We start from the raw sequence: 54378 nt of genomic DNA, 5'->3' as shown, positions 1-54378 counted from the left end.
CTCCTACTTGCTTGGTGCCCGGTCGAGCGCCAGGGCGCGATGTCCGTCGAACTTCGGTTATACGCTGTCGGGTTGCCCGTGCGGTGCGGTACCGCGCCGTAAGCCGGGGTGGCCGGGTGGCCTCGTACCGCGGGGGCCCGGGTGCGCGGCCCGCCGCGTGCCGATTTCCGCGATGTAAGGGGAGCGGTGCGGTCGGCGCACCGACCGCACTCAGTGGTTGCACTCATTGCACTCTTCCGTTTGACTGTAGCCTGGACAGTGCACCGAGTGCAATATCACGGCCTTCGGAACAGCATGAGCTGCGGGGACTCACTGATGACGGGCGACGATGCGAAGAGAGTAGAGAGTGAGGACGCGGCGGTGAGCGAGCGGCACGACCAGGGAACGGGCCAGCGCGAGTGGCGGAAGCGGGCGACGAGGGCGCGCCTGCGGGAAGCCGCCCACGTGCTGCTCCGGTCGCACGGGCCGGCCCACGTCACCGTCGACGCGATCTGCGCCGAGGCGGGCGTGTCCCGGCGCACCTTCTTCAACCACTTCGCGACCAAGGACGAGGTGTTCTTGGCCTGGGACGAGACGGACGACGCGCGCTTCATCGAAATGATCATGGCCAGGCCGCCGTCCGAGAGCGCCGTATGCGCCGCGCTCCGCGCCTTGGCGGCCACGGTCTTCGAGGCCAGCGAGGGCGGCTACGCCGACATCGTTCGCGAGGTCACCTGCCGCAATCCCGGTCTGCACCCGCAGGCGACCCAGATGTACGCCCGGTTCGTCCACGCCATCGCCTCGGGCATCGCGCGACGCCGTGGCCTGCCCGAGGACTCCTACACCGTGCAGCTCAGCGCGGCCACCGTGACCGCCGCCCTCAGAGTGATGGCGCACACCACCGCCGGCACGGACAAGGCGGAGCGCGAACGGTACCTGGAGGAAGCCTGCCGCACGCTGGACCAGGGCTTCCTCGCCGCGGAACGAGACGGCCGGTGAGCACCGACTCTCCCCGGCGCCGCACCGGCGCGGGCCGCGGTCCGGAGCCGGCCGGGGTGCCCTGGAGGCACCCACCGTACGACCCTTCGCTCTGATCCTGACTTCCACGTGCCTCATCGGTGACATCCACCCCGACCGCGGCGCCGGGGGTTAGCCCCACCCGGGGCCGGGCGGGTAGCCGGATCGTCCCAGGCGGCCGCCTCCGGACATGCTGGGCCCGGCACCACCGCCGGTGTCCCAGCGATTCCCCGGGAGTTGACTCGTGCGCGAGCAGGCATGGCAGAGGTTCCGTTCTCACAGGGGGCGGGGCGGCCGGCGCAGAGCCGTGCCGGTCGCGGCCGCGGTGGCCGTCGGCGTGCTGACGGCGGGTGCCCTGGCGCCGCCCGCGGCGTTCGCCGCCACCGGGCCTGACACCGTCCGGCAGGGCCTGAACGCGCTGGTCCACTCCGACGGCCTGCCCGCCGCGCTGGCCGACGTCACGGACCGCGACGGCCGCACCCATACCTACACCGCAGGGGTCGGGGACCTGGCCACCGGCTCGGCGGTGCCCAAGGACGGTCAGGTGCGGATCGGCAGCAACACCAAGACGTTCACCGCGGTGGTCATGCTGCAACTGGTCGGCGAAGGGAAGGTCGACCTCGACGCCCACGTCGACGACTACCTTCCGGGCCTCGTACGCGGGGAGGGGATCGACGGAAACCTCATCACGGTCCGTCACCTCCTGCAGCACACCAGCGGGCTTCCCGACTACGTCCCCCACCTCGGCGACGACATCCGGTACTACGCACCGGGCGAACTCCTCCGCATCGCTCTCCGGCACAAGGCCGAATTCGACCCCGGCGGGAAGTGGAAGTACAGCAACACGAACTACGTACTGGCCGGGCTGATCATCCAGAAGGTCACCCACCGCACCGTCGCCGAGGAGATCGACCGGCGCGTCATCCAACGCGCCGGGCTGCGCCACACCTACTTCCCCGCCCCTCATGACGTGACCATCCGAGAGCCCCACCCCAAGGGTTACTACCAGGAGACAGCGGACGGGCCGCTGCGTGACGGCACGGAAATGGACCCCTCCTGGGGATGGGCGGCAGGTCAGATGATCTCCACCAACTCCGACCTCAACCGGTTCTTCACCGCCCTCCTGACCCCCGGCCGTCTCCTCCCGAAGGCCCAGCTCGCCCAGATGCGCACCACCGTCCCCGCCGGATTCCCCTTCGCCTCCGGTGCCCGCTACGGACTGGGGCTCGTGAGCACACCACTGTCGTGCGGCGGCGTCTACTGGGGCCACGGCGGCAGCACGACCGGCTACGAGACCCGGGGTGGCGCCACCGGTGACGGCCGCGCCGCGAACGTCGCGGTGACCCTTCAGCCGAGCGACAAGACCCCCATGAAGCGTGTCGAGCGGATCGTGGACAGGGCCTTGTGCCGCTGACTGCGCGGTGTCCTCAAGCGCCGGACGGGCTGCTGTGACGTGTCCTCAAGCGCCGGACGAGCTGGTGGCCGAGGCCGGCCACTTCAAGCCCCCGGAGGTATCCGGCGAGACTACGGCCATGGATCTTCTTTCCCTGCGCTATTTCCAGGCCGTGGCCCGTCACCAGCACATCAGCCGGGCCGCCGAGGAACTCCGCGTCGCCCAGCCGTCGGTGAGCCGGACCATCATCCGGCTGGAATCGGAGCTAGGTATTCCGCTATTCGACCGTCAAGGGCGGCGGATACGCCTCAACGAGCACGGCGCGGCGTTCCTGCGACGGGTCGAGCGGGCACTGGCCGAGCTGGACGACGCCCGCCGGGAGATGGCCGATGCCGCCGGTGACGGGCCGGGCCGGGTGGCCGTCGCCGCCGAGACCCTGGTGCAGCTGGCGGTGGTACTGCCCGCCTTCCGTGCGCGTCGCCCCGGGGTGAAAGTGCGGCTGTTCCAGGCTCCCGTGGACGCAATGCTGCGTCATCTGCGCCGCGCCGAGGTGGACTTCGCGCTCGCCTCCCAGCCGTTGGCCGGGCCCGGACTGTGCTCGGTGGAGCTGGCACGGGAGGAGGTGCTGTTGGCCGTGCCGCCCGGGCATCCGCTGGCCGACCGGGAACACGTCACGGTGGCCGAGCTGGCCGGCGAGGAGTTCGTCAGTACGAGCTCCGGCCACTGGCAACGCGCCCTGCTGGAACGCCTTTTCGCCCGCGAAGGGCTTGTCCCGCGGGTGGTCTGCGAGGGTGACGAAGCCGCCGCCACCTCGGAACTGATCGGCACCGGGCTGGGCATCGGCCTGATGCCGGCCGTCGCCCGGCGGACCCTCGGCGAACGCAGCCCGGTGGTCTGGCTGCGGCTGGACGCCCCGGACTGCCACCGGACGCTGACCCTGGTGTGGCGTCAGGACGCCCATCTCTCGCCCGCCGCCCTGGAATTCCGCGGGCTGGCCATGGAGCGAATCATGCCTCCGGAGGCATGAGCATATGGCGAAACCGGTCGTGGAAGGCATGAGCGGGCGGCACTAGCGTCAGCGGAGACCACCGGCTTCTGACAAGACCGGGATTCCGGCAAGGGAGAACAGCGATGAGCCAGCGCCACGCCACTACGGACGGAGATTTCCGCTGTTACGTGGAAGCCGTCCTCGATGTGCTGTCCGTCGAGCCGGGGCGGCCGGTCCTCACCACCGCCGAGGGGCTGGTGATCAGCGGCGCGGAGTTCCGGGACCGGATCTACCGGCTCACCGGAGAACTCGCGGAGCAGGGGGTGGGCCGCGGCACCACCGTCACCCTGCTCACCGGCAACACCGCCGAAGCGCTCGTCGCCCGCTACGCCGCCAATCTGGCCGGTGCCCGGGTGGTCAGCCTCTACGAAGGCACGAGCCCTTCCACCATGGCCCACATCATGGCGAGCGTGGACTGCTCCTTCCTGCTGGTGGACAACCGGCGGCACACCACCGCCGGGGAACTGCTGCCGCTCACCAATGTTCCCCGGGTGCTCTCCCTGGGGCCGAGCGACTTCGCCGAGGACGTAATGGCCGCCGCCGCCCGCCGCCCGGCACGGCCGGTCGGCGGCCTGGTCGGTCCCGAGGACGACTGGTGCGTCCGGCACACCGGCGGAACCACCGGCATCCCCAAGGGCATCCGGATGACCCACGACTCCTACCGGCAGGGTCTGGACCTCCGGCTCACCGACGCCGGCGAACCGGCCCGCTTTCTGGCCTGCACCTCACTCGCCCACCTCGCCGGAATCCTCACGGACGTCACGCTCTACCAGGGCGGCTCGGTGGTCCTGCGGCACGGCTTCGAGCCCGGTGACGTGCTGGCCGCGATCGAACGCGAGCGCATCACCCACACCTGGCTGCTGCCGCCGCTGCTCTACCGGCTACTGGACCACCCGGACCTGGCCGGCACCGATCTGTCCAGCCTGAGCCGGGTCACCTACGGCGGCACCGCGGCCTCGGCGGCCAGGCTGCGGCAGGCGGCCCGGGCCCTGGGGCCCGTCCTGTACGGCTGGTACGGGCAGGCCGAAACGCAGTCCATCACCGAAGCGGGGCCCGGGGAGCAGGAGCTGACCGGCCGCGGCGGGCATCCGACGGTCGGCCGGGCCCTGCCCGGGGTGGAGATCGCGATCCGGGACGCCGACGGCACCACCCTGCCGGCCGGGGAGCGCGGCGAAGTGCGGGTGCGCTCGCCCTACGTGATGCCCGGCTACTGGAAGCAACCGGAGCTGACCGCCCAGGTGTTGCGGGACGGCTGGGTGCACACCGGTGACGTCGGCTACCTCGACGAGGACGGCTACCTCTACATCGTGGACCGGATCAAGGAGATGATCGTCGTCGTGGGCGGCCACGTCTACCCCGCGGAGCTGGAGGACCTGCTGCTCAGCCACCCCGCCGTCGCCCAGTGCGTGGTCTTCGGCAGCCGGGACCGGGAGTCGGTGGAACACGTCCACGCCGCCGTGGTGCCGGCCGCCGGACAGCGGCCCTCGCTGGAGGAGATCCGGGCCTTCGTCACCGCCCGCAAGGGACGCCTCTATGCGCCCGACGCCCTGCACCTGATGTCCGCCCTCCCGCTGACGGGGGCGGGCAAGCCGGACAGGCGGCTGCTGGAGTCCCGGCTGACCGGCTGAGGCGCGCCGACGGCCTAGGGGAGCCGCCGGAACAGCAGGTCGTAGGCCGTGGCCACCAGGGCGTCGTGGTTGCGGAGCCGGCGCGTACAGAGTGCGACCAGTGCCGTGCCGGTATCGGGCCGGAACCCCAGAAAGGCCTGCTGGCCACTGGTCGCTCCGGCGTGGAAGTACAACGGCCCCAGGCCGGTGGGGTGCTGGAACCAGGTCAGCGTGTGTACGTGCTGATGCCTCAGCCCGCGGCGCAGCACGGGGCGGCGTACCTCGCGCAGTGCGGCTGCCAGCGGCCCGGCCGGGCCGGGGCACAGATGCGCCTCGAGGAAGGTGAGCAGGTCGCCCGGAGTGGCCCGGACGGCTCCGGCGGCGGCGAATCCGCCGATCCGCAGGGCGGGCACCGGTGTCCGGCCGTCGACGCGGTGGCCGGTGGCGTCGGTGCCCGCCCCGCCGGGGTGCGGTGCGGTCGCGGTGCCGGTCAGCCCGAGGGGAGCGAGGACCCGATGGGTGAGGAGGTCTTCCCACGGCGTGGCGGTGGCGGCGGCCAGGCAGTGGCCGAGGACGGCGACCGCGAAGTTCGAGTAATGCCAGCGGGTGCCGGGGCGGTGGCGCGGGCGGTGGCGCAGGAAGGCACGCACGACCCGCTGTGGCGGGTAGTGGGCGTAGGGGTTGGTGGACCAGCGGGGCAGGCTCTGCGGGTAGAAGTCGGCGGGCAGCGCGGGCAGGCCCGAGGTGTGGGTCATCAGGTGCGTCAGCGTGATCGCCGATCGCCTGCCGCACACTTCGCCGGAGCCGAGCCGGGCGGCCGCCGGATCCGTCCGGGACAGCACACCGGAGCCGGCCAGCTCGGCCAGCAGCAGTCCAGTGTAGGTCTTGGAGGCCGACCCGATCTCGTAACGCAGCATCTCCCGGGGGACGGGCGGGGGCGGTGCGGTGCCACCGGACCGGAGGATGCGCCGGCCGTCGCGCGAGCAGGCGAAGACCACGTCGGGGGCTTCGACGGTGCGGACGGCCTCCTCCAGCCGCGCGGCCACCGCCGTGTCGTCCACCGTGTCGCCGTCCAGTGGGGTGGTGGTCACGCGGAGGCCATCCGGGTCAGGGCGCGGGAGGTGGCCAGGACGGAGGCGAAGGCGGCGATCAGGGTGGAGTGGTAGACGATGTCGAAGACGTCCTGGGGGTCGCCCTCGGGCATCTGGCGCACCGCGGGCATGGCCCCATCGGCCTGCTGGGCGGCGGCGAACCCTTCCCAGGCACGCTCGTCCAAGGTGGGGTCGGGCAGGCACGCGTCGACGACGAGAAGCTCGCCCAGCAGGTCCCAGCGGCGCAGGTCCAGCCAGTCGTCCAGCCAGGCGGGCATCCAGGCATCGAGGTAGGCGGCCACGTCGGCCGGCAGCCCGTCGAGCCGCGCGCCCCAGTCGGTGAGGTGGAAGACGGTGTGGGTGATGTCGTAGCCGATCCGCGCGTCCACGCTCCAGGGCTCGGGGGTGCGGCCCAGCCACGTCCGCCGCAGGGCCTCCGGTTCGGGCAGGGCGGGCTCCAGCCCGAAGCGACGCTCGCACGCGGACATGCCCAGCCGCCGCACGGGCAGCACCTCAAGGGCCTTCCGGCTGTCGAACCGGTGGCTGACGCGTACCCACTCCTCCAACTCGGGGCACTGATAACCCAGTTCACGGAACGGCAGGTACGTCTCGAACGGAATGGGCGACAGCGGCTCGATGCGCTGCCCGCGGAGCAGCATGCGACCGCCGTCCAGTGCCACCCGCCAGGCATGGTCGAGCAGCCGGCGCACGAGGTCGGTTTCCCGGGAGCCGGAGACACCCTCACGGAACAGCACCCTGCCGATCACGGCCAGTTCACCGATCGGTTTGAAACGCTCCAGGAACCCGGTCTCCGGGTCGGCATCCGGCTCCAGCCGGAAATCGTCGCGGTGCGCGTACAGCCACTCGACGGCACCCAGGCCGACGTTGTGGATCAGACGAGTGCTGGTCATGACACCACCCTCTGTCCGTCCATGGCGTCGCAGGCGAGACGCGCGCGGGTCAGCGCGGCGGCATAGGCCGCCATCAGCGTGGAGTGGTAGCAGTGAACGAAATCGTGCGGCGGCTCGGGCCGGTGGGGCGCGGGGCGGGTCTCGGCCAGCGCACCCGAGGGTTCCTGCGCGTCGGCCACCGTGGCCCACGCGTCCCGGATCATGCCCTTGTCCGGTGGGTTCGGGAGGCTGGCGGCCACGGCGAGCAGTTCGCAGCTCAGATCCCACTGCCCGGCATCCAGGCAGGTGTCCAGCCAGGGCGGAAGCCAGGTCTCCAGGTAGTCGGCGAGCGATGCCGGCACCCGGTGGACGGCGCGGCCCCAGTCGGTGAGATGAAAGACGACATGGGTGGCGGAGTAACCCGCACCGTGTTCGAACATCCACGGCTCGGGCAGCGAACCGAGCCAGGTGCGGCCGAGGACCGCCCGCTCCTCCTCGTGAACCGGCAAGCCGGTGCGTCGTTCGGTGTTGAGCACGCCCAGCAGACGGTTGGGATACTGCTCGGTAGCCCGCCAGCCGTGGGTGCGGGCGATCGTCGCGGCGAACTTCTCGAACCCGCGGTGCCGCAACCCGGCGGAGGCGAACGCGGCGTAGAACTCCAGCGGGTAGGTACCGGCCGGCTCCAAGCGCTGCAGTTCGAGGAAGAGCGCACCGCGATCGGTCTGCTCCCAGGCGAACGCGAGCAGGTCGGCCGCGAGCCGGTGGTCAGGGGTGCCGGGGCGGGTGTGTCGGCACACGCAGACACACACCTGCGCCAGTTCACCCAGGGGCTTCAAGGTGCGGTCGACCTCGGTGACGGCGTCCAGGACGTCATCGGCGAGGCGGAAGTCCGCCCTGTTCCGCGACAGCCAGCGCAAGGCCGCCTCTCCCGTCCGCGCCACGTCCAGGGTCTCCCCGTTCACACCAAGGCTCCGGTGCGCAGTGACCGGGCGGCCCGCAACTGCAGGGCGACGCGGGGGTCGTCACCCCCCATGAGGTTCACGAACTCAAGGCCCTCGGCCAGCCCCAGGCTCTCGGGGACACCGTCCACCAGCGACAGCCAACGGCCTGCCCCGGCCGCCTGCAGCCAGTCACGGCGGCGCACCGCCCGGACGAAGCCGCGGGCGACGTCCACCGGGCGGGCAGCGGCGGACTGCCGGACGCCGCAGTCGGCGCCGGGCACGGCCAGGGCCGCCAGCACGGCCAGTTGCCGCGTCAGAACCTGCCAAGGCGCCGCGTCGAGCCACCGCGTGTCCGGCTCGGCGGCGTCCTCGCCGAGTGTGCGCCGCATCGCCCAGTGGCTCCACACCGAGGCGGGACCGGCATCCGCGGCGGGTGGGAAGGCGGAGACCGCCTGCTCGAACACGACCCGGTCCTCGGGGGCGACGGGGCCACCCAGCAGCACACTCGGCAGCAAGGAGTCGGCGCCCAGGACCCGGACGGCGGCCACCGCGGCCTCATCCCCGCCCGGGCCCGCTAGGGCCCTGCTCAACACACCGTGGTGGTCTCCACCGCCAAGGGCGGAGACCACCTGCGATGCGAGCTCCTGCACCGCGTCCGTCAGCGGGGTGGACGTGTCAGGTCGCTCCATTCAGCCCCACCTCAGCCCTTGTCCTTCTTGGGCCGCGGCGTCGGGGGCGACAGCAGGGCATGTCCGGTACCGGACACGAGGGCAAGCCCCGCGCATTCGCGCGTGTCCCGGTACGTGCCTTCCATTTCCACCGGGTCGAGGGCTGATTCGACATCGGCGGCCGAGAGCTTCTGGTCCTTTGTCACAGGATCGACGAGTGACATGTCACCATCCCTTTCTAGCCGAATTTACGCTTCTCCTACCAGTGGAACCCAATTCGGGTGATGCCGCAAATAGGTTGAAACGCAAACAGGGATGCGGCGGAGCCCACCACGCGGCACCGGGCCACGGGCGGGCTCCCTAGCATGTCCTCCCATGGACATAGCGATATTCATGGTCATCCCTCTCCTCGGCGTTCTCGGCTGGAGCTTCGAAACCCGCATCGAACGCGTCAACCGCAAGGTTGCACGCCTGGAATACAAGATCGACCTGATCGCCGAGCACCTGGGCATACGCGAGGAGGACCCCGAGTTGGCGCGCATCGCCGAATTGGCCCTCGGCGGCGAGAAGCTCAAGGCGATCAAGGCCTACCGAGAGCACACCGGGGACGGTTTGAAGGAGTCCAAGGAGGCGGTCGAGCGCTTGGTCGCGCCCAAGTAGCGCCGGTGGCCGGGCCGGCCGGTGACGGACGACCCGGCCCGAGCGTCAGAACTTGCATTCCCACCCCTCGTCGTCGTCCTTGCAGATGGTGAGGTAGGGACCGTCCCAGCCGTATTCGGGCCTGACGGAGGCGGCGGTGAGGTCCACCGTGCCGGGACCGCACTGCTTCTGGGGGGACTTGTGCCACGTCCCCCTCGGCCGGCCCGGGACATGGATACCGACGGAGATGGTGTAGCAGGCCTTGGGGTCGGTGACGGTCAGCTTTCCCTTGGCCACCGCGATGCCGCCTCCGTCCCCCCAGGGGTTGCCCACGGTCGTCAGCGTGCCCGAGCCATGGGCTCCGGCGACGCTCAGGTTCCAGGTCTGGGGATCAGTGGTCGCGGCGGTACTCGCGGTGGCGCCGATCATGAGTGCGGCGCCGGTGGCGGCGGTAACGGTCAGGAGCTTTCGCATGACGCAACGTCCCTTCGTGAGGGTGGACTTGCACGGGCGGCAAGACCCTACGGAAGGGGTATATCCCCGCGATATCGAGCCGTCCCCGCTGGGCCGTTGCCGCGGCCGCGGCCGCGTCGGCCGGCCCGGCGCCGGGCGCCCTCCGCCGCGCCGATGGTCCGGCGTCGGCCGGCCCGGCACCGGTCCGCGTCAGCCGTGGCCGCGGGCCGAGCGTCGCCGCGTCACCAGCAGCAGGGTGGCGGAGCCTGCCGCAAGGATTCCGGCGCCGCCTACGGCCAGTACCGTCGTCCGGCTGTCACCGCCGGTCTCGGCGAGACGCCCGCCCTGGGCGGCCGGTGCGCCCACGTCCTTCGCGGCGGTACGGGGCTCGTGGCCGCCGTCGACGGGCCCGCCCATCGTGTGCGGCCCTGCCGCGTGTCCACCGTCGCCGGGCCCGTCGCCCCCGTGTCCGCCGTGATCGACCGTCGACCTGGCGGCCCCGGTGGCGATCTGGGCGTCGCTGGGCGCCGACGCGGCCGGTGCCAGTGCCTTTGTCGCCGGGGCCTTCTTGCCGAAGTCCACGTCGGAGCAGGTGTAGAAGGCCTCGGGACTGTCGGAGCGCTGCCAGATGCTGTAGATCAGATGACGACCGGACCTCTTCGGCACGGTGCCGTCGAAGACGTAGCTGCCGTCCTTCAGCGTCGGATCGGTGACCTTGGCGAACGGCTTCGCTTCCAAATCAGCCCACTTCAGCGGCTTCTTCGGGTCGTAACCGGCCTTCGTGACGTACAGCTCGAACGTGCCGCGGTGCGGTGCCGTCGCCCGGTAGCGGAAGGTGTGCTTCCCCGCGGCCAGTTTCGTTCCCGGCCAGTCGGCACGCGGCAGGTCCAGGCCCTTGTACTTGTCGCGCCCGGCGCTGCACAGCTTGCCGTCCGGGATGATCCGGCGGTGGCGTCCGGCGGCGTCACCGATGTTGACCTCGTTCCAGTCGTAGAGCGGCTGGGTGCCACCGGCGGCGACCATCGCCTTGCAGGCGGCCGAGCGCGGGTGCTCCGGTCCCTCGGCGAAACAGGCGGATACCCGGCTGACGGGATCCGTCATGGAGCCGTGCGCCGCGGCCGGGGCGGCGGCCAGCGCGGCGAGTGCGAGGGGTGCGATACCGGTCAGGGATATCCGTACGGCCTGATGACACATGCGCATGGGGAATCTCCTTGTGGGTGGGGGTGCCCCGCACGCCGGCACGAGGTGGGGGGAGCCGGTCGTGCGGGGCGGTCTGGGGGAGCGGGATGGGGAAGGCGCAGGGGAAGGGGGATGTTGGACGGGGGGAGCTGGACGGGGCGGGGAGCGTCAGCCCCGGAAGGCGGCGAAGGACTTCGTGAAGGCGAACTCGTCCTGCCGGAGCGAGCTGCAGGTCGCGGAAGCGGAGTTCTGCGCACCGCCCGGGCACTGCTTGTCGCGCGTGGCGGACCACATCGACAGCCAGCCGATCCCCTTGGAGCGGGCGAACCGCACCAGCTGGTCCGCGTCGTCGACCTTGAAGATCTCGGTGGCCACGTCGTTGACGCCGATCATCGGGGTGACCGCCACGGCTTTCCACGCGGCCGTATCGCTCAGCTTGAGCACGCCCTTGACCTGCGCCTGCGTCGCGGTGGCGGCGTCGATGGCGTATTGCCCCATGTCGCCGCCGAAGGACGGCCCGTAGTCCATCGCCATGATGTTGACCGTGGAGATGGACACGCCGTTCTTCTTGGCGTTCTCCACCAGGTCGACGCCGTCCTGGGTGAGGCCCGTGGGCATCACCGGCAGGGTGAAGGACACATCCAGACCGGGGTGCTTCTTCTGGAGCAGGGCGATGGCCCGGGAACGCCGGGTGTTGGCGGCCGTGTCGGGAAGTGCGCTCCCTTCGACATCGAAGTCGACCTTGGTGAGCTTGAACGCGTCCACCACCTTGCCGTAGGCAGCGGCGAGTTCGTCGGCCGAGGTACAGACGAGGCCCAGTTCGGAGCCCGAGGCACCGCCGAAGGAGACTCGCACGTCGCCGCCCGCCTGGCGCAGCGCACCGATCTGCCGGGCCACGGGGTTCTCGCCGATCTCACTCACGCCGCCCCACTTGGGGGTGCAGCCCCCTCCGGAGGTGACGAAGGCGAGGTTGAAGTTCTTGACGCCGGTCTTCTCGGCTGTGCCCAGGAGGTCGTACGCGGGGTGGAGGAGGGTGTCGACGTACGGGGCGAAGGCGGCGCTCTTGCCGCCCGGGGCCGGTGAGGTCGCCGTGGGCTGGGGTTGCGACGGCTGGGAAGTCGGCTGGGAAGTCGCTTCGGGCGTCGGCGCGGATGTCGGTCCGGTGGGCCGCGGTTCGGGGGATCCGCCCACCGAGCAAGTGCCGTTGTCGATACGGCAGGCGACCGGGCCACCGGCCGCCCCGTCCCCGGCCGCGACGAAACCGACGGTCACGGACTTGCCGGGGGCGATGGTCCCGTTCCAGCTCTCCGGTTCGACGGTGACGCTCCGGCCGCTGACCGTGTGCTTGCCGTTCCACAGCGAGGTGACCTTCGTGCCTTCGGGCAGCTCGAACGTCAGCGTCCAGTGCGACAGCTCCTCGGCCGTGTCGTTGGTGACCACGAACTGCCCGGTGTAGCCGCCCGCCCAGGTATTGGTCCGGGAGAAGGCGGCACCGACCGACGCGGCGCTGGCGGTGCCGGTGAGCGTGAACGCGGCGCCCGTCGCCAGGGTCACGGCGATGCCGATACCGACCAGCTTCGCCTTGCGGCTCACTCGTCGGCGATGTGTGGAGGAACCCATCGCGTACCTGCCTGTCCTGTGTTGGGGTGACGCGGCAGCACGCTAGCGAGTACGAATCGGACCAATCGTCGAATGGTGCGCCGGGCCGCGCTATTTATGGCGGGCTTAAGAAACGCATGGGCGACGGTTAAAGAAGCCGAGGCGGCCGGGGCCGGCGGGGAGTTCAGGAGCCCCGGCGGCCGCCCGGTTCCCGCCCCGCACCGGTGCGACGTATCCGGCGGCGCCGTTCACGCCGTCGCGGCTTGCCTTCTTCGCCCAGCGAGAGCCACACCCGTACCTCCGTTCCGCCGAGCACCGAACGCCCGATGCGTACGTCGCCACCGGTGGACTCGGCGACCCGGCGCACGATGTCCAGTCCGAGACCGGTGGAGCCGGGGCCGCCGTCGCCATGGCCACGACGCAGCGCGGCGTCGGGGTCCGCGATGCCCGGGCCCGCGTCGGAGACGAGCACGATCACGGCTTCCTCGCTGTGGTGCACATCCACGGCGAAGGCCGTGCCCTCGGGGGTGTGCCGGAAGACGTTGCCGAGCATCGAGTCCACGGCGGCGACGAGTTCGGGACGGGCGACGGGGACGCGTACGGTCGCCTCGACCCCGGCGAGCCGTACCGCACGCCCCTCGTCCTCGGCGAGCGCGGACCAGAAGTCCATCCGGTCGCGGATAACTTCGCAGGCGTCACAGCCGAGCGCGGGCCCCTCCTTGCGTTCGCCTTGCTCACGTGCGGCGCAGATCAGCTGGTCGACCTCGCGTTCCAACTGCGCGACGGCCGCGCGGGTCTGCTCGGCGGCGGGCCCTTCGCCCAGCGATGCCGCGTTGAGGCGGAGAACGGTGAGCGGCGTGCGCAGCCGGTGCGAGAGGTCGGCGGCCAGCTCCCGCTCGTGGGAGAGCAGCCGCACGATCTTGTCGGCCATGGAGTTGAACGCGGCCGCCGCGGCGCGCAGCTCCGCCGGGCCGCCCTCGCGGACGCGCACGCCGAGATTGCCCTCCCCCAGCTCGGCGGCGGCCTTCGCGAGGCGCTCCGCCGGGCGTACCAGACGCAGCCCGAGGCGGTCCGCGGTGGCGAGGGAACCGGCGATCAGACCGAGGCCCACGACACCGAGAATCACCCAGGAAGTGGTGACCCCGTTGCCGACCGCGCGATGGGGCACATACACCTCGACCACCGCGAACTCGCCGGTACTCAGGGCCGTCGGCTGGAGCAGGGCGTATCCGCCGGGCACGGAGGTGACGGCGGAACGGCCCCGGCGGGCCGTCTCCACATCACGTGGGTCGGCCCGGCGCCGGCCGATGTCGTACGCCTCGTGCGTGCCGTGCGCGTCGGGGAAACCGCCGCCCGCCGTCTGCCGCGCGTCGTCGCCGCCCGGTACATGGACGGCCATCCGCCCGTCGCCACCGGCCTGCGAGCTGGCGACCGCCCGTTCCAACTGCTCGCGGTCGGTGGTGATGGCGAGCGCGGGGCGTATCTGGGCCGCCTGCCGTTCCGCGTCGGCGAAGGCACGGTCCCGGGCCAGCTCCTTGACCACCAGCCCGAGCGGCACGGCGAAGGCCAGCACCACCATCACCGTGACGGCCAGCGAAACCCTGACGAGCGCCCACCTCACGGTTGCTCCAACGACGCCTCCGGCGGCACCGGGGGGTGCTCCGGGGGCTCCAGTTTCACCCCGACCCCGCGGACCGTGTGCAGATAACGCGGCCGGGCCGCCGTCTCACCCAGCTTGCGGCGCAACCACGACAGGTGCACATCGATGGTCTGATCGTCACCGTAGGACTGCTGCCAGACCTCCGCGAGCAGCTCCTTGCGCGGTACGACGACACCCGGCCGTCCGGCCAGATACGCGAGCAGATCGAACTCCCGCCGCGTCAGGTCCAGTGCGGCACCGTCCAGTTCCGCCTGCCGGCGTAACGGGTCGACCGACAGGCCGCCGACCCGCAGTGCCCCGGACGACACCACCTCGCCCAACGCACCACCCCTGCCCGACCGCCGCAGCACGGCGGCCATGCGCGCGGTCAGATGCGCCACGGAGAAAGGCTTGACCAGGTAATCGTCGGCGCCGTCGGTCAGCAGCCGGATGATCTCCGCCTCGTCGTCCCGCGCGGTGGCCACGATGACCGGCACGTCCGTGATGCCACGCAGCATCTTCAACACCTGCGCCCCGTCGAGATCCGGCAGGCCCAGGTCGAGGATCACCAGGTCGAAACCGACCTGTGCCACTTCCCGCAACGCCTCCAGAGCGGTCCCGACACTGCGCACGGTGTGCGCGGCCTCGGTCAGCTGCCGGATGAGGGCGGAGCGCACGAACGGGTCGTCCTCGACGACGAGCAGTCTTGCCATGGGCCGCACCGTACGCCATGGGAGTGAGGCACTATGAGCCAGGTGAGGCGAGGAATCATGCAGGTCCTGCTGTGGGCGCTGGCGACCGCGGCGGCCATGGCCGGGTCCTGGTACGGGGTGCGTACGGTGCTGGCGGGCACGGCCTACGAACCGCCGCGCGCCCTGCCGATATCCGGCGTCGCGGCGCCGACGGCGGGGGAAGCGGCGCCCCCCTCCCGCGCCCCCGCCCCGTCGGCGTCCGCCACCCGCACCGCGACCCCGCCCACGCCGGACGTCACCCCCACCCCCACCCGCGAAACCGCGCGAAAGCCCGACGTCCCACCGCCGTCGGAAGCCGTCGAGGTGAAGAGCTACCCGGTCCGCGGCGGCCGGGCGGTCTTCGGCCTCGGCGCGGGCTCGGCCACGCTCGTCTCGGCTACTCCGGAGGAGGGCTGGCAGATGCGGGTATGGAAACAAAGCGCCTGGATCAGAGTGGACTTCGTGGCCGGCACGAAGACCACATCGGTGTTCGTCACCTGGAACGGCCACCCGCCGCAGGTCCAGACCGTGGAGAACTGACGTGTCCGGGGGAGGGGTCCGAGCGCTTCGACGACCGGGGCGACCGGCGCCAAGGCGGCCGTGCGAGGATCCAACGACCGTATACGGACACCGTGGAGGATGAGAATGTTCGCGATATCCCTGGGTGACGGAGCCGAGCTGCGGCCCCTGGAGCCCTGGCAGGCCGAGGAGTTCCTCGCCCACATGGACCGCGGCCGCGAATACATCGGCCGGTACGTCGGGCTCCCCGACGTCGCCGCCGACCTCGACTCCGCGCGGAACTGGCTGCAGGCGTACGCCGACAAGGCCGCCTCCGACACCGGACGGCTGTACGGCATCTGGCTTGACGGGCGCCTCGTCGGCGGCGTCCTCTTCAGGACCTTCGACGCGGCGGCGGGCAACTGCGAGGCCGGTTGCTGGCTCGAGCCGGCCGCCGCCGGACGTGGCCTGGTGACCCGCGCCGCACGCGTGATCATCGACTGGGCGGTCCAGGAACGCGGCATGCACCGTGTGGAGTGGCTGGTGGCCTCCGAGAACACACCGAGCATCAACGTGGCCAAGCGGCTCGGCATGAGCCTCGAAGGAGTCCAGCGCGAGAACGACCTCTACCGAGGCGTACGGCAGAACACGGAGATCTGGTCCGTGCTCGCCCCCGAGTGGCGTGCCGCGCGCGACACCCGCTGACGGAGGCTCGCGGAACCGCTCGTGAAGACACGACCGGGCAGACCGGCCGGTCTCGCTGATCCCGCCGCGGTCGAAGCCCGCCGGCCGACGGACGCCCCATGAGGTGACGGGGGAGCGCGTGCGGGCGGCGGGGCCGGCGGCCGGAGGCGGGGAAGGACTCCTGCCGGCTCAGGCCGGTGTCGCCTCGATGAGGTGGAAGACGTTCGGCTGGGGCATCGCGGTGATGCTGCCGAGCGTGAACCCCGCCTCGCTGCACAGAGCGGCGAAGTCGTCCGCCGTGCGTTCCCTGCCACCGACGTTCACGAGCATGTTGAGGTCGCTGAGGTAGGCCAGTTCGGTGGTCTCGGGAGACACCACGTCCGGCAGGACCGGTTCGACGATCAGCAGGATCCCGTCGTCGGGAATGACCTTCCTGATGTGCCGCAGGATGGTGACGCACTGCTCGTCGTTCCAGTCGTGGATCACGCTCTTGAGCAGATAGAGGTCTCCGCCCGCCGGGGCGGACGTGAAGAAGTCGCCGGTCGTGAGAGTGACACGGTCGGTGAGGCCCTCGTCGGCGAGCCGGGCGGGAGCCTGGGCGAGACCTTCGGCGGTGTCGTAGACGACGCCGCGCGGCCCGGGATGCGCGCGCAGGACCGCCGCCAGGAGCGTGCCGTCGCCACCGCCCACGTCCACGACGGTGCCGAAGCGGCCGAAGTCGTACAGGCCGGGCAGGGCTTCGGCCGCGATGAGCGTGGCCTGGCCCATCGCCGCGTTGAATTCCGCGGACAGCTCGGGATGCTCCTTGAGGTAAGTGAAGAAGTCCGTGCCGAAGGCCGCGTCAAACGTGGTCCCACCGGTACGGACGCCCTGCTCCAGGAGTTCCCAGCCGCGTGACATCAACGGATCGGTGAACATCAGGGCCACCGACCGCAGGGTCCCGGGCACATCGGAGCGGAGCAGATCGCCCGCGGGAGCGGTCGCGAAGGTGCCCGGCGCGGTCTCGGTGAGTAACCGCAGGCCGGCCAGCGCGCGGAGCAGACGATGGGTGGCCTGCGGGTGCGTGCCGAGATCACGGGCGAGACCGGCCGCCGTGCGCTCGCCCTCGCCCAGCCGGTCGAAGACTCCCAGACGGACGGCCACGCCGAGGACATGCGTGCCCATCTGCCCGAAGGCCAGCTCCATCACGATGCTGCGCTCCCGCCAACCCTCCGGCGTCCGCCGCGCGTCGCGCTCCGAACCGGTCATGTGCGTCCCCTTCCGTGGTGGCGCCGTCCGGCGCCTCGTCACCGGCGCACGGCAGGCACTGTCGAGGGGTGGGCACGGCGCACACCACCCCGTGGAACTTAGGGCAGCCTAAGTTGAAGGCGGCGGTGGTGGCAATGCCCCTTCCCGGACCGGCTCGGCGGCTCAGCGCGGAGGGAACAGCCGGCTGCCGTCGCTGAGCAGACCCGCCCGTTTGACGTGACGGAGCACCGGTACCACCTCCAGTTGGTGCACGGACTTGAGCGTGCCGATCCCCTCCGTCATGTAGGTGTACAGGTCGTGCTGATCCCGGCAGAGCACCGTGGCGGCCAGATTGGTGGTTCCGGTGGTCGCCGCCACGAACGGGACCTGAGGGTGATCGGCCAGCGCACGGCCGACCTCGGCCAGATCGGCGGGCGGCACGGTCAGGGCGAGGGCGGCCTCGGTCTGATAACCCAAGTGGACGGGAAGGATCTCGATGTCGAAGGAGAGGGCGCCGTGCCCGCGCAGGTACTCCAGACGGCGGCGGACCGTGGACTCGGAACGGCCGGTCGCCTTCGCCAGCTCGGGATAGCCCGCCCTGCCGTCCCGTGCCAGTACGGCCAGCATCGCCTGGTCGCCGTCATCGAGACGGATGATGTCATCGTGGCTCACCGCCGGCGGCAGCAGCGCGCTGATCTGTTGTTCGCTCAGCTCGGCCGGCCCCAGCCAACAGCCCGGACGGTTGGTGTAGCGATGGAGCAGATTGTGGGCCGACACCCCCGTGACCTGCTGGGTCCGGGGCAGCTTCTGCAGGAGGAGGGTCTCGTGGTCCTCCCGGGTGCGTGAACTGACCAGACACCCGACCTCGGTACCGTCGGAGTAGATCTTGACCCAGCCCGTGTCGGGGCGGCGGGCGAGCGCCTCGGCGATGGCCGGGGCGGCACCCGGTACGCACCGGATACGCAATCTGGATTCGAACAGACCGACACGGCTGCCGACCGGCAGCCCGAGGACGCGGAGCAGCCCCGCACCGTGCAGGCGGCGGTAGCGGCGGATCACCGTCTGATCCGTGGTCTCCAGGACGGTGGCGAGGCGGCTGAAGGTGGCCCGGCCGTCGATCATCAGTGCCTGCGCGAGACGGCGATCGAGGAGATCGAGCTCCTGAATATCCATGCTTCCCATCATTTCACGGCCGCTGACCACCAAGATCCGTCATTAAGTCGCGCTGGATTCATGGAACCTGCTGGACGTGCGAGGTTCTACCGCTGTGGGGCACGACCGGCCGGGCCATGAGGCCACCGCCCGGCCCGGGCCCCTTGCCGGTGAAAGACCTCTGGAGGTTCGAATGCGTAAGTGGCTGCCGCTCGTAGCGGTGTGCCTGGGGACGTTCATGCTGCTCGTGGACGTCACGATCGTCGTGGTGGCGTTGCCCGACATGGCCGAGAGCCTGCACACCTCCTTCGCGGACCTGCAATGGGTGATGGACGTCTACGCCCTGGCGCTCGCCGCGCTGCTGCTGGGCGTCGGCTCGCTCGCCGACCGCATCGGCCACCGGCAGGTGTACGTGGCGGGCCTGGTGCTGTTCGCGCTCGCCTCGCTGGCGTGCGGACTGGCGACGGGCCCGCAGGCCCTGATCGCCTTCCGGGGCGTGCAGGGCATAGGCGGAGCCGCGATGCTGGCGACCACGACGGCTCTGATCGGCAGCATTTACCACGGCCGGGACCGAGGGGTGGCGTTCGGCGCCTGGGGAGCGGTCAGCGGCGCGGCTTCCGCGGCCGGACCCGTCCTGGGCGGCGTGCTGACCCAGCACCTGGACTGGCGCTGGATCTTCTTCGTGAACCTTCCCCTCAGCGTGCTCGCCATCGCGATGACCTTGCGCTTCGTCGTCGCGACACCCGCCCGGGGCTCCCGGGGCGTGGATCTGCCCGGCATGGCGACCTTCACTCTCGCGGCGGGCTCCGCGACCTACGCGCTGATCAAGGGCAGCGCATACGGCTGGACCTCGGCCACCACCCTGGGACTCTTCGGGCTGGCGGCGGTGGCACTGCTCGCCTTCCTCGTCATCGAGACGCGTCGGCGGCAGCCCCTGCTGGACCTCACGCTCTTCCGCCGGGGATCGTTCACCGGGCTCATGATCGCCGCGGTGCTGTTGTCTGTCGCCGCGTTCTCCTACCTCGCCTACACCTCCCTGTGGCTCCAGTCCGTCCGCGGCATGGGACCGGTGGCCGCCGGGCTCACCTGTCTGCCGATGAGCGCGGCGGCGTTCCTCGTCGCGTCGCTGTCCGGGCGTTTTCTGCACGGCGCCTCCGCGCGGTGGATGGTCGGACTGGGCATGCTGCTGATCGGTGGGGGCGCGTTCCTCCAGGCCACGATCGACGCGGGGTCGAGCTGGACCGTTCTGGTGCCCGGCCTCGCGGTGACCGGCATCGGGGTCGGGCTCGCCACACCGATGCTGGCCTCCGCGGCGCTGGCCTCCGTCGGGCCCGAACGCGGGGGAATGGCCAGCGGCGCCGTGAACACCGCACGTCAGCTGGGAAACGCGCTGGGCATCGCCGTTCTGGGAGTGGTCTTCCACGCCGGGCTGACCGGCTCGCTCCGGGACAACGCACGGCACGCCGTACCCGATCCGGCCGCGACGGCCGACGCTCTGGCCGGAGGCCAGGCGCAAGCCGTGGTCGCCCACGCGGGCTCCCCGCAGCAGCGGGCCGTGGCCGGCCGCCTGGTGCACGAGGCGTTCGCCGCCGGCCTGCAGCAGACCTTCCTGGTCTCGGGGGCTCTGGGGGTGCTCGGCGGCATCGTCGCCCTGGTACTCCTCCGGCGCTCCGGCACACCGGCGGTGACGGCCCCTCACCGAGGCGACGCGAACCTCCCCGACCCGCGGCAGACCCCGTCTTCCTCGCCCCGGCCCCAGGCGATGGCGGCACCCGCCACCGGGGACGGGAACCCGTAGCACCTACCGGCGTCCACACCCGCCGGCCGGGCGGGACGCGATGAGGCCCGGCAGCCAAGCTGCCGGGCCTCACACCTGCGTAGCGGGGACAGGATTTGAACCTGCGACCTCTGGGTTATGAGCCCAGCGAGCTACCGAGCTGCTCCACCCCGCGTCGGTGAAGTGAACAGTACGTCATCCTCCGGCCCGGCCGAACCATGGGGCTCAGCCGTCGTCCCGGCCGCGGGTGACGGCGAGGAGGGCCATGTCGTCGGTGATACACCCACCGGCGTGCCGGTTCACATCCGTGAGGAGTGCGTCGAGCAGCGCGTCCGGGCCGGAGAAGACACGGCCGGCGAGCCGGGCACCGGGGTCGTAGAAGGCCCCCGCCCGGTCCCGCGCCTCCGTGAGCCCATCGGTGTACAACAGCAGCGTCGCACCCGGAGGGAACGGCACCGTGTCGCTCCGGCCCTCGCCAAGGCCCAGCTCCCCCAGCCCCCAGGGGAGCGCCGGCTCCCCGGGCTCCGCGCTGCGCACCCGGCCACCGTGGAGGAGCAGCGGCGCCGGGTGACCACGGTTGACCAGCCGCAGCTCGTCGCCGGAGTGCGGGATCTCGGCCAGCACGCCGGTGACGAACCCCTCGGTCCGCTCGAGCCCCGCCCGCCGCCGCGCTTCCCGCAGCACCGCCCGCTCCAGCCTGGCCGCCACCCCCATGAGTGTGGGCTCCTCCTCCGCGGCCTCCCGGAACACCCCCACCGCCACCTCCACGGCCTTGACCGCCTCCATGCCCTTGCCCCGCACGTCACCGACCACGCAGCGCACGCCGTACGGTGTGTCCTGCACGCCGTAGAGGTCACCACCGATCTGGGCGTCTTTCACAGCCGACTGATAGCGCACGGCGATCCGCAGGGGACCGATCGAGGCCGGGGGCCGCGGCAGCACGGCGCGCTGCACGGTGAGGGCGATGGTCCGCGCGGACTGCAGCCGTACGTCGCTGACGTACATGAGCCGGTTGACGACGACGGCGAGAGCCGAGACGGTCGCGACCGCTGCCAGCTCGCTCCGCCCGCCCGAATCCCCGATGAAGCCGAAATGCGTCAGCAACACGGCATCGATGGCGCAGGCGGCGATCCCCGCCAGGACCGTCGCGCGCAGGGACAGCAGTGCGGCGGCCGCCATCGGCGCGGCCGAGTAGAAGGCCTCGGCGCTGAAATGCGGGGACGTCCGGTAGTCGAGGAGGCCGCCTCCGACGAGCAGGAGCCCGGGCAGCAACCGCACATGGCGCAGGCACCAGCGCTTCACGCCGGTGCGCCCCGCGCTCGGTGCCCTCACGTCCGCTCCCGCTCTTTCGTGCCGGGCCGTACCGGCCCTACGACATGCTCCAGCATCCTCGGGCCGGATCCGGGCTGCCAGTCATGGGGCGGCCGTACGGGTACGTGGCGAACCGCCGCCCGCGCCGTCGGCGAAGGGGAACCGCGGGGCCGTGGCGCCGCCGGGGGAGCCGGCCCTCCCGGCCCCACCGTCCCGGGAACGCGCCTCGCCGGGCCGCGTCCGCCAGGGGCGCCGACCGGAAGACAGCCCCCGGCCCCGCGGTACGCGTTAATGCGTTGACGCCGTCGCCGGTGCCCGTCTACGGTGCTCCACGCCCCTGTTGCCGTTGATCGGAGAAGGACGTTGCTCGTCTGAGGTCCTTGAGACACCGCGCTCGCAGCCACGCTCGGCCCTAGTGCCGCCGCTGCCGGCGTTCCGTGTGCGACCTCGACGCGTTGAGCCGTCCCCCGGTGCAGGGGCATGCGTCCACCCCCCTTGCCGACCATGGTCGCCCTGTGGTGTCCCAGCACGTTGCCCTGGCCACCCCCCCAGTAACCATGTGAGGCCCGCATGACCGCGACCCCCGCTTCCGTCACCTGCACCGCGCTCTCCTACGTCTGGCCGGACGGCACCGCCGTCTTCGAGGACCTCCAGGTCGCCTTCGGACCCGGCAGGTCCGGCCTCGTCGGCCTCAACGGGTCGGGCAAGTCCACCCTGGTCAAGCTGATCGCCGGAGAACTCGCACCGACCGACGGCACGGTGCGCGTGGCGGGCGAGATCGGCTACCTGCCGCAGAACGTCACGCTCGACACCACCCTCCGCGTCGAGGACGTCCTCGGCATCACCGACACCCGCACCGCCCTGCACGCCATCGAGGCGGGCGACGCACGCGAGGAGCACTTCACGGCAGTCGGCGACGACTGGGACGTCGAGGAACGGGCCACGGCGACGCTCGCCGGACTGGGGCTGGGCCACATCGGCCTGGACCGCACCATCGGCGAGGTCTCCGGTGGCGAGTCGGTACTCCTGCGAATGGCCGCACTGCTGCTGCGCCGGCCCGATGTCCTCCTTCTCGACGAGCCCACCAACAACCTCGATCTCTCCGCACGCCGCCGCCTGTACGCGGCCGTCGAGGCATGGTCCGGCGTCATGATCGTGGTCAGCCACGACCGTGAACTCCTGGACCGCGTCGACCAGATCGCCGATCTGAGGGCGGGGGAGGTCACCTGGTACGGGGGCAACTTCTCCGCGTACGAGGAGGCGCTCGCCGCCGAGCAGGAGACGGCCGAGCGCCTCGTACGGGTCGCCGAGTCCGATCTGCGGAAGCAGAAACGCGAGCTGGCCGACGCCCACGTCAAGCTCGCACGCCGCAAGCGGTACGGACAGCGGATGTGGGACACCAAACGCGAACCCAAGGCCGTCATGGGCGAGCGCAAGCGGCAGGCCCAGGTCGCCGCGGGCAAGCACCGCATCCTGCACGAGGGCAGACTCGCCGAGGCGAGGGAACGGCTCGACGAAGCCGCGGAAGCCGTGCGCGAGGACGACGAGATCCGCGTCGACCTCCCGTACACGGCGGTGCCACCAGGCCGCTCCGTGTGCACGCTGCGCGACCTCCACCTCAGGTACGGGGCCCGGGTGCGGGGCGAGTTCGAACTGCGCGGCCCCGAGCGGATCGCGCTCGTCGGCCGCAACGGCGCGGGCAAGACGACCCTCCTGCGCACGATCGCCGGAGAGCTGGACGCCCTCTCCGGGACGGCGACGGTCCATGTGCCGCTGCGGTTCCTGCCCCAGCGACTGGACGTGCTCGACGACGAGTTGACGGTCGCCGAGAACGTGGGGCGCTTCGCCCCGGAGGCGACCGGCAACCGCGTCCGGGCCCGCTTGGCCCGCTTCCTGTTCAAGGGGGCGCGCGCCGATCAGAGGGCCGCCACACTGTCGGGCGGGGAGCGCTTCCGGGCCACCTTGGCGGCCCTGATGCTCGCCGAACCCGCCCCGCAGCTCCTGCTGCTGGACGAGCCGACGAACAACCTCGACATGGCGAGCGTGCGTCAGCTGACCACGGCCCTCGCGTCGTACGAAGGCGCGCTGATCGTCTCCAGTCACGACATCCCCTTCCTGGAGTCCATCGCCGTGACGCGCTGGCTGTGCCTGGACGGTGAGCTGCGGGACACGACGGCGGAGGAGGTGCGCACGGGAGGAGGCCACGCACCGAGACCGTGACGCGACGGGCCGCGGCGGCAGCCGCCCCGCACCGTGCGTGCCGTCCCGGGCGTGGCCGGATCTGCCAGAAACCCGTCATTGCCGACACGCGGCGGCGTGGTGAAGATGGGGACATGCCCCTCACCCACCGTGTCGTCATCGCGGTCTTCCCCGATGTCGACCTCCTCGACGTCACCGGCCCCGCGGAGGTCTTCGCCCTGGCCAACCGGGAATCGGCGGGCCAGGCGGGCTACTCGGTACTCCTGGCGGGCCGTGCGCAAGGGCCGGTGCGCACCTCGGCCGGGGTACGGCTGCTCACCGACACGTCCTTCGCCGAGGTCGGCGCGGCGGTGGACACCCTGCTGGTGCCCGGCGCGGTGGACATGCGTCCCGAAGGCCCGGTGGCCCGCACCGACCAGGACGTCGTGGACTGGGTCAAGGCCACCGCCCCGTACGCCCGGCGGGTGGCATCGGTGTGCGTCGGCGCGCACCTGCTGGCCGCGGCCGGGCTGTTGGACGGCAAGACGGCGACCACCCACTGGTCGACGGCGGCGCAGCTCGCCGCCGACCACCCACGGGTGACCGTGGACGCCGACCCGATCTTCGTGCGCTCCGGGCGGGTGTGGACGGGCGCCGGGATCAGCGCCTGCATGGACCTCGCCCTGGCCCTGGTGGCCGAGGACCACGGCGAGGACCTGGCTCTCGCGGTGGCCCGACACCTGGTGATGTACCTCAAACGCCAAGGCGGGCAGAGCCAGTTCAGCGTGCCGTTGAGCCGGCCCGCCGCCGGCCGGCGCGACATCGACGACATGCGTCTGTTCATCGCCGAACATCTCGACGCCGACCTCTCGGCGGCCGCGCTCGCGGCCCGGATGTGCCGGAGCGAGCGCCACTTCGCCCGCGTCTTCCGGCAGGAGACCGGCATCAGCCCGGCCGCCTACGTCGAGGCCGCACGGGTCGAAGCCGCGCGCCGTCTGCTGGAGAGCACCGACCAGCCGCTCGACCACATCGCTCGCATCACCGGCCTGGGCTCGGTGGAAACCTTGCACCGCGCCTTCCGTCGGCAGATCAGCACCACGCCGGCGGCCTACCGCCGCCGCTTCCGCACCACCACCTGATCCTTCGTCTCCCCACGGCACACACCTGCCACCGCGCCATTCGCCGCGCGCCGTTCACCGCTCTTGAAAGGGCCTCTTGTGATGACCGCTTCCCCCAGCCTGCGTGATGTGATCGGCCTCGACGGCCGCCTGCCCCGGCTCGGCGAATCCACCCTGGTGATGATCGACTTCCAGAACACCTACCGTGCCGGAGTCATGGCACTCGACGGCGCCGCGAGGGCCCTGGACGCCGGCGCACGCCTCCTCGCCTCGGCCCGCGCCGTCGGCGCTCCGGTCGTCCACATCGTCAACGACGGTGGCGCGGACAGCCCGTATGACATCCGCGCCGACATCGGTGCCATCAGTGACGAGGTCGCGCCCCTCGCCGACGAACCCGTCGTGGTCAAGCACTTTCCGAACGCCTTCCACGACACCGGGCTGGAGGAGATCCTGCGTAACCTCGGGGCCGGGCCCGACCTGGTCATAGCCGGGTTCATGACCCACATGTGCGTCACCTTCACGGCCCAGGGCGCCTTCAACCTCGGCTACCGGCCCACTGTCGTCGCCGAAGCGACCGCCACGCGCGCCCTCACCACACCCGACGGCGACGTGCTGCCGGCCGCCGCCCTCCAGACGGCCGCCCTGACCACCATCACCGACCTCTTCGGCACCGTCGCCCCGACCGTCGAGGACCTCCGGTCTTCCTAGGGACGCACGGCGCTGAGCGCGTCCGAGGCCGGGCGGCCGCCCTTCACCCGTTCCGGCGGCGTGCCGGGCGGCCGATCCGTGGGTCAGGCGGTACCGGTCCGCCTCGCGGTGACCGCCACGGTGGTGTAACGCGCCGTGAAGGCGCCACCGAGGGCGTCGACAGCGTCCCCGACGCCCTCCAGTACCACCGCCAGTTGGTCCGACGGAAGCCGGGTGAGGTTGCCATGGGTCGGCATCTGCTCCAGCCACGCGTCGCGGGTGTAGGACCACTCCCAGTCGAACTGCCACTGCTCCGGGTCGCCGAACCCTCCCGCTTCCCGGATCCCGTCGACGGCCTTGCCGAACAGCGCCTGGTAGCCGTCCAGGGCCGGCTGCGCCACTGCCGGGGGTGCGAACGGCGAGTCGGGCGCCACCGCCCGGTAGGCCGCGGCGAAGGCTTCCGATACCTCGGGCGGCAGCTCCCACACGTTCCAGAATGCCGCCAGCCGCCCGCCGGGCCGCAACACCCGCCCGGCCTTGGCGGCTCCCGCGACCGGGTCCACCCAGTGCCAGGCCTGGCCGGCGACGACCGCGTCGAATTCCCTGCCGGCCGGGTCCCAGGCTTCGAACGTCGCCACGTCGACCTCGACTCCGAGCCGCCGTGCCACCGCGGCCATCCGCGGGTCGGGCTCCACTCCGAGCACCGCGCAGCCGGCCGTCCGCAGTTGCCGGGCGGCGATCCCGGTGCCACAGCCGACATCGAGGACATCGGGGCCGGGACTGCCGGAGACGATCCGGGCCACCAGGGCCTCGGGGTAGCGCGGCCGGGCCCGGTCATAGAGTGCGGCGTCCGAGCCGAACGACTGTGCCGCCTGACGGTATCGATGCGGCGCGTTTCCGGGCGGGCCTGATCGTTCCGGAGGTAAAATGGGCATGCGCCCACTATGGTGGGCACGTGCCCACTCGTCAACGGGGTGTGCCTGCCGAGCGAGAAGGGACGCGTCATGCCGACAGGGGTGGCCATGCGCGACGCACGCGAGCAACTGTTCGACGCGGCGGAGCGCATTCTGCTGCGGGACGGGCCGAACGCGCTGACCAGCCGGGCGGTCACCGCGGAGGCGGGATGCGCCAAGGGCGTCCTGCACCGGCACTTCGCCGACTTCGACGCCTTCCTCGCCGAACTCGTGCTCGACCGCATCGCCCGGCTCGACGACGAGGCCGCCGCCCTGCGCGACTCCGCCGGGACCGGCACCGTGGCCGGCAACCTCACCGATGCGCTGACGACCCTATTCGGGTCGGTCGCGCTCGCGATCGTCGCCCTCATCACCGCCCGCGACGACCTGCGCGCCCGGCTGCGCCGGATCACCCCGGTCGGCGTGCCCGTCCTGACGGAGGCCACTGCCATGATCGCCTCCTACCTCGCCGTGGAGCGCGACGCGGGCCGTATCGCGGCGGACGCCGATGTCGACACGCTCGCTCTCACGCTGATCGGGACCGGCCACCTGCTGTTCGCCGGCCGCGAAGGCGTACCGCCGGAGCCCGGAGCCGTCCTCAAGGTGGTGACCACGGTCATCGCGGGCGCCGTATGACCAGCGCGTCGTGCCCAGCCAAAACCAGCCCGTCCGGCGCGTGAGGACGCGCCCGAAGGGCATCGACCGCTCCGCCCGTCGGCTGTCGTCTGTCCGGCGGGCTCATCGGACCACGTGCGAAGCCTGGGACACGAACGTCTCAATGGCCTGCCGCGCCCGGGCGTCGAGGGCGTCCCGTTCTCCTAGGTCCCGTGCCGTCGACACGTCCCGCGTGCACCGGTAGGCCTCCTCGGCCGCGAGGACCACCCCTTGATGTGCGTGATCACGGCACCCATGAGCGTGCCCCCGGACAGCAACGACGCTTGCCCAAATCGCTTCCACATGGCGGATCGATGCGGTGGGATCCATCCTGTAGTTACTCGCGCCGCTCGGACAGGAGGAACGGCATGAATGCTCAAGGCAACGAAAGCGTCGCCGCGGACCAAGTCCTCACCGTGGAGGAAGGCGCCGAACTCAAAAGGAGCCTCTCCGGGCGCAAGGCCGGCCCGGAATGGCACTGGATGGGCAACTACGGCGACCCGACCGAGGCGGCCAACGTCGCGAACCAGCCTCCCGCGTGCCCGGCCGGGGGAGTGATGTTCGCCGTCAACGGCAACCTGATCCCGGCGTGGATGTTCTTCTAGCGCCCCTCCCGTGGGAGCGACGCGCTCCGGTCCGGTGCGGCGGAGGGCGCCGTTCTCGGCGACCGTCGCAGCAATGAGGGGTCCTTGCCGGCGCGCGCCGGCAAGGACCCCTCGTCGGGCGTGATGGCTCAGTGATCGGAGTAGCTGAAGTCGCCCACGGTCCAGGCGCTGACGTCCTTGATCGCGACGCGGTACATACCGCCTGTTTCGGGGATCCCGATGCTGCCTTGCAGGATGCGGGCTACGTGGAAGTGCAGATGCGTAGGTGCCTTGCCTCGGTCGGGCCGGTCCTGGGCCCGGTCGGCGGTGAAGATGCCGGAGAACGGACTGAGGTGGGCCGAATCCGTCAGGACCTCCGACACACGCTCCCTCCACACGGCTTCGGGAGCCAGCCGTCCGGTGATGACGGCACCGCCGGTGACCACGGTCAGGGACATCTGATTGCTTTGCTCGGCCTCTACCATGGCGGCGACATCGACGAGCAGTTCGTCAGGGTTCGACATGAGAGCCGATTCTATCCGCCGGACGGGTCGGCCGGTTGGGCCGGTGGGCGACGAGGTGAGACGCGGCAAGCCGGCCCATGTACCGCCGGAGGGGCGGACGGTGCGGGAGAGCCGAAGTGGACTCCCGAGGCGCCCGAGGGCGGTGCCCGCCGTGAGCGGGACCCGGCAGGGATGAACCGGCGGATAGTAGTACAGGAAGCGATCTCACGTCGCCTGAGACCGGCCGGTCAGCTGGTCACCGAGAGGACTGCGGCGGTAGAGGACCTGGCGTCCGTCGCGCGCCCGGGTGACGAGGCCGGTGGCGTACAGCACACGCAGATGCTGGGACACGGCACTCGGAGTGACCCGCAGGCGCCGGGCGATCTCGACGGTCGGCAGCGGCTCGTCGAGGAGACCGAGCAGTCTCGCTTTGGGCGCGCCCACAAGGGACGCGAGGGCATGCGCGTCAGCGACCGGCGCCGGACCCCAGAGCGTCGCCACTCCGCGACTGGGGTACGCCAGCATCGGCGGCTCCTCCGGGCTCACCGGAGGCGCGGGCTTGTGGGCGAACACGGACGGCACGAGGAGCAAGCCCCGGCCGGACGACGGGACACGGTGTTCGCCGATCATCTTCTCGATGTGCAGCACACCGTTGTGCCACCGCAGGTTCGGGTGCATGTCGGCGAACAGCAGGCGGGCACCTCCCATGGCCAGTTGCCGTGCCCGGTAGGTCATGTCCGCCTCCAGCAGCAACCGCATCCGCGGCCACATCGGCATGATGGCGGCCTCCCAGTACTGCCGCAGGAGTGCGCAGATGGCATCACGGAGCCTGATGACGGGCGCGTCGCCGTCGGCGGTGACAGCAAGCAGCGCGTCAGGGAGCGGGCCCGGGGCGTGAGCGGCGAGTAGGTCACGTCGGACCAGATCCGGTGAGGTCAGGGCGACGAGGGCCAGTTCCTCCTCGAAGGCCGGGGCGAAGCTCGTCGGCCGCGGGGTCAGGAAGTCGGGAAGGGTGCGCCTCACCGCCACCAACGACATCAGCAGGTCCGTGTCGAGCGCCCCGAGCCCGCCGAGAACGGACCGGCGCCACGGCAGGTGCAGCGCGGACAACCCCGGCTCGCGCAGCACCCGCAGGCTGAGCACGGTCTCGTGCAAGGGGGAGACGGCGAACCGGGTGTCCGCGAGGTCCTCGACGCCCAGCTCGTAACTGATCATTAAGCCGTACGCTACATCGATTGGCGGCGGAGTGCCGCTGCCGTGAACTCCACGTATGACACACGCAGTTCACGCCCAGCGCGTAGTGAGCGCCACCGGAGCGGTCGGTCCGAACGCGGCAGGCCGTGCCGTCGCCGTGCTGCCACCGCCCGGCATGCGAGATGGGCGGCCCGAGCGATGCGGGCCCGGCCGGGACGGCGGGCCGCGGTGAGCCGCCGGTTGGTCCTGATGCTCGCTCTTACCTGCGCCGTCGGCGTAGGAAACATCTACTTCCCGCAAGCGATCAGTCCGCTGGTCGCCGCGGGACTGCACGAGTCCCCCGACTCCGCCGCCACCGTGGTGACCGCGACCCAGGTCGGCTACACAGCCGGGATCTTCCTGCTCGTTCCGCTCGGCGACCGGCTCTCGCACCGCCCCTTCCTCGTCACCTTGCTCGCCCTCACCGGCGTCGGCCTGCTGGCCGCGGGCTGCGCTCCGGCCCTGCCCGCCCTCGTCGCCGCCGGCACCGTGGTCGGCGTCACCACCGTCGCCGCCCAAGTCGTCGCCCCACTGGCGGCCGGGCTGGTGGCCGCCGACCGTCGCGGAGCGGTCATGGGTACCTTGCTGAGCGGCTCCATCGGCGGCATGCTGCTGGCTCGCACGTTCAGCGGGACACTCGGCGCATGGCTGGGATGGCGCGCCCCCTACCTGGTGGCCGCGGCCCTGGCCCTGCTTCTCGCCGCTGTCCTGGCGTGTCACCTGCCCGTGACCACCCCGCTCTCGCACCGGCCCTACCCGGCCCTCCTGGCCGAGCCCCTGCGCCTGCTCCGCACCGAACCGGACCTGCGCCGCTCCTGTCTCTACCAAGCGGCGGTCTTCGCCGGGTTCTCGGCCGTCTGGACCTGCCTGGCGCTCCTGCTCACCGGCCCGGCGTACCGCCTGGGCGCCCAGGCGGTGGGGGTGCTCGCCCTGGTCGGCACGGCGACCATGTTCTGCACCCCGTTCGCCGGACGCGTGGTGGACCGCAGAGGCCCTGATCCGGTCAACCTGGTCTGCATGCTCGGGGTCCTGGTCTCGGCCGCGGTCCTCGCGGTGGGTGCCCGGGGCGGCACGCTGGGCATGGCGGCCCTGGTCCTCGGCACACTGCTGCTCGACATCGCGATGCAGTCCGGCATGGTAGCCAACCAGGCCCGGGTGTTCGCCCTGCGCCCCGATGCCCGCAGCCGGCTCAACACCGCCTACATGACCTGCGCTTACCTGGGTGGCAGCGCGGGTTCCTGGGCCGGGGTACGAGTCCACGGGGCTGCCGGCTGGCGGGGCGTGTGCGCACTCGTGGCGCTGCTCACCGCCCTGGCCCTGGCCCGCCACCTGCTGCCGCCGTACGTCGGAGGGGCCCGGTCCGGCCCACGCCGCCGGAGCCGCCTCGGCCGGTGGTGAACACCGTTCCACCGGCAGGACCTTTCCCCGTACCCTTCGCGCATGATGGATCAGCGCTCGGTCGACGCGGGACGGATCCGGCTGGCCTACCACGTCTCGGGACCGCCGGATGGCACCCCGCTCGTTCTGTTGCACGCCCTGGGAGAGGACGCCACCGACTGGGACGCGGTAGCGCCCGCCCTCGCCGGCGGTAGCCGACGCGTCTACGCCCTCGACCTCCGCGGCCACGGCCGAAGCGATTGGCCGGGGGAGTACTCACTCGAACTCATGCAGACCGATGTGGTCCGCTTCCTCGACGTGCTGAGGCTTGACCGAGTGGATCTGATCGGGCACTCCATGGGCGGGATCGTGGCGTACCTGTTCGCGGCGAACCAGCCATGGCGGGTGAAGCGGCTCGTTCTGGAGGACGTTCCGGTCCCGCGCCCCCGGGAGCCGACCACACCGGCCAGGCCGGGCCAAGTCCTGCCCTTCGACTGGGAGATGGTGACGGCCATCAAGAGGCAGATCGACAATCCCGACCCCACGTGGCTCGAGCGCCTCGGCAAGATCACCGCCGAGAGCCTCGTGATGGCCGGCGGCCCGAGCAGTCACGTGCCCCAGGAGGGCATCACCGAGCTGGCTCGCAGGATCCCCGACGGGCGAGTGGTCACCATCCCGGTCGGACACCTGATCCACCGCACAGCGCCCGAGGCTTTCACCGCGGCAGTGCTGACGTTTCTGTCGGAGGAGCGGTAACGCGTCCCGTCCGGCACGCCCGCGGAACCAGGCAGTGCCTTCTTCCCGGTGCCGACAACCTGAGAAGATCTACGATCAACTCACCCCGTACGAGAGAACAACAGACATGACGGTCTTTTGCTGCGCGAAGTGCGGAGCGGAACTCACACCGGAGCTACAGGAACTCCGGACCATTCCCGATGTCTCCGTGCACGACAAGGACCGGGACATCAAGACCGGGCTCGCGGCCTCGACGGTGCCGAGAGGGAGCTTCGCCATTGATCCGGAGCCGTGGGGTGCCCCGTTCGAGAGGGCCGGGAGCGGAGGGCCGTCCGCCTGCGGCCCCCGGTCCCCGCTCATGCCTGCCGAGATGAGCGGAATGATCTCAGCGGGACCGCGCGACTCCGTCATCGTGCATCCGGACGACGCTCCCACCTTGCGAGTGGTGAGCGCGTCCGGCATCCACTGGGGATGCTGCGGCCCGCTCGGAACCGGGGGCCGCAACATGGCCTGCACCTGCGGCACCCTGATCGCCACGCTCGCCGCGGACTGCATGGGTCCGTACGAGCTGCATCTCGATCCGCTGCGTACCTACGCCCTAGAAGGCGGCGAGGCGAGGACGTGACCGCGGCTCGGACGGCTACGCCCCGCACCTACTCAGCGGTCGCGAGATCCACGATGCGCTGGATCAAGCCGGAGTACGTCCAGCCGGCCCCGGTCGCCGCGAGCGGCACCAGGCTCGTCGCCGTCATACCCGGGAGCGCGTTCACCTCAAGGCACATCGGCTCGCCGTCGGCGTCGCAGCGAAAATCGGTGCGCGAGTACGCGTCACTGCCGAAGCCCAGCGCATGATGCGCGCGCAGCGCCAACTCCCGCAGCCGGGACGCGAAGTCGGCCGGAATCCGCGCCGGACAGACTTCGCTGACCGCCCCGGGCTGGTACTTGGCGGTGTAGTCGAACAACGGCGTCGTCAGCTCGATCTCTACCACGGGGAGCACCTGGTCCCCGACCACGGCCACGGTGAATTCGCGGCCCGAAAGGAACGGCTCCACCAGCAGCTCGACCTCCCCGGAGCGCACCCCGGCCGCGACCTCTGCCAGCTGCGGGAGCGAGTCGACCCGGTGGACCGAAACACTGGAACCGTCCGCGACCGGTTTGGCCACCACCGGCCCGGCCGCCACCAGACGCTTCACATCCTGCGGCACGTCCCCTGCTCCGGGCCGCCACAGCACCCGCTCGGTCACCGGCAGACCTGCCGCGCCCAGCACCGCCTGCGCCCGCCCCTTGTGCCACGCCGCCGCACAGGCCGCACTGTCCGCGCCCGTGAACCGTACGCCGGCCATTTCCAGGACCGCCTGCACGTGCCCGTCCTCACCCCAGCCACCGTGCAAGGCCAGGAACACCACATCCGCGCCACGGAGCAGCTCCAGGACCGGCCCGCCGGTCAGGGCGGCATGCATCCGCGACCGCGACCGTCGCCGGTCCGCCAGGGACGGGGGCTCCTTCCCCACCGCGCACTCGTCGACCGCGTCACCGGGCCGCAGCGGCCCGGCCAGCACCGGCACCGCAGCGGCCGGGTCGACCAGCACCACCTCGTTCCCCCGCTCAAGCAAAGCCCGGGCAACCGACCGCCCCGAGGCCAGCGAGACGTCCCGCTCCGAGCTCTCTCCGCCGCACAAGATCACAACACGCATTCCGGCATTCTGCCGCACCCCTCCGCCCCACGCCCGGGCCGTACCGGTGCGGCCAGGTCGGCTACGATCCTGGCGCTTCATTCTCCGAGCGCGAACGACGCTCGTTCCTGCCACCTCGTGCCGTCATACACCATGAGCTCAACCGACGAGACACGAGACGTGATCGGGAGCCTGCCGGTGAGGTCGGCTTCGATCTCCTCCAGGACGGCGTCTTCCTGGCCTTGAGCGATGGTCAGATGCGGGACGATCTCGGCGAACCGGCCCCCGTACGGGGGAGCATCGGGCCATCGACCGACGACCGCCTCCGTGAGCTGCCGCAATCGCGTGTCAGGTCCGGGAACGAGATACCCCACTTCCGGGAACCGTCCACATCTCTCGAACCGCAGGTCAAAGGCCTGGTGCCCGCTCAGCACCTCCGCGAGGGCGGAGCAGACGCCCGCATCTATGCGGCTCTCGTCGAGAAACGGGAAGAGCACCGTGACATGTGCCGGAACCCCGGCCCGGGCCGAGGGATCCAACCGTTCACGCCACCTGCGAACGGCCGGCTCCGCCTCCGGTACACGGACGATGAGCCCCGTCTGGCCCGCCTCAAAAGCGCTACCGCTGTCGTCTGGCATGACACCGCATGGTGTCACCTCTGCCGCGTACGGCGCGGCACGCTTTCAGCTAAAAGGTCAGGACCGACCGCTGGGACAGCTTCCCTGCTGCTCAGCCCGGTTCGCCGGGCTGCCTGGGGGAGCGCTCCACCACACCGGCCAGGTTGCCGAGCATGCGGCGATGGCGTAGTTGCAGCACGGCGTCGAGAGCGGTGTTGTGCAACCGCGCGCCCGGCCCGCGCAGGGGATGCTCGTCCATGATGAGGAGACTGTGGATGTCCCACGGCTGGACCCGGATGGCGATCCGGGCCGTCCCCAATGGTCCGCTGTCCACTTCGAGTTCGAGGGTCTCAGGCGGCTCGCAGCGCCGCACATAGGTGTGGCCGCGCAGTGACCACGGACCGAGCCGGACGGTGTATTCGATGGCGGAGCCGACTTCGGGCCAGGTGCCCCGGGCGGGGACCGCCTTGGCGGTGCCCACCACCCATTCTCCGTAACGGAAACCGTCGGCGAGGACCGCCCAGACCGCCTCCGGGCTTCGCTTGATCAGTTGGTGCCGTACCGCCATGGGTCCTCCGGCGTCGAGGGGAGCGGAACTTCGTCACCTGGGCCACTCCAGCCTAGGCCCGTCGGCGATTCCCGTCCTGCCGAGCCGGGCCCCGCTCCCGTCGCGCTCACGGCGTGTGCTGAGGTGACGATGATGCCGGTACTCCCGCGGCGGCGGAAGGCGCGGAGGAGACGCCCCGGGCCAGGTGGCCGGCGGCCGACTCCGCCAGGGCGCGGACCGCCGGGTGCCAGGGGCGGGCGTCCGGCCCGGTCAGTACGAGACGACGTGCGGCGTGCGGGGCGAGCGGCAGCAGGACCAGGTCCGGGGGGATCAAGGGCTGGGAGACCTCGGACAGGATGGTCACCCCGAGACCGGCCTGCACCATGCTGATCAGGGTCGCCAGATCCCTCACCCGCTGAGCGGGTATGAAGGGCAGCCCGGCCGCGCTGTGGATCGAACGGATGCGGGCTTCGCAGCCGTTGGGCGAGATCAGGAACTGATCGTCCTCCAGGTCGCGGATGTCGACGAGCGGCTCGTCCGCCAGTGGATGGTCCCGGGGCAGCAAGGCCCGATAGCGGTCCACGGCGAGCGGAATGCCGGGACCGGGCGGCGGGTCGGCCAGGATGGCGGCGTCGGCCGTCCCGCCCTCCAGCCAGGCCGAGACTTCGGCGCTGTCGCCCTCGAAAACGCGCACCGTGATCTGCGGCTGATCCTCGCGCCAGTACCGGAGCAGACCCGGAAGCAGCCCCTGGCAGACCGTTGGTGTGGCGGCCAGCCGCACGGTGCCGGTCATGGTCGCGGTGGCATCGGCCGCGATGCGCTCCACGGACCGGGCCGCCGACAGCGCGAGGCGGGCGTGCGGCAGGACCCGCTCACCGAGAGCCGTGGTCCGCACCGGTGAGGCGCGCACCAGCAACGGGGCAGTCAGCTCGCGTTCGAGGGAGGCGACGGCGTGGGACACCGCCGACTGACTCATGCCCAGCTCGGCGGCCGCCGCACTGAAGCCGCCCGCGTCGACGACGGCGAGGAAAGCCCTCAGCTGAGGAATGTTCACGGTCATGCGACGACCTCATATGCGTATGACGAGTATGCGTTGGATCTATGGTGCCCGGTTGGCGACGCTTGCCTCACGCCGCCGACTCCGGCGGACGCACGACACGAGCCGAGGAGAGCCATGCCGTACTTCCGCGTCACCATCCCCGCCCCCGAGCTTCCCGCAGACGAACAGCGTGCCCTCGCCGAGGGGCTCACCCGCCTGGCGGTCTCGGCCCTGGGCAAGGCCGGCGCGCGCACCATCGTCCACCTCAACCTGATACCGGCCGGCAGCTACTTCATCGACGGCAGGCCTCTGACCGACGGTCGCGACGCGCACGTGGAGGCCGCCATCACCGCGGGCACGAACAGCGCGGCGGAGAAGGCCGCCTTCATCGCCGGGGCGGATCGGTTGCTGACGGACATCCTCGGCCCGCTGACCCGCTCCGGAGTCGCGCTGCACGAACTGCACCCCGAGAGCTACGGATACCACGGAGTGACCCAGTTCGACTTCTACCGCCAGGCCGGGAACACCCCGGCCGCCCCCACCGCCCCTTGAACCACCTGCCATCGGGCGAGGCCGCCCCCGCTCCGGCGACGGTCAGGCGACGCTGCCGGGGCGGAAGGTGAAGACGCGGTCCAGGCCGACGACGGTGAGGATGCGCAGGGTGTTGGCGGGGACGGCGGCCAGGGTCACGTCGGCGCCGACGGCTTGGGCGCGCTGGCGGGCGGCGAGGAGGGCGGTGATGCCGGTGGAGTCGCAGAAAGTCAGCCCGGACAGGTCGATGACCAGATTCTCTCCCGGGCCCAGGGCCAGACGTTCGACCTGTTCGCGCAGGTCGCCGGCCTGCTCGTAGTCGAGTGCGCCGACCACGTACAGAACGGGGCCGGTGGCGGCGTCGCGGTGGGTGATGTTCAGCGGGCTCATCATGGTTGCTTCACTGCCGGGCGGACGGGAGGACGGTCGGGTGGGCGGCGGGGACGCCGAGTGCCAGCAGGGCGGTGTCGTCGTCCAGGCCGTCGCCGAAGCTCTTGAGCAGCCCGGTCAGCATGGTGATCGCCTCATGGGCGGAGCCGGGGGCGTGGTCGGTGGTGAAGGCGCGCAGAGCGTCGTCGCCGAACAGACTCTCACGAGTCGGGCCGGTGCGGGCCTCGGTGAGGCCGTCGGTGTAGAGCAGGATCGTGTCGCCGGGGGAGAGGACGGTCTCCGCGGTGCTGAACGGAGCGCTGGGCAGGGCGCCGACGAGCAGCCCTCCGGGGGTGGGAAGGTAGTCGGCGTCGCCGTCGGACCGCATCACCAGCGCCGGGGGATGGCCGCCGGAAGCGAGACGGACGGTGGTGCTGTCCCGGTCACCGCCCGGCTCGATGACCCCGTAGATGACGGTGCAGTAGCGGGGATCACCGCTGGCGGCGTACCGCTCGTACAACACGGCGTTCAGCGTGGTCAGGGCCGCGGTCGGCTCCGGATCGTGGAGCGCCGCGGCCCGCAGGGTGTAGCGGGTCAGCGAGGTGAGAGAGGCCGCCTGGGGCCCCTTGCCGCACACATCGCCGAGGAAGAACGCCCACCGGCCCCCGCCGAGGGAGAACAGGTCGTAGAAGTCACCGCCGAGACGGTCGGGGGAGGCGGTGTGGTAGTAGACGGCCGCCTCCAGCCCCGGCACGGCAGGCAGTGAGGAGGGGACGAGGGACTGCTGCAGAACGGCCAGCGCGTCGGCCAGCCGTTCCCGGTCGGCCTCGGCCTGGCGACGGGCCTCCTCCGCCTCCGCGCGCGCCCGCTCGGCCTCGGCGCGCGCCTGCTCGGCGTCCTGGCGACGGCGCAGGAGTTCCTGCTCGTAGGCGCGCCGGTCGGAGGCGTCGAAGACGGTGGTGCGGATCAGCAGCGGCTCCCCCTCACTGCCGTGCTTGACCACGGAGGAGACCAGTACCGGCAGACGACGCCCGTCGGTGCCCTTCATCTCCAGGGCGATGCCGCGCAGCTCGCCTTGCATGCGCAGCAGCGGCGCGAAGTGCGTCTCGTGATAGAGCTTTCCGCCCACGGTGAGGAGGTCGGCGAAGTGGACCCGGCCCACCACCGACGCACGCTCCAGACCCAGCCAGTCCAGCAGCGTGGCGTTGATCTTGGCGATGGTGCCGTCCATCAGCGTCGACAGATAGCCGCAGGGAGCCGACTCGTAGAGGTCTTCGGCGCTGTCCTCCAGCAGCGCGGTGAACGCGGCATCTGTGTCCGCCCCGTCCCCGGTGTGCGCCGACTCCGGGTCCTCACTCATCCGGCACATCACCGCTGATCCGCCAAGAAGCCGACAATCGCTTCGACGGTGGCCTCCGGCGCGCTCAGCTGCGGGCAATGACCGGTGGCGTCCAGGGTCACCAAACGGGAAGAGGGGATCGCGGCGTGTACATACGCGCCCACCTCGCGGGGCGCGATCATGTCCTGGGAGCACTCCAGCACCAGCGTGGGCACCGTCACGGTCTTCAGATCCTCGCGACTGTCGGACAGGAACGTGGTACGGGCGAAGACCCGGGCGATGTCCGGGTCGGTGGCACAGAAGCTGTTGGTCAGCTCCTGCCCCAGCTCCGGCCGCTCCGGATTGCCCATGATCATCGGGGCCATCGCGGAAGACCAGCCCAGATAGTTCGACTCCAGCGAGTCCAGCAGCTCGTCGATGTCCGGCGCGCTGAAACCGCCCCGGTAGCCGTCATCGTCGATGTAGCACGGAGAGGGGGCCACCATCACCAGCGTCCCGATCCGCTCGGGAGCCATCCGCGCGGCCAGCACCCCGACCATGGCGCTGACCGAATGCCCGACGAACACCGCGCGCTCCACGTCCAGCTCCTCGCAGACCTCCACGACATCCTGGGCATAGCCCTCAAGTGAGGAGTACCGCTCCTGGCTCCAGGCCGACAGATCCGAACCACCGGAGCCGACGTAGTCGAACAGCACCACCCGGTAGTGCTGCGCCAGGACCGGCACGGCCAGCCGCCACATGTTCTGATCACAGCCGAACCCGTGGGCCAGCACCATCACCGGACCGTCGGCCAGGCCGAGGACCGTCACGTTGTTCCTGCTGCGAATATCCATGCGGGCCATCCTCCCACCCGGGCCGTTTCACCCGGCTCACCGGGCGGGCCGGCCGGGGGCCGACGATGCCGCCGTGCGGCCAGAAGGCCACCTCCGGCCGGTGGGACCACGCCAAGACCGGCCGGGCGGCGCCCGCTACGGGACGAGACGTGGTGACGCGTCGCCGGTGCCCTGCCCTGCCCGCGCCGTCAGCCGACCCGCTGGGCGAGCACCTGACCCGGCCAGTCCCCGGAGGCGAAACCGTCGGTGGGGACGAAACCGTTGCGCTCGTAGAAGGCGACCAGCTCGCCGCCGCCCCCTGCCCAGCAATCGACCCGCAGCAGCCCCACACCGGCCCGCCGGGTCTCCTCGACAGCGTGGGCCAGCAGGGCCGCCCCAATGCCGAGTCCGGCGGACCGTCGGTCGGAAACCAGCAGCCGGACGTACCGCTCGGGTTCCCCGGCCGGCGGGATCGGCATCTGCGGGCTGGGCCCGGAATCCAACACCATGGCCCCGACGGGCCTTCCGTCCAACTCCGCGATGTACGGGGTGCTTTCCGTGGTGTACCGCTCGACGCGCTCCACTCCGCCGGGCTTTTGCGAATACGGTGTCGTGCCCCACTGCTCGGTGTTGCCGCGAGCATTCATCCAGGCCACCGCGGAGTCGAGCATGTCCAAAATGGCCGGTGCGTCGGCCAGACCGCCCGCTCTGATCCGTATGCCATGCGTGGTGTCGTTCACGGCAGAAGCCTAAAGCTTGTCCTCTATGGTCGGCGGCTTCGCTGAGATCAGCGGCGTACGCGGGCGGTGTCGCCGTCCATACGGACGATGCACTCTTCGCGGAGAAAGCGTTGCAGTGGTGAGCGCAACGCACTCGTATGGGTGAAAAGGTGTCTGTCCCCTGTGGGTGACCGGCGGTATGCGTTCTTCTGGCCTTGACTCCCGTCTCCGGGGAGCTTCCACCCAAGGGAGGGGGCAGCCGTGTTTCGGTTGAGGACAATGGCGGGACGCAGGTCCGCTGTGGTGGTGGCCCTGGCATGTGCCGCCCGCCGGTCGGGGGCCACTGCGCGGCAGCATGTGCCCGCTCGTTGCTCAGAGCGAATGGGCCGAGGGCGACTTCGAGTGAGCGGGCCACGTGTGTCCAACTCGAACTGATCACCGCGCGTGAGCCGCACCTGTCCTCTCCGCCGGAGGACGGGTCGGGCGTCGGGGAGTGGGCCACTGGCGCGGTACGCGGCCGGGTCACCGGTCTGCGGGGCGTGTCGGGTTCGTCGGCCCCGCGCTTCGCGGTCTTCGACCTCGACGGCACGCTGCACCCGGATGCCATGGGCTTCTTCTACTTCGGGAACTGCGCGGCGCGGGGAGCTGCCACAGCACGCCGACAGAGCGGTTATTCGAGTTCCTGGGTTGTTGCGACCAGGACCGTCTGCATGAGCCGCACTCGGTCAGCACCGCCTACCAGCTCTACGCGCAAGCCTTGCGGGGCTGTGACCGGCACCGGGTCGAGGATGTCGGCCGCCGACTGTGGGAGCGGGAGGCCGGCAACGTCTTCGCCTATGTCACCCCGGTGCTTCAGGAACTGCGTGGCCGAGGCGCGAGGCTCATCCTCACCTCGGGAAGTCCACAGGAAGTGGTGGAACAGGTGGCCCTCACTTTGGGCTTCCACCAGTGGCGAGGCGCGGTCCTGGCCGCAGAGGACGGCCTCTGCACCGGGCAGTACTTTCGAACTCCGGCCGTAGCTGGGGAGAAACTGGCCCTCGCGGCCCACCTGGTCGGCGGACAGCAGCACCTGGCGCACCGCGCCGCCGTGGGCAACTCCACCTCCGACATCGAACTGCTGGCCACCGTGGGATGTCCGGTCGCCTTCGAGGCGGGGCCCCGGCTCGCCGATGCGGCCCGGCGCCACGGCTGGCCGCTCGCCGACCGCTCGTCCCTCACCACAGCCATGCTCGGCCTACCGTCCCGTTGACGCTTTCGGTCGCGAGGACCAGCACGAGAAGGGGAACCGATGACGGGACCACACAGCGGCAACGTCATTGTGGAAGCCGAAGGCGTTCTCATCCAAGGCGCCGGTCAGCTCACGGGCGCCTTGGCCGGCGTGCCTGCCCGCAGGATTTTCCTGACCGCCCCATGGCTGTGCTACGCCAGGGGAGAGCTGACCGAGCGGGAAGCATACGAGCACCTCTCCGCCACCCTCGGTGTCCGGGTCCAGCTCGTCGCCGAGGTAGGCGATGCACGGGGTGGTGCCTGGTTCTCGTTGCCGTCGTCTCGTGATCGACTGCGACGTCGTCGTTGTTCTGCAGGTCGTCCGCGAGGAAGGCAACGCCGCGCTTCGTCGCTTTCCTGGGCGGCTGGGACGCGGCCGCCTGCCGGAGAGTGATGGCCGTGGCGCCCTCGCCGACGTCGTCCTCCGCGCAGCTGACGGCCGCCTGTCCGCCCCGCTGGAAGACACCGCCAAGCTGCGTCCAGAACCGCGCCCGGCGTGTAGGGGCCCTCCACACGCGGCTGGACCGCCTCTCCGAACCCGCCCCGGCCGCCACAGCCCGGCGGGCCGCTCATGCGGTGTCGGCGGAGTAGTTGAGGAAGTTGGCAACGGCGGGGACGCCGCGGCGGCGTCCGAGTTTCTGCGTCAGGTGGTGCGGGGTGTTGCTCCCGCGTGCGGAGGTGGCACCGTCCGTGCGGGCTATGGCGGTGTGGGCGGTGTCGATGTGGTCCAGGGCGAGATGAGCCTCCGCGAGGCGCGCGAGGTGGATGGCGTGTCTGCGGGGGGAGGCGTCGTCGTTATGCGCTTCGCCCTCGCTATGGTGGGCGGTGGGGGTATCCAGGATGTGCCTGAGGGCTTGCCGGGGTTGAGGGCGGAGCTGCCCAGGAGCTGGTGGGTTTCGCCAAGGTTGAACCAGTAGACGCAGGCCGGGTCTACTTCCATCGGGCCGGCCTGCGCGTAGGTATCCATGGCCGCGTTGGCGGCCCGGTCGGTGGCGCGGGTGTCGCGCGCGTGGGCTCGGCAGGCTCGGGCGTGGAGCATGACGGTCATACGGGCGGAGCCGATCCGGGGAGCTCGGGCCAGTGCTGCGTCGATCAGGTCGATCGCCCCGCGCGGGTTGCCGGTGGGGTACTGCTGTATGGCCCGGAACGCGAGTGTGTTGGTGCCGGCGACCGGGTCGTCCGCGCTCGCCGTGCCCCGCATGTCGGTGACGTAGTGGCGTTCCGTGGCGGCGATCTGACCGCTGTCGTACGCCGTCAGCCGGCTGACCGGGGGGCTTCGGCCGCGGCCCGAACAGACGCCGTCCGACGCGTTCGCTGTAAGTGGAGTCCTCGAGAGTGCTGAGGATGAGGCGAAGTTCGGTGCGGGCGGCGTCGTTGGCCTCCCCGGGCCCCAGCTCGTTGTCCAGGTGACGCAGGTCTTCCAGACGGCGTTCGAAACGGTCGGGGATGCTGTCGTCGATGCGCCGGCCGTCGGTCGGCGCCCGTGAGGGTGGCCCTCGGGCCGCTGTTTTGTGGGGGTCCGGGATGCCGTATTATGTATGAGTTGCTGTGCCGAGTTATCGGTGGCGGCGACGGATTTCCTGTTCCTTCTGCGTCGATCTTGAGGTGACGACTTATTAACCGGGCCATGTAGTCGTCCGCGTTCCCCGCGTGCTGTTGTGTCGCACGTGTCCGGGGGGCGGACGCCGCGCTGGCCTGAGTTGCGTCACCCTTCCCTGCAGTTTTCCCGGGTGCGGCTCTGCCTGCTGCCCCGGGCTTCGTGTTTTCCGGCCCCGGTGCGGCTGTCGGCAGGGCTCCCCGATTCCCTTGGATCAGGAGTTTCCCGTCGTGTCTTCCTCCGCGCTCGAAAACGAGCCGAAGCACACCACCCAGCCCTCAACCCGCCCCGCACCCGGTCTGTCGAAGATGGGCCTGGCGGCCTGGATCGCCCTCTTGGTGCTGCTGGGCGCCGAGCTGATGGACATGATCGATCAGTCGGTCGTCCTGACCGCCCTGCCCGCGATCCAGGAGTCCACTGGCGCCGGACCGGACACGGTGCAGTGGCTGACCACCGGCTATTCACTGCCGATCGCCGTCGGGCTGATCACCGGCGGGCGCCTTGGTGATCTCTACGGCCGACGCAGGGTCCTGCTCATCGGCACCGTCGTGTTCACCACGGCCTCGCTGCTGTGCGGCCTGGCTGCCGGGCCGGGCGTGCTGATCGCCGCCCGCGCTCTCCAGGGCGTGGGTGTGGCCGTGATGATCCCGCAGATCCTGGCCACCCTCCATGTCACCTTCGAGGGGCAGAACCGCAGCAAGGTGTTCGGTCTGTACGGGGCCGTCATGTCGCTCGCCAATGTCCTGGGCCCGGTGATGGGCGGTCTGCTGACCGAGGCGGACCTGTTCGGGCTGTCCTGGCGGCCGATCTTCCTGGTCAACATGCCCGTCGGCCTCGCCGTGATCCTCCTGGGACGCAGGTTTATCCCCGAGTCGACCGTGAAGAAGGCCGACCGCCTCGACCTGACCGGCATGCTGCTGTCCGCGCTGGCCATCGTCCTGATCGTCTTCCCGCTCACCGAGGGGCACCTGCACCACTGGCCGCTGTGGTGCTTCGCCCTGCTCGCCGCGGGCCTGCTCGTCCTCGGCGTCTTCCTGCGCCACCAGCAGCGCAAGCAGGGCAACGCTCCGCTCGTGCCGCTGTCCCTCTTCCGGAGCCGGCAGTTCTCCGGAGGCATGGCCGCGCAGCTGATGCACGGCCTTCTGTGCGGGCTGTTCTTCATGACCTGGACGCTCTACCTCCAGCGCGGACTGGGCATGAGCCCCTTGCGCGCGGCCCTGGCCTTCGTGCTGCTCTCCGTCGGAGAGCTGGGCGGTGCGACGGTCGTGGCGAGGAGCGGCGGGCGTTTCGCCCGTCGGCTACCGCAGGCCGGAGCTTGCGTCACGCTCGCTTCGATGGCCGTCTACGGGCTCCAGATCGAAGCGAGCCAGGCGGACCTGACTCTCGTGGCGATGGCCGCTCCGGTGGTGCTGATCGGGTTCGGCCTCGGCATGGTCGGCGGCCCGCTCGCCGACATGTCACTGGCAAAGGTCCCGCACGAGGATGCCGGGTCCGCCTCGGGCCTGTTCAACACCGTCATGCACCTGGGCATCGCCCTGGGCACCGCACTGACCGCGCTGGTGTTCTTCGCCGCGACCGGCGGCTCAGCCGAGGCCGCGCTCAACCGCGACGCGTTCATCACCGTGCTGTGGTGGGTCGGCGGCCTCCTCGCCCTGCTGTGGGCTCTGTTGTTCTGCCTGCCCAAGCAGGCCGGTAACCAGGCCGGCTGAGCAGCCCCGGGCCCCGGGCCCCGGCCGCGACGCCGGCTGGGGCCCGGGGGCTTCAGCCTTCCCTGTCCTTGCTGTCTTCGGCATCGCCCGGGTTGCGGAAAGGATGAGGGTCAATCTCGACGGCACTTTCTGTACCGCAACTTCTCACACGCGTAGGCGCGAGGGGCGGCCTGGGCGGCCGACCGCCCGACTTTCGATCGCGCCGCCTGCCAAAACCGCACCACGGCCGGACGCCGCATCAGCAAGCTCAAGCGGTGGCGCGGCCTCGCCACTCGCTACGACAAGACCGCCGCCGTCTGCCTTGCCGGACTTCACATCACCGCCATCTGTATCTGGTCGGCGAGATGATCCAAACGAGACGGCCCGAAGCCGGTACGGCAGCGGCCGCGCATATCGTCACGCGTGGCCGCTGTCGCGTTGACGGGCCTGACCTGAGCCGGTGCCTGCCGGTGCGGGCCTCGGTGCGGGCTTCGGCATCGAGCCGGCCGATGTCCTGGCCGGCCTTGCCCGCGCCTCCCGCGCCTGTACTCAGGCCGGGCGGTGCCAGGGCGCCCGGCATCGCACTGCTGGACGCTGGGGAGGGAGCCCTCGAGAGGTCGGTTGCGGCCCGTTCGTACGCCGGTTCGTCCGGGGGCCTGCGCTTTCTCGGCGCGGGGGTTCTCCGAGGGGGCTCTTGCGGGCACTCGCAGGACGAGGTGGACTGCCCCGACGACCAACCGCACTGTGTACTTGATGGCCCGCGCTACGCTTCCCGCCTGGTCTCCCGGTCCTGATTCGTGCTGCCCGCCCGTCGTCTCCCGGCCCCCGATCCGCGCTGCCCGCCCGTCGCCGTCGTCTCCGGGTCCCGTTCCGTGCGGCCCAGGCTGGCGGCTGGGATGTCTGCCTGGTCCTTACGCCGTGCGCGTTCCGGTGGGCCAGTGTGGATGCCCCCGGCCGAGATGGCTGCCGTGGAGCGGCTGCCTGGGCACCTGGTCCGGTGGCGGTACAAGCTTTCCTGCCAGCCGGATGTGCTGCCCTCACCGGGCGCTGTCCTCGTGGCCCCTCTGACCGGACGGACACGGTCAACGAATGGGCCGCCGGTGTCAGCGACACCCTCGCCCTCGGACTCGTCACCGAGGCCACCAGGCTCAACCTGCCGATCGTCGCCCTGCCCTTCTGGAACGAGGTCCAGGGGTGACACCCGGCGGTGCCGCGCGGCGTGGAGACCTTGCGCGCGGCGGGTGCCACCCTTCTGCTGGGCGGTGACGGCTTCGTCCCTGCCAGTCCTGGCAGGGTGAATCCCGACGCGTACCCGTGGCAGGCAGCCCTCGGTGCACTGCCCGCTTGACCGGGGCCTACGGGCCAGCGGTGCCGGCGGTGCCGGCGGTGCCTACGGGGCAATACGGGGTCTGCTGGGCCCGGGCCCGTACGGCGTGTCGGCTGGGGTGGTCCCGGCAGTGGCAGCACACCGTGCCCGCCTCGTCCGTTTCGGTGGGCCGGGATCGTGAGGGCCCAGGCGCGGCCGGCGCCAACGGCAACGGCGGCAACGGAGGCGCCGGCGGCAACGTGCAGGGGTCTGCGAAGATCCCGGGTGCGGATGGCTACGCTGGTGCGCACGTTGGAGGAGGTCGCGATCGGTACGGGTGAAGGGCACGGGCCCGGACAGCCTGGGCGGGAGGATCCGCTCGGGGCCGGTTGGGAGCGGCACCGGCCTGCGGTTTTCGGTGTGGCCTACCGGCTGCTGGGGAGTGTGGCCGATGCGGAGGACGTGACCCAGGACGTGTGGTTGCGGGCGGCCCAAGCGGATCTGCACGGCGTCGGTGACCTGGGGGCGTGGCTGGTGACGGTGGCCGCGCGGCGGTCGTACGACATTCTCAAAAGTGCCCGTTTCCGCCGGGAGAGCTATGTCGGGCCGTGGTTGCCGGAGCCGCTGCTGACGGGGCCGGACGCGTCGCAGCCGGTACTGGTCGATGAGTCCGTCGGCTCGGCGATGCTGCTGATCATGGAGGAGCTGAGCCCGCCGGAGCGGGTGGCTTTCGTCCTGCACGATGTCTTCGGTTACGAGTTCGCCACCATCGCCGAAGTGCTGGACGTCTCCGTGCCGGGCGCCCGGCAGCACGCCTCGCGGGCGCGACGGCGGGTCGCCAAGGCCAAGCAGTCCGTTCCGCAGGCGTCGAAGGCGGAGCGCGAACGCGTCCTTGAGGTGTTCCGCGCCGCGTACGAGGCCGGGGACCTGGCCGGTCTGGTCAGGCTCCTGCACCCGGACGCCGTGTTCGTCACCGACGGTGGCGGCAAGGTTGCCGCGGCGCGCAAGCTCATCCACGGCGGCGAGCGCGTCGCCGAGGTCATGGTGCGTGTGGGGCGCCGGTGGCGTGCGGACCGTATCGTCTTCGCCGAGGTCGGCGGCGAGCTCGCCTTGGTGTCCTACCGCGAAGGCCGGGTCCACTGCGTGGACACGGTCCAGATCACCGGCGGTCTGATCACCGCGTACCGCAGGGTCGTCAATCCCGACAAACTCGTCCGCGTCTGAGCTGTCACACCCGCGGGGGCTGCCTCGTCTCCCTGATGAAAAGCACAAACGGGCGACGAATCGAAGGAACGATGAACGACCCCCAGCGCGTCAATATCGGCAAGCAGCACCCGGCCTCCTACCAGGCTCTCACCGCCTTGTCCCAGGAGGTGCAAGAGGCTACTGCCGCGGCGGGCCTCGACCCGCTCCTGGTCGAGCTTTTGAAGATCCGCGCCTCTCAGATCAACGGCTGCGCGTTCTGCTTGCGCATGCACACCCGTGACGCCCTCCACAAGGGCGAAAGCCCCGACCGGATCGCCGTCCTGCCCGGGTGGGAGGAGACCGGCTACTTCTCCGCGGCCGAGCGGGCCGCCCTCCGCCTGACCGAGGCGGTCACCCGTGTGCCGGACGGACACGTCAGTGACGAGGACTACAACACGGCCGCGGCCCACCTCACCGCGGAGCAGATCTCGGCCATCGCCTGGCTGGCCATCGTGATGAACGCGTTCAACCGCGTCGCGATCACCAGCCGCTACCGCGTCGACAACTGACCTCGACGCTGACACCGACGGTGACGGGCCGGCGAAGCCCCCCACCGTCATCACACCGACCGCCTCGCGCCGCGCCACGCGGCACGATCCTGCAAGGAGCCCTGCCCTCATGACCACCCCCGCCCCGGCCGCTTCTTCCGCCGCTGCCCTCCCGCCGGTCCTCGTCATCGCCTATCACTCGGGCTTCGGCCACACCTCGGTACTGGCCGAAGCGGTGCGCGAAGGCGCCGCCGGCACCGGGGCGACCGTCCACCTGGTCAAGGTCGACGAGATCACCGGCGAGCAGTGGGCGCTGCTCGACGCCGCCGACGCGATCGTCTTCGGCTCGCCGACCTACATGGGCACCGCCTCCGGCGCCTTCCACGTCTTCGCCGAGGCCACCTCGAAGCGCTGGGCGACCCGCGCCTGGCAGGACAAACTGGCGGCGGGCTTCACCAACTCCGGTGCGAAGAGCGGCGACAAGCTCAACACCCTGCAGTTCTTCTCCGTGCTGGCCGCCCAGCACGGCATGCACTGGATCAACCTCGGCCTGCCCTCCGGCTGGCACTCCACCACCTCCTCCGAGAACGACCTCAACCGCCTCGGCTTCTACCTGGGCGCCGGCGCGCAGACCGACACCGACCGGGGCCCGGACGGCGTCCACAAGGCCGACATAGCCACCGCCGAACACCTCGGCCGGCGAGTCGCCGCCCAGGCCGCGGTGTACACCGCCGGCCGCGCCGCGGTCACCGCCTGACCCGCCCCCGCAGGTGCCGGGCGCCCGTGGGAGGCGTACGCGCCCGCCCCGCCCGCCCTGTAGTTCGCCGGGGGAGTGTCCCAAGTCCCCAGGCCCTACACGCACGCCAGTGCGACGTCGCGGCTCAGAACCCCTGGGCATCGCTTCTCAGTGCGTGTAGGGCCTGGGAGCGGTGCCGCTGGCCCCGGACAGCGAAGGACCCCGGACCGCTCGTGCGCCCCGGGGTCCTGTCGTCGGTCTCACCGCCGCTCACCAGTTGTCGGGTGCGCTGCCCGCCCACGCGATCGGCCGGCCTTCGCTGTTGCGGCCCCCGTGCGGTTCCTCCATCGAGGTCTCGCGGCCGTCGTCCAGGACGCAGATCCGCCCACCCGGCTCAGGTGCCCCGCTGATGACCGATGCCGAAGCCGCCGACTGGCTCACCGCTGGCGGTCGGCGAGATCTGATCCCAAGACGCAACGGGCCCGGGGGATCTGCCATGACGTCCCGGGGCTCGGCTCGGGGGGACGCACCGTCCAACGATGTTGCGCCCCCCCCGCGCCGCCACGCGGTGGCCGGCTGCGGCTCCTCCAACACGTCGGCGACCTTCCTCGCCAGCTCCGCGACGGGCGGCGGCAGGTAGCTGCCTCCACGTCAGAGGTAAAGATCACGAACCGTCGGCGGGCAACCCGGCACCGTTGACAGACAGGCTCCTCCCAGGACTTAACCACCCCTGGTTTCGATCGATTTGAAGGAGCGTCATGACAGAGAAGCAGTTGGCGACCGGCGAGTTCGAAGTCAAGGTCCTTGCCGGAAGCACCCGGGTGCGGATCAGCGCGACGGTCAGCTCACCGCAGCAGCACCGGGTGACGCTCAAGCCGGACGGGGCCTCGACCCACACCTACATCTGGGCCGGGTCGGGGAACGGCACGACGATCGGTTCGACCGATGAGGACCGATCGACGGACAGGGTCTTCACCGGCAGGCTGGACTACAGCGTCGACGGCGGCAATAACTGGAGGCCGACGCCCGTCAAGAAGTCTGAGATCCACACAGCGAGCAAGCCGCCCATCACCATCGTGTCCCTCCGGGCCGAGAGCGACGGTGACGACGACTTCGACGACATCTGCGTCCACTTCATCTACTAGGACCTGCCCTGGCGATCTTCGGTCCGTCAGGGGTGCGAGACCGCCGTACAGGGTGGCGGCCAGCTCACGAGCCGCCGCCCGCCGGGACAGAAAGGCCCCGGGCCTCACACAGCACCCGGGGCCCGCCAGATGGCGGCCTACGCAGCCGCCCACTCCAGCCCGAGGCCGGCCAGCGCACTGAGCTTGCCGGCGGTCAGCTTGGCCCGGCGGCTCTAGCTGTTCGACAGGCCCCCCCCCGAGCTTCGCCTCGCTCCCGTCCTCCAGCCGCTCAACATGGTCCCTGTGGACCTTCACAGAGCCTTCCCTGGCCTTGTTCGCGCCAGGGCCGCCCCGGGGGGCGGCCACGCTCTTCTCGAAAACGCTCAGCAGCGTCGTGGACGGCTTCGCGAACGCTTCCAGCTCCGGGGCCGGGGGAGCGGTGTGATACCGAGCTGCTCCAGGCGCTCGCGTTGCCCCTCGTGGAGGGTCTGCCAGGCCTCGGCCTTGCGCTGCCGGGCCAGCCGCCGCCCGACGTCCATCCCGTGCACGGTCACGCCGGGCAGGGCCTCTGCCTGTTTCCCTTCCTCGGCCATCAGCTCCCGCACGGCGGCGTAGTGCCGCTGCCAGTCCGCCGGCCACGCAGGGTTCCAGTCCTCGTCCACGGCCTCCAACGCGGTCTTCCACCCGGGGTGGCCATCGAGGGCGCCGGGGCGGCGGAGGTTGGACAGCCACTGTCCTACCGGCCGATCCAGCATCGTGGCGGACCGGGGAGCGCACAGCGCCCAGTGCTGGTCGTCGTACGCCTTGGCGGCCCCCAGGTTCTCCTGGAACCGCGCATCGGCCAGCGACCAGACCATGCCGAGCTTCTCCACAGCCGCCGGGCACGCAGCCCGGTCATCTGCCCCGCCCCGTACGCCCGTCGCGGCTCCGCGACCCACTGCCCCAGCGGGTACGCGTCCTCCTTGTACCCGTACGGAACCCTCGCGTGAGGCTCGCGCTCGGTGAACTTAGGCGGGATTCCTCTGCGCCTTCCCCGGGCGCCGGTCCGACATATTCGGACGGTTGTACGACGCCTTTCTGAGGCTCCTGTGAAATCGCCAGAAATTACACGGCTTCTTCATCCGTGAGCGCGCAGATTCTCCAATACCTTCACCAAAGGCCGGTTCGATACCGAGACGAACATGTCTTCCGGCTTCTCCTCGGACTGGAGGATCGCCGTCGATGCACCCGGCTGCGACTTCATCGACGGGTCGCTGTCGGCTTTCGGCCGCGCGGCGTAGGGGCCTGGCGCTTTGGCCGGTCAGGCGGACGGCCCGTCATCTGTTCCCGGGCATTCCCTGGGCATTCCCGGGTCCGGTGTTCACTGCCGCGTTCACCGCCCCTGGAACGCAAAATCGATTTTAAAGCCAAAGTTTGATTAATTCGGCCATTTAAGGCTTTTGATCACTCTGTATGATGAATCGGCTGCTTCTTCCGCTAGGCTACGAGTTGTCAGCCGGAGAATTTCTCTGACTGGGCGAAAGGGAAGGCGTACCTCATGCGCTCCACGCGCACCACCCTCATTCCCCGTACGGTCTTGATCGCCGCGATCGCTGTGGTCGGCCTGGCCGTCACTCCCGCCCTGGCCACTGCGACGGGCCGGGCCGAGGCGGGCAACGCCCGCGCAGCCGCCGGTCTCGGCATCCTGGGACTGCCCGGAGCCAACGGAGCCAACGGCGTGGGCACCAACGGCGGTGCCGGCGGCCTGGGCGGTACCGGGGGCGCGGCCGGCGCCAACGGCAACGGCGGCAACGGAGGCGCCGGCGGCAACGGTGACGGCAGCGCGAGCACCGGAGGCGCGGGCGGTACGGGCGGCGCCGGCGGCGCCAACGGCAATGGCGGCAACGGCGGTTTCGGCGGTGCGGCCAAGCTCGGTGGTACCGGCGGCAAGGGCGGCGTAGGCGGCGTAGGCGACGCCGGCGCCGGTATCGCCGGCGGTAAGGGCGGCAACGGCGGCGCGTCCATCGTCGGTGGCGGACACACAGGCGGTAAGGGCGGCGCCGGCGGTGCCGCCAGCCCGGTGTGCCCCGGCCAGCCCGGCGGCAACGGCACCGCGGCCACCCTCACAGCCGATGGCACCACCGGTGCCACCGGTGCGGCCGGCAAGACCACTCTCCCCTGCTGAACGAATCGCCGGGCACACGACAAGCCTGCGCCCCGGCCCCTTCCGGGCCGGGCGCATGGCCCCGGCCGCACCACGGGATCCAGGACACACTCAAGTGCCGGATGCAGAACACCGGTCACTGAGATGTGGTGAACGGTTCAGGAAAGCGCCCGGCCGGGACACCCCGGCCGGGCGCTCTCATCTCCCCAGGCCGGGACGCACCTGGCCCAAGCGAGGGGGCCAGGGGAGAACTTTTCCGGATTCCCGCCCTTTCGTCAGGGGGCTTTGACGCGGACGTACCGCTGTGTGGGCGTCCTGAGGCAATGGCCTGTGCCGGCGTCTGCCCGGCCCACTCGGACAACGGGGAAGGTGCCCGCGAGTAACGTGCACCGTTGGCGGTGCGGTGCCGCCGGTGCCGCCCAGTCTCCCGCCGTCCCGCCTAGGCACGGCAATCAGCGCATGGACGTTCCTGAACTGCTGGAATCAGCCTGCCTGCTGGTTTCGCAAGGGACCGCCACCGAGAACGGCCTCACGGTGCGAGACGTCTGGGACCACCTCGCCCATGACGAGTGGGAGATCGTTCTGGGTCTGCTGGAGGAGTGCGGGGGCGCTCACCCGCTCCCCTTGCCGTTCTGGGAGAAGCTCGTCGTAGCGGCCGGGCAGCTCCGGTTCGAGCGGTGTGCGGTCTGGTGCCACTGGCGGTGTTCCGGGATCCGCAACGGCGTGGTCCGGGCCGGTCTGACGCTCCGCCCCGCCGGCGAGGCGCGGCGCACCACACCCCTCCCCGGCGCCGGTGTGCTGCGGCCCGTGTGGGACATCGGACTCCTCTCACCCACCGGTGGACGTGCGGCCGGTATCGCCTCGCTGCGGGGTGAGAACAGGCCCGTGCTGGAACCCGGCGGGCAAGCCGCGGTTCGCCTCCTGTCCCTCACCCCGGCCCGCTTCAGGCATCTCCGGCCCGGCCGGCACATCACCATGCACGAGGACCGGACCGTGGCCGGGGCCGCGGTCATCCTGGAGATCCATCCCCCTGCCGCCACGCCCGTCCGCCGCACGGTCTCCCAGGAGCCCGCCAGAGCTGCCCGACCCGCCCGAGCCCGGAGAAAACGAAACCGGAAGCCGAGCGGGCTCCGGCCGGCGCGGCCGTGCTACGCCACCTTGGGGCCGCAGCGCATCCCGATGTACACGCACCCGGTGCCGTCCGGCAGCGTGGAGAAGATCACGGGCATGTAGCCCTCGCTGAACGCCGCGCCCACCCCCGTACCCGCGAAGACCGTCTCGGTCACCGGCACCAGATCGATCTCCAGGGGTTCGGAGAAGTCCTTCATGCCGTCGACGAACTCGTACACCATGTGCCCCGCACCGTCCCGCTCGGTCACGGTGATGACCACGCCCTCGCGCCGGTACCTCCCCACGAGCGGGGTGAAGTCGACCACGGGCGGCCCGGCCGGCGGGGCGAAGGCGTCCGGCATCGTCACCCCGGCCAGTTCGGCGAGGAGTTCCCGGTAGAGCGCGGCGTACAGCTCACGCGCACCGCCGCCGTTGGTGAGCAGCGCGACCGCGACGCCCGCCGACGGGACGACGCGCAGATAGCCGTACTGCCCGACGGAGGCGCCGTCGTGGCCGTAGCCCTGGACGCCGTTCCAGTCGTAGAGCGTCCAGCCCAGACCCCAGCCGTCCGCACTGACCGACCACTTGTCGGGGGAGTCCACGACCCGGCGCTGCATCAGCGCGACGGCCTCCCTGGAGAGCACCCGGGTACCGTCCTGCGCCACTCCGCCCGCCAGGTGCATCCGCGCCAGCCGGGCGAGGTCCCCGGCCGTGGCGATGACCCGCCCGTAGGGGCCCGCCGAGCGCGGCATCAGGTCCCAGGCCGGCGCCGGGTCCGGGTCCTGGCCCGGCTCGCCCAGGTGGCTCATCGCCGCGCGGAACCGCAGCGCCTCCTCGGGCAGCGTCATCGTGTGGTCGAGGCCGAGCGGGGTGAGGAGCAGGTCCTTCAGTGCCTCGTCCCAGACCTTGCCGGTCAGCACCTCGATGATGCGGCCGAGCACGTTGTACCCGATGCTGCTGTACGAGAGCGCCTCGCCGGGCGGGCAGTCGAGTGCCACCCCCTTGGCGGCCTCGACGTATTTGGCGAGGCAGTCGTCGCCGCGCCCGTTGTCGTGGGTGAAGTCGCAGGTGAGGCCGCTGGTGTGGCTGAGCAGCCGGCGCGTGGTGATGGCCCTGGTCACCTCGGGGTCGGCGACCGAGAACTCCGGCAGTACGTCCGCGACCGGTGCGTCCAGGTCCAGTCGGCCCGAGTCGGCGAGCTGCATGATCAGGGTGGCGGTGTAGACCTTGGCGATCGAGCCCATCTGGAAGACCGAGTCGGTCGTCGCCTCCACGCCCGTTCCGCGGTGGAGCACGCCGCCGGCCAGTTCGTGGACGGTCCCGTCGACGAGGATCGCCAGCGACGCGGCCGGGACGTGGTGCTTGGCGCGCAGCTCGTCGAGCCGGGACTGCCAGTGGGCGAGGTCCAGCTTCCGGCCCGCCGAATTCCGGCTCCCCCATCCGCCCTTGGCCTCCCAGCCGCCCCGCTCGTCCCAGCTCACGTTCTTCGGCATGTCTGCTCCCATCCGATGCGTACGGTGTACTCCTAATGCGAACACTGTACGCAGAGAGAAACGATGTACGCAAGGTGCGTACGGTGTGCGCTACGGTGGTGGGGACCACGCGGGCCGAGCAGGGACGAGGGACGTATGCCAGCCGACGAGAAACCGATCACATCGGTATGGACCCGTCCGCGCCGCCCGCAACGCGAACAGCTGACCCGCGAGCAGATCGTGGCCGCGGCGATCGAACTGCTGGACATGGAGGGCACCGAGGCCCTCAGCATGCGCAAGCTCGGCACACGCCTGAACGCCGCGGCCACGTCCCTCTACCGGCACGTGGCCAACAAGGACGAGCTGATCGAGCTGGTCGTGGACGACGTCTACGGAGAGCTGGAACCACCGGCCGTCACCGACCGCACCGAGTGGCGCGCGGCCGTCACCCGCACCGCCGCCGGCCTGCGGGCGATGACCCTTCGCCACCCCTGGATCGCCCCCGAGCTGGGCCAGGTGGGCCTCGTCCACATCGGCCCCAACGCCATGCGGATGGCATCCGGGCTGCTCGCCCAGTTCGAGGTCGCGGGCTTCACCGCGGACGAGAAGAAACGGGCCGCGGGGACACTCCTGGCATACGTCATCGGGATCGCGACCTCCGAGGCCGCGTACCTCTCGCAGATCGCCCGCAGCGGCAAGACCGAGCAGGAGTGGGTGGCGGACCTGCGGCCGGCCTTCGACGAGGCCACGCGGGAGCACCCATCGCTGCGCGAGCGAACCTCCGCCCGGCAGGACGTACACCCGCAGCAGATCCGCGACGACGACTTCGCCTACGGCCTCGCCCGCGTCCTCGACGGCCTGGCCGCCCGGCTGGACACCTGAACCGGCACACCGAGACGCATGGGCGCACCACACTTATAGATCATCTCATTTGGCTGCACCGGTATTTTGTGGGTCATGGTGGGGATCGTTGAGCGGCTGGTGCCGGACGAGTTGTGGGAGTTGTTCCAGC

Annotated in this window: 54 protein-coding genes, 1 tRNA gene and 1 pseudogene; 27 read left to right on the top strand and 29 right to left on the bottom strand. The window is 70.9% G+C overall.

Annotated elements, in window-relative coordinates:
• Positions 1 to 315: 315 nt before the first annotated feature.
• The 4 genes from ACZ6MA_RS05465 (at position 316) to ACZ6MA_RS05450 (ending at position 5065) form a co-directional block, all read left to right on the top strand.
• Positions 316 to 978, top strand: coding sequence for a TetR/AcrR family transcriptional regulator (locus ACZ6MA_RS05465; RefSeq protein WP_469431290.1), 663 nt, complete (start codon positions 316 to 318; stop codon positions 976 to 978).
• Positions 979 to 1303: 325 nt separating this feature from the next.
• Positions 1304 to 2410 (top strand): serine hydrolase domain-containing protein, encoded by a 1107-nt coding sequence (locus tag ACZ6MA_RS05460; RefSeq protein WP_469431289.1) that lies wholly within the window; start codon positions 1304 to 1306, stop codon positions 2408 to 2410.
• A 118-nt stretch (positions 2411 to 2528) separates the two neighbouring features.
• On the top strand, positions 2529 to 3416 hold the full coding sequence (locus ACZ6MA_RS05455) for a LysR family transcriptional regulator (RefSeq protein ID WP_469431287.1): 888 nt from the start codon (positions 2529 to 2531) through the stop codon (positions 3414 to 3416).
• Between the two features lie 104 nt (positions 3417 to 3520).
• Entirely contained in the window at positions 3521 to 5065 is a 1545-nt protein-coding gene (locus ACZ6MA_RS05450) for an AMP-binding protein (protein ID WP_469431286.1), read from the top strand.
• A gap of 14 nt (positions 5066 to 5079) precedes the next feature.
• On the opposite strand, the gene ACZ6MA_RS05445 is transcribed toward ACZ6MA_RS05450, so the two are convergent.
• Genes ACZ6MA_RS05445 through ACZ6MA_RS05425 form a run of 5 tightly spaced genes read right to left on the bottom strand, consistent with a single transcriptional unit; the run spans position 5080 to position 8858 of the window.
• The gene (locus ACZ6MA_RS05445) at positions 5080 to 6135 is read right to left on the bottom strand and encodes a serine hydrolase domain-containing protein (protein ID WP_469431284.1); all 1056 of its coding nucleotides are present in this window, start codon (positions 6133 to 6135) and stop codon (positions 5080 to 5082) included.
• Entirely contained in the window at positions 6132 to 7046 is a 915-nt protein-coding gene (locus ACZ6MA_RS05440; RefSeq protein WP_469431282.1) for a DUF6895 family protein, read from the bottom strand. The genes ACZ6MA_RS05445 and ACZ6MA_RS05440 overlap by 4 nt, the downstream gene beginning before the upstream one ends.
• On the bottom strand, positions 7043 to 7987 hold the full coding sequence (locus ACZ6MA_RS05435; protein WP_469431281.1) for a DUF6895 family protein: 945 nt from the start codon (positions 7985 to 7987) through the stop codon (positions 7043 to 7045). Before ACZ6MA_RS05435 ends, ACZ6MA_RS05440 begins: the two co-directional genes overlap by 4 nt.
• Positions 7984 to 8655 (bottom strand): hypothetical protein, encoded by a 672-nt coding sequence (locus ACZ6MA_RS05430; protein ID WP_469431279.1) that lies wholly within the window; start codon positions 8653 to 8655, stop codon positions 7984 to 7986. Before ACZ6MA_RS05430 ends, ACZ6MA_RS05435 begins: the two co-directional genes overlap by 4 nt.
• Positions 8656 to 8666: 11 nt before the next feature.
• Entirely contained in the window at positions 8667 to 8858 is a 192-nt protein-coding gene (locus tag ACZ6MA_RS05425; RefSeq protein ID WP_469431278.1) for a hypothetical protein, read from the bottom strand.
• A gap of 151 nt (positions 8859 to 9009) precedes the next feature.
• Here ACZ6MA_RS05425 and ACZ6MA_RS05420 point away from each other — a divergent pair, with 151 nt between their 5' ends.
• Positions 9010 to 9294 carry a hypothetical protein gene (locus tag ACZ6MA_RS05420; RefSeq protein ID WP_469431276.1) on the top strand — a complete coding sequence of 95 codons (285 nt, stop codon included), beginning with the start codon at positions 9010 to 9012 and terminating at the stop codon, positions 9292 to 9294.
• A gap of 45 nt (positions 9295 to 9339) precedes the next feature.
• Here the strand turns inward: ACZ6MA_RS05420 and ACZ6MA_RS05415 are convergent, their stop codons facing one another.
• From ACZ6MA_RS05415 to ACZ6MA_RS05395, 5 genes are all read right to left on the bottom strand, one after another.
• A complete protein-coding gene (locus ACZ6MA_RS05415) occupies positions 9340 to 9747 on the bottom strand; it encodes a hypothetical protein (RefSeq protein ID WP_469431275.1) in 408 nt (135 codons plus the stop codon).
• A 189-nt stretch (positions 9748 to 9936) separates the two neighbouring features.
• Positions 9937 to 10926, bottom strand: a complete 990-nt coding sequence (locus ACZ6MA_RS05410) for a lytic polysaccharide monooxygenase (RefSeq protein WP_469431274.1) — start codon at positions 10924 to 10926, stop codon at positions 9937 to 9939.
• Between the two features lie 147 nt (positions 10927 to 11073).
• Positions 11074 to 12525, bottom strand: a complete 1452-nt coding sequence (locus ACZ6MA_RS05405; protein WP_469431272.1) for a cellulose binding domain-containing protein — start codon at positions 12523 to 12525, stop codon at positions 11074 to 11076.
• A gap of 163 nt (positions 12526 to 12688) precedes the next feature.
• Complete coding sequence (locus ACZ6MA_RS05400) at positions 12689 to 14125, bottom strand: sensor histidine kinase (RefSeq protein ID WP_469431271.1); 1437 nt, start codon at positions 14123 to 14125, stop codon at positions 12689 to 12691.
• The gene (locus ACZ6MA_RS05395; protein ID WP_469431270.1) at positions 14122 to 14856 is read right to left on the bottom strand and encodes a response regulator transcription factor; all 735 of its coding nucleotides are present in this window, start codon (positions 14854 to 14856) and stop codon (positions 14122 to 14124) included. The genes ACZ6MA_RS05400 and ACZ6MA_RS05395 overlap by 4 nt, the downstream gene beginning before the upstream one ends.
• Positions 14857 to 14889: 33 nt before the next feature.
• On the opposite strand from ACZ6MA_RS05395, the gene ACZ6MA_RS05390 reads away from it, so the two are divergent.
• Positions 14890 to 15414: a hypothetical protein gene (locus ACZ6MA_RS05390; protein WP_469431269.1), complete on the top strand. Its 525-nt coding sequence runs from the start codon at positions 14890 to 14892 to the stop codon at positions 15412 to 15414.
• 105 nt (positions 15415 to 15519) lie between these two features.
• Entirely contained in the window at positions 15520 to 16077 is a 558-nt protein-coding gene (locus ACZ6MA_RS05385) for a GNAT family N-acetyltransferase (RefSeq protein WP_469431268.1), read from the top strand.
• 168 nt (positions 16078 to 16245) lie between these two features.
• Here ACZ6MA_RS05385 and ACZ6MA_RS05380 read toward each other — a convergent pair whose 3' ends face one another.
• Complete coding sequence (locus ACZ6MA_RS05380) at positions 16246 to 17304, bottom strand: methyltransferase (RefSeq protein ID WP_469431266.1); 1059 nt, start codon at positions 17302 to 17304, stop codon at positions 16246 to 16248.
• A gap of 162 nt (positions 17305 to 17466) precedes the next feature.
• Positions 17467 to 18456 carry an AsnC family transcriptional regulator gene (locus ACZ6MA_RS05375; RefSeq protein WP_469431265.1) on the bottom strand — a complete coding sequence of 330 codons (990 nt, stop codon included), beginning with the start codon at positions 18454 to 18456 and terminating at the stop codon, positions 17467 to 17469.
• A 172-nt stretch (positions 18457 to 18628) separates the two neighbouring features.
• Between ACZ6MA_RS05375 and ACZ6MA_RS05370 the strand changes: the two genes are divergently transcribed.
• Positions 18629 to 20233 carry an MFS transporter gene (locus ACZ6MA_RS05370; protein ID WP_469431263.1) on the top strand — a complete coding sequence of 535 codons (1605 nt, stop codon included), beginning with the start codon at positions 18629 to 18631 and terminating at the stop codon, positions 20231 to 20233.
• Positions 20234 to 20313: 80 nt separating this feature from the next.
• Here ACZ6MA_RS05370 and ACZ6MA_RS05365 read toward each other — a convergent pair.
• Both ACZ6MA_RS05365 and ACZ6MA_RS05360 read right to left on the bottom strand, forming a co-directional pair.
• Positions 20314 to 20387, bottom strand: a tRNA-Met gene (locus tag ACZ6MA_RS05365).
• Positions 20388 to 20437: 50 nt separating this feature from the next.
• Complete coding sequence (locus ACZ6MA_RS05360; RefSeq protein WP_469431262.1) at positions 20438 to 21544, bottom strand: PP2C family protein-serine/threonine phosphatase; 1107 nt, start codon at positions 21542 to 21544, stop codon at positions 20438 to 20440.
• A 549-nt stretch (positions 21545 to 22093) separates the two neighbouring features.
• Here ACZ6MA_RS05360 and ACZ6MA_RS05355 point away from each other — a divergent pair.
• The 3 genes from ACZ6MA_RS05355 (at position 22094) to ACZ6MA_RS05345 (ending at position 25527) form a co-directional block, all read left to right on the top strand.
• Positions 22094 to 23743, top strand: a complete 1650-nt coding sequence (locus ACZ6MA_RS05355) for an ABC-F family ATP-binding cassette domain-containing protein (RefSeq protein WP_469431261.1) — start codon at positions 22094 to 22096, stop codon at positions 23741 to 23743.
• Positions 23744 to 23856: 113 nt separating this feature from the next.
• The gene (locus tag ACZ6MA_RS05350; RefSeq protein WP_469431260.1) at positions 23857 to 24840 is read left to right on the top strand and encodes a GlxA family transcriptional regulator; all 984 of its coding nucleotides are present in this window, start codon (positions 23857 to 23859) and stop codon (positions 24838 to 24840) included.
• Positions 24841 to 24921: 81 nt separating this feature from the next.
• Positions 24922 to 25527 (top strand): cysteine hydrolase family protein, encoded by a 606-nt coding sequence (locus ACZ6MA_RS05345; protein ID WP_469431258.1) that lies wholly within the window; start codon positions 24922 to 24924, stop codon positions 25525 to 25527.
• A gap of 83 nt (positions 25528 to 25610) precedes the next feature.
• Here the strand turns inward: ACZ6MA_RS05345 and ACZ6MA_RS05340 are convergent, their stop codons facing one another.
• A complete protein-coding gene (locus tag ACZ6MA_RS05340; protein ID WP_469431256.1) occupies positions 25611 to 26441 on the bottom strand; it encodes a class I SAM-dependent methyltransferase in 831 nt (276 codons plus the stop codon).
• Between the two features lie 69 nt (positions 26442 to 26510).
• Between ACZ6MA_RS05340 and ACZ6MA_RS05335 the strand changes: the two genes are divergently transcribed.
• Both ACZ6MA_RS05335 and ACZ6MA_RS05330 read left to right on the top strand, forming a co-directional pair.
• Complete coding sequence (locus ACZ6MA_RS05335) at positions 26511 to 27095, top strand: TetR/AcrR family transcriptional regulator (protein ID WP_469431254.1); 585 nt, start codon at positions 26511 to 26513, stop codon at positions 27093 to 27095.
• 386 nt (positions 27096 to 27481) lie between these two features.
• Positions 27482 to 27718, top strand: a complete 237-nt coding sequence (locus ACZ6MA_RS05330; protein WP_469431253.1) for a hypothetical protein — start codon at positions 27482 to 27484, stop codon at positions 27716 to 27718.
• Positions 27719 to 27846: 128 nt separating this feature from the next.
• Here the strand turns inward: ACZ6MA_RS05330 and ACZ6MA_RS05325 are convergent, their stop codons facing one another.
• The gene (locus tag ACZ6MA_RS05325; RefSeq protein WP_469431252.1) at positions 27847 to 28221 is read right to left on the bottom strand and encodes a hypothetical protein; all 375 of its coding nucleotides are present in this window, start codon (positions 28219 to 28221) and stop codon (positions 27847 to 27849) included.
• Between the two features lie 204 nt (positions 28222 to 28425).
• A complete protein-coding gene (locus tag ACZ6MA_RS05320) occupies positions 28426 to 29415 on the bottom strand; it encodes an ArsR/SmtB family transcription factor (RefSeq protein WP_469431250.1) in 990 nt (329 codons plus the stop codon).
• Between the two features lie 177 nt (positions 29416 to 29592).
• Between ACZ6MA_RS05320 and ACZ6MA_RS05315 the strand changes: the two genes are divergently transcribed.
• From ACZ6MA_RS05315 to ACZ6MA_RS05305, 3 genes are all read left to right on the top strand, one after another.
• A complete protein-coding gene (locus tag ACZ6MA_RS05315; RefSeq protein ID WP_469431249.1) occupies positions 29593 to 30831 on the top strand; it encodes an MFS transporter in 1239 nt (412 codons plus the stop codon).
• A gap of 42 nt (positions 30832 to 30873) precedes the next feature.
• Positions 30874 to 31566, top strand: a complete 693-nt coding sequence (locus ACZ6MA_RS05310; RefSeq protein WP_469431248.1) for an alpha/beta fold hydrolase — start codon at positions 30874 to 30876, stop codon at positions 31564 to 31566.
• Between the two features lie 358 nt (positions 31567 to 31924).
• Complete coding sequence (locus tag ACZ6MA_RS05305; RefSeq protein WP_469431246.1) at positions 31925 to 32170, top strand: hypothetical protein; 246 nt, start codon at positions 31925 to 31927, stop codon at positions 32168 to 32170.
• 28 nt (positions 32171 to 32198) lie between these two features.
• Here the strand turns inward: ACZ6MA_RS05305 and ACZ6MA_RS05300 are convergent, their stop codons facing one another.
• From ACZ6MA_RS05300 to ACZ6MA_RS05285, 4 genes are all read right to left on the bottom strand, one after another.
• Entirely contained in the window at positions 32199 to 33239 is a 1041-nt protein-coding gene (locus tag ACZ6MA_RS05300) for a D-alanine--D-alanine ligase family protein (RefSeq protein ID WP_469431245.1), read from the bottom strand.
• A 77-nt stretch (positions 33240 to 33316) separates the two neighbouring features.
• The gene (locus tag ACZ6MA_RS05295; RefSeq protein WP_469431244.1) at positions 33317 to 33856 is read right to left on the bottom strand and encodes a 2'-5' RNA ligase family protein; all 540 of its coding nucleotides are present in this window, start codon (positions 33854 to 33856) and stop codon (positions 33317 to 33319) included.
• 91 nt (positions 33857 to 33947) lie between these two features.
• Positions 33948 to 34403 carry an SRPBCC family protein gene (locus ACZ6MA_RS05290; protein ID WP_469431243.1) on the bottom strand — a complete coding sequence of 152 codons (456 nt, stop codon included), beginning with the start codon at positions 34401 to 34403 and terminating at the stop codon, positions 33948 to 33950.
• Positions 34404 to 34509: 106 nt separating this feature from the next.
• Positions 34510 to 35442 (bottom strand): LysR family transcriptional regulator, encoded by a 933-nt coding sequence (locus tag ACZ6MA_RS05285; RefSeq protein WP_469431242.1) that lies wholly within the window; start codon positions 35440 to 35442, stop codon positions 34510 to 34512.
• 114 nt (positions 35443 to 35556) lie between these two features.
• Between ACZ6MA_RS05285 and ACZ6MA_RS05280 the strand changes: the two genes are divergently transcribed.
• Positions 35557 to 35973, top strand: a complete 417-nt coding sequence (locus ACZ6MA_RS05280) for a tautomerase family protein (protein ID WP_469431241.1) — start codon at positions 35557 to 35559, stop codon at positions 35971 to 35973.
• Between the two features lie 42 nt (positions 35974 to 36015).
• Here the strand turns inward: ACZ6MA_RS05280 and ACZ6MA_RS05275 are convergent, their stop codons facing one another.
• The 4 genes from ACZ6MA_RS05275 to ACZ6MA_RS05260 all read right to left on the bottom strand — a co-directional run bounded on the left by ACZ6MA_RS05275 (position 36016) and on the right by ACZ6MA_RS05260 (position 39212).
• Entirely contained in the window at positions 36016 to 36342 is a 327-nt protein-coding gene (locus ACZ6MA_RS05275) for an STAS domain-containing protein (protein ID WP_469432251.1), read from the bottom strand.
• A 10-nt stretch (positions 36343 to 36352) separates the two neighbouring features.
• Positions 36353 to 37690, bottom strand: coding sequence for a PP2C family protein-serine/threonine phosphatase (locus ACZ6MA_RS05270; RefSeq protein ID WP_469431240.1), 1338 nt, complete (start codon positions 37688 to 37690; stop codon positions 36353 to 36355).
• Complete coding sequence (locus ACZ6MA_RS05265) at positions 37690 to 38493, bottom strand: alpha/beta fold hydrolase (protein WP_469431239.1); 804 nt, start codon at positions 38491 to 38493, stop codon at positions 37690 to 37692. The genes ACZ6MA_RS05270 and ACZ6MA_RS05265 overlap by 1 nt, the downstream gene beginning before the upstream one ends.
• 188 nt (positions 38494 to 38681) lie before the next feature.
• Positions 38682 to 39212, bottom strand: a complete 531-nt coding sequence (locus tag ACZ6MA_RS05260) for a GNAT family N-acetyltransferase (RefSeq protein WP_469431238.1) — start codon at positions 39210 to 39212, stop codon at positions 38682 to 38684.
• Between the two features lie 472 nt (positions 39213 to 39684).
• Here ACZ6MA_RS05260 and ACZ6MA_RS05255 point away from each other — a divergent pair, with 472 nt between their 5' ends.
• Positions 39685 to 40440 (top strand): HAD family hydrolase, encoded by a 756-nt coding sequence (locus tag ACZ6MA_RS05255; RefSeq protein ID WP_469431236.1) that lies wholly within the window; start codon positions 39685 to 39687, stop codon positions 40438 to 40440.
• 714 nt (positions 40441 to 41154) lie between these two features.
• Here ACZ6MA_RS05255 and ACZ6MA_RS05250 read toward each other — a convergent pair.
• Positions 41155 to 41658, bottom strand: a complete 504-nt coding sequence (locus tag ACZ6MA_RS05250) for a hypothetical protein (RefSeq protein WP_469431235.1) — start codon at positions 41656 to 41658, stop codon at positions 41155 to 41157.
• Positions 41659 to 42284: 626 nt separating this feature from the next.
• Between ACZ6MA_RS05250 and ACZ6MA_RS05245 the strand changes: the two genes are divergently transcribed.
• The 6 genes from ACZ6MA_RS05245 to ACZ6MA_RS05220 all read left to right on the top strand — a co-directional run bounded on the left by ACZ6MA_RS05245 (position 42285) and on the right by ACZ6MA_RS05220 (position 48662).
• Complete coding sequence (locus ACZ6MA_RS05245) at positions 42285 to 43763, top strand: MFS transporter (RefSeq protein ID WP_469431234.1); 1479 nt, start codon at positions 42285 to 42287, stop codon at positions 43761 to 43763.
• A 976-nt stretch (positions 43764 to 44739) separates the two neighbouring features.
• Positions 44740 to 44940, top strand: a complete 201-nt coding sequence (locus tag ACZ6MA_RS05240; protein ID WP_469431233.1) for a hypothetical protein — start codon at positions 44740 to 44742, stop codon at positions 44938 to 44940.
• A gap of 399 nt (positions 44941 to 45339) precedes the next feature.
• Positions 45340 to 46272, top strand: coding sequence for an RNA polymerase sigma factor SigJ (sigJ, locus tag ACZ6MA_RS05235; RefSeq protein WP_469431232.1), 933 nt, complete (start codon positions 45340 to 45342; stop codon positions 46270 to 46272).
• Positions 46273 to 46343: 71 nt separating this feature from the next.
• Complete coding sequence (locus ACZ6MA_RS05230; RefSeq protein WP_469431231.1) at positions 46344 to 46802, top strand: carboxymuconolactone decarboxylase family protein; 459 nt, start codon at positions 46344 to 46346, stop codon at positions 46800 to 46802.
• Between the two features lie 109 nt (positions 46803 to 46911).
• Positions 46912 to 47538 (top strand): flavodoxin family protein, encoded by a 627-nt coding sequence (locus tag ACZ6MA_RS05225; protein ID WP_469431230.1) that lies wholly within the window; start codon positions 46912 to 46914, stop codon positions 47536 to 47538.
• 737 nt (positions 47539 to 48275) lie between these two features.
• Positions 48276 to 48662 (top strand): hypothetical protein, encoded by a 387-nt coding sequence (locus ACZ6MA_RS05220; protein ID WP_469431229.1) that lies wholly within the window; start codon positions 48276 to 48278, stop codon positions 48660 to 48662.
• A gap of 362 nt (positions 48663 to 49024) precedes the next feature.
• Here ACZ6MA_RS05220 and ACZ6MA_RS05215 read toward each other — a convergent pair whose 3' ends face one another.
• Together ACZ6MA_RS05215 and ACZ6MA_RS05210 are read right to left on the bottom strand one after the other, a co-directional pair.
• Positions 49025 to 49498 (bottom strand): helicase associated domain-containing protein, encoded by a 474-nt coding sequence (locus ACZ6MA_RS05215; RefSeq protein ID WP_469431228.1) that lies wholly within the window; start codon positions 49496 to 49498, stop codon positions 49025 to 49027.
• 74 nt (positions 49499 to 49572) lie between these two features.
• Positions 49573 to 49659, bottom strand: a pseudogene (locus tag ACZ6MA_RS05210) (hypothetical protein); the annotation flags it as partial.
• Positions 49660 to 50178: 519 nt separating this feature from the next.
• Between ACZ6MA_RS05210 and ACZ6MA_RS05205 the strand changes: the two are divergent.
• Together ACZ6MA_RS05205 and ACZ6MA_RS05200 are read left to right on the top strand one after the other, a co-directional pair.
• Entirely contained in the window at positions 50179 to 50805 is a 627-nt protein-coding gene (locus ACZ6MA_RS05205) for a hypothetical protein (RefSeq protein ID WP_469431227.1), read from the top strand.
• Positions 50806 to 51243: 438 nt separating this feature from the next.
• Positions 51244 to 52017 (top strand): hypothetical protein, encoded by a 774-nt coding sequence (locus ACZ6MA_RS05200; RefSeq protein WP_469431226.1) that lies wholly within the window; start codon positions 51244 to 51246, stop codon positions 52015 to 52017.
• Here ACZ6MA_RS05200 and ACZ6MA_RS05195 read toward each other — a convergent pair.
• Positions 51933 to 53387, bottom strand: coding sequence for a serine hydrolase domain-containing protein (locus tag ACZ6MA_RS05195; RefSeq protein ID WP_469431224.1), 1455 nt, complete (start codon positions 53385 to 53387; stop codon positions 51933 to 51935). The genes ACZ6MA_RS05200 and ACZ6MA_RS05195 overlap by 85 nt on opposite strands.
• Positions 53388 to 53522: 135 nt before the next feature.
• Here ACZ6MA_RS05195 and ACZ6MA_RS05190 point away from each other — a divergent pair, with 135 nt between their 5' ends.
• Positions 53523 to 54248 carry a TetR/AcrR family transcriptional regulator gene (locus ACZ6MA_RS05190; protein ID WP_469431223.1) on the top strand — a complete coding sequence of 242 codons (726 nt, stop codon included), beginning with the start codon at positions 53523 to 53525 and terminating at the stop codon, positions 54246 to 54248.
• The last annotated feature ends 130 nt before the right edge of the window (positions 54249 to 54378 follow it).

This window comes from Streptomyces sp. NPDC042259 (genome assembly GCF_055582085.1).
This window is presented reverse-complemented; position numbering and strand designations above follow the sequence as displayed.

What these genes read in the sequence shown, in the direction of transcription:
- ACZ6MA_RS05465 (WP_469431290.1), top strand. Translation starts at nt 316, where the DNA reads ATGACGGGCGACGATGCGAAGAGAGTAGAGAGTGAGGACGCGGCGGTG.
- ACZ6MA_RS05455 (WP_469431287.1), top strand. Translation starts at nt 2,529, where the DNA reads ATGGATCTTCTTTCCCTGCGCTATTTCCAGGCCGTGGCCCGTCACCAG.
- ACZ6MA_RS05450 (WP_469431286.1), top strand. Translation starts at nt 3,521, where the DNA reads ATGAGCCAGCGCCACGCCACTACGGACGGAGATTTCCGCTGTTACGTG.
- ACZ6MA_RS05440 (WP_469431282.1), bottom strand. Translation starts at nt 7,046, where the DNA reads ATGACCAGCACTCGTCTGATCCACAACGTCGGCCTGGGTGCCGTCGAG.
- ACZ6MA_RS05430 (WP_469431279.1), bottom strand. Translation starts at nt 8,655, where the DNA reads ATGGAGCGACCTGACACGTCCACCCCGCTGACGGACGCGGTGCAGGAG.
- ACZ6MA_RS05425 (WP_469431278.1), bottom strand. Translation starts at nt 8,858, where the DNA reads ATGTCACTCGTCGATCCTGTGACAAAGGACCAGAAGCTCTCGGCCGCC.
- ACZ6MA_RS05420 (WP_469431276.1), top strand. Translation starts at nt 9,010, where the DNA reads ATGGACATAGCGATATTCATGGTCATCCCTCTCCTCGGCGTTCTCGGC.
- ACZ6MA_RS05415 (WP_469431275.1), bottom strand. Translation starts at nt 9,747, where the DNA reads ATGCGAAAGCTCCTGACCGTTACCGCCGCCACCGGCGCCGCACTCATG.
- ACZ6MA_RS05410 (WP_469431274.1), bottom strand. Translation starts at nt 10,926, where the DNA reads ATGCGCATGTGTCATCAGGCCGTACGGATATCCCTGACCGGTATCGCA.
- ACZ6MA_RS05405 (WP_469431272.1), bottom strand. Translation starts at nt 12,525, where the DNA reads ATGGGTTCCTCCACACATCGCCGACGAGTGAGCCGCAAGGCGAAGCTG.
- ACZ6MA_RS05395 (WP_469431270.1), bottom strand. Translation starts at nt 14,856, where the DNA reads ATGGCAAGACTGCTCGTCGTCGAGGACGACCCGTTCGTGCGCTCCGCC.
- ACZ6MA_RS05390 (WP_469431269.1), top strand. Translation starts at nt 14,890, where the DNA reads ATGAGCCAGGTGAGGCGAGGAATCATGCAGGTCCTGCTGTGGGCGCTG.
- ACZ6MA_RS05385 (WP_469431268.1), top strand. Translation starts at nt 15,520, where the DNA reads ATGTTCGCGATATCCCTGGGTGACGGAGCCGAGCTGCGGCCCCTGGAG.
- ACZ6MA_RS05380 (WP_469431266.1), bottom strand. Translation starts at nt 17,304, where the DNA reads ATGACCGGTTCGGAGCGCGACGCGCGGCGGACGCCGGAGGGTTGGCGG.
- ACZ6MA_RS05375 (WP_469431265.1), bottom strand. Translation starts at nt 18,456, where the DNA reads ATGGATATTCAGGAGCTCGATCTCCTCGATCGCCGTCTCGCGCAGGCA.
- ACZ6MA_RS05370 (WP_469431263.1), top strand. Translation starts at nt 18,629, where the DNA reads ATGCGTAAGTGGCTGCCGCTCGTAGCGGTGTGCCTGGGGACGTTCATG.
- ACZ6MA_RS05355 (WP_469431261.1), top strand. Translation starts at nt 22,094, where the DNA reads ATGACCGCGACCCCCGCTTCCGTCACCTGCACCGCGCTCTCCTACGTC.
- ACZ6MA_RS05350 (WP_469431260.1), top strand. Translation starts at nt 23,857, where the DNA reads ATGCCCCTCACCCACCGTGTCGTCATCGCGGTCTTCCCCGATGTCGAC.
- ACZ6MA_RS05345 (WP_469431258.1), top strand. Translation starts at nt 24,922, where the DNA reads ATGACCGCTTCCCCCAGCCTGCGTGATGTGATCGGCCTCGACGGCCGC.
- ACZ6MA_RS05340 (WP_469431256.1), bottom strand. Translation starts at nt 26,441, where the DNA reads ATGCCCATTTTACCTCCGGAACGATCAGGCCCGCCCGGAAACGCGCCG.
- ACZ6MA_RS05335 (WP_469431254.1), top strand. Translation starts at nt 26,511, where the DNA reads ATGCCGACAGGGGTGGCCATGCGCGACGCACGCGAGCAACTGTTCGAC.
- ACZ6MA_RS05330 (WP_469431253.1), top strand. Translation starts at nt 27,482, where the DNA reads ATGAATGCTCAAGGCAACGAAAGCGTCGCCGCGGACCAAGTCCTCACC.
- ACZ6MA_RS05325 (WP_469431252.1), bottom strand. Translation starts at nt 28,221, where the DNA reads ATGTCGAACCCTGACGAACTGCTCGTCGATGTCGCCGCCATGGTAGAG.
- ACZ6MA_RS05320 (WP_469431250.1), bottom strand. Translation starts at nt 29,415, where the DNA reads ATGATCAGTTACGAGCTGGGCGTCGAGGACCTCGCGGACACCCGGTTC.
- ACZ6MA_RS05315 (WP_469431249.1), top strand. Translation starts at nt 29,593, where the DNA reads ATGCGGGCCCGGCCGGGACGGCGGGCCGCGGTGAGCCGCCGGTTGGTC.
- ACZ6MA_RS05310 (WP_469431248.1), top strand. Translation starts at nt 30,874, where the DNA reads ATGATGGATCAGCGCTCGGTCGACGCGGGACGGATCCGGCTGGCCTAC.
- ACZ6MA_RS05305 (WP_469431246.1), top strand. Translation starts at nt 31,925, where the DNA reads ATGATCTCAGCGGGACCGCGCGACTCCGTCATCGTGCATCCGGACGAC.
- ACZ6MA_RS05300 (WP_469431245.1), bottom strand. Translation starts at nt 33,239, where the DNA reads ATGCGTGTTGTGATCTTGTGCGGCGGAGAGAGCTCGGAGCGGGACGTC.
- ACZ6MA_RS05295 (WP_469431244.1), bottom strand. Translation starts at nt 33,856, where the DNA reads ATGCCAGACGACAGCGGTAGCGCTTTTGAGGCGGGCCAGACGGGGCTC.
- ACZ6MA_RS05290 (WP_469431243.1), bottom strand. Translation starts at nt 34,403, where the DNA reads ATGGCGGTACGGCACCAACTGATCAAGCGAAGCCCGGAGGCGGTCTGG.
- ACZ6MA_RS05285 (WP_469431242.1), bottom strand. Translation starts at nt 35,442, where the DNA reads ATGACCGTGAACATTCCTCAGCTGAGGGCTTTCCTCGCCGTCGTCGAC.
- ACZ6MA_RS05280 (WP_469431241.1), top strand. Translation starts at nt 35,557, where the DNA reads ATGCCGTACTTCCGCGTCACCATCCCCGCCCCCGAGCTTCCCGCAGAC.
- ACZ6MA_RS05275 (WP_469432251.1), bottom strand. Translation starts at nt 36,342, where the DNA reads ATGAGCCCGCTGAACATCACCCACCGCGACGCCGCCACCGGCCCCGTT.
- ACZ6MA_RS05270 (WP_469431240.1), bottom strand. Translation starts at nt 37,690, where the DNA reads ATGTGCCGGATGAGTGAGGACCCGGAGTCGGCGCACACCGGGGACGGG.
- ACZ6MA_RS05265 (WP_469431239.1), bottom strand. Translation starts at nt 38,493, where the DNA reads ATGGATATTCGCAGCAGGAACAACGTGACGGTCCTCGGCCTGGCCGAC.
- ACZ6MA_RS05250 (WP_469431235.1), bottom strand. Translation starts at nt 41,658, where the DNA reads ATGCGGGGCACGGCGAGCGCGGACGACCCGGTCGCCGGCACCAACACA.
- sigJ (WP_469431232.1), top strand. Translation starts at nt 45,340, where the DNA reads ATGGCTACGCTGGTGCGCACGTTGGAGGAGGTCGCGATCGGTACGGGT.
- ACZ6MA_RS05230 (WP_469431231.1), top strand. Translation starts at nt 46,344, where the DNA reads ATGAACGACCCCCAGCGCGTCAATATCGGCAAGCAGCACCCGGCCTCC.
- ACZ6MA_RS05225 (WP_469431230.1), top strand. Translation starts at nt 46,912, where the DNA reads ATGACCACCCCCGCCCCGGCCGCTTCTTCCGCCGCTGCCCTCCCGCCG.
- ACZ6MA_RS05220 (WP_469431229.1), top strand. Translation starts at nt 48,276, where the DNA reads ATGACAGAGAAGCAGTTGGCGACCGGCGAGTTCGAAGTCAAGGTCCTT.
- ACZ6MA_RS05215 (WP_469431228.1), bottom strand. Translation starts at nt 49,498, where the DNA reads ATGGTCTGGTCGCTGGCCGATGCGCGGTTCCAGGAGAACCTGGGGGCC.
- ACZ6MA_RS05205 (WP_469431227.1), top strand. Translation starts at nt 50,179, where the DNA reads ATGCGCTCCACGCGCACCACCCTCATTCCCCGTACGGTCTTGATCGCC.
- ACZ6MA_RS05200 (WP_469431226.1), top strand. Translation starts at nt 51,244, where the DNA reads ATGGACGTTCCTGAACTGCTGGAATCAGCCTGCCTGCTGGTTTCGCAA.
- ACZ6MA_RS05195 (WP_469431224.1), bottom strand. Translation starts at nt 53,387, where the DNA reads ATGCCGAAGAACGTGAGCTGGGACGAGCGGGGCGGCTGGGAGGCCAAG.
- ACZ6MA_RS05190 (WP_469431223.1), top strand. Translation starts at nt 53,523, where the DNA reads ATGCCAGCCGACGAGAAACCGATCACATCGGTATGGACCCGTCCGCGC.